Source organism: Stenotrophomonas sp. YJH_SMC_10, from assembly GCF_059371555.1.
On sequence record NZ_JCAFUS010000004.1, the window covers coordinates 113920 to 171590 of the forward strand.

The 57671-nt window shown below is 68.1% G+C and carries 45 protein-coding genes (2 of these 45 only partly in view); 23 read left to right on the plus strand and 22 right to left on the minus strand.

Annotation, left to right across the window (positions count from 1 at the left end):
* The 5 genes from xpsF to purL form a co-directional block, all read right to left on the minus strand.
* A protein-coding gene (gene xpsF, locus AC5P9C_RS07990; RefSeq protein WP_262231895.1) for a type II secretion system protein XpsF crosses the window boundary here: on the minus strand, positions 1 to 271 show its beginning. It extends 950 nt beyond the left edge of the window; only the first 271 of its 1221 coding nucleotides appear in the window; its start codon is at positions 269 to 271; its stop codon lies off the left edge, out of view.
* A 24-nt stretch (positions 272 to 295) separates the two neighbouring features.
* A complete protein-coding gene (gene gspE / locus AC5P9C_RS07995) occupies positions 296 to 2017 on the minus strand; it encodes a type II secretion system ATPase GspE (protein ID WP_164688267.1) in 1722 nt (573 codons plus the stop codon).
* A 136-nt stretch (positions 2018 to 2153) separates the two neighbouring features.
* Positions 2154 to 4007 (minus strand): S8 family peptidase, encoded by a 1854-nt coding sequence (locus AC5P9C_RS08000; RefSeq protein ID WP_414615175.1) that lies wholly within the window; start codon positions 4005 to 4007, stop codon positions 2154 to 2156.
* A gap of 157 nt (positions 4008 to 4164) precedes the next feature.
* Positions 4165 to 11697, minus strand: coding sequence for an ESPR-type extended signal peptide-containing protein (locus tag AC5P9C_RS08005; RefSeq protein WP_414615174.1), 7533 nt, complete (start codon positions 11695 to 11697; stop codon positions 4165 to 4167).
* A gap of 440 nt (positions 11698 to 12137) precedes the next feature.
* A complete protein-coding gene (gene purL, locus AC5P9C_RS08010; RefSeq protein ID WP_414615173.1) occupies positions 12138 to 16022 on the minus strand; it encodes a phosphoribosylformylglycinamidine synthase in 3885 nt (1294 codons plus the stop codon).
* A gap of 821 nt (positions 16023 to 16843) precedes the next feature.
* Between purL and AC5P9C_RS08015 the strand changes: the two genes are divergently transcribed.
* Positions 16844 to 18943, plus strand: coding sequence for a glycosyl hydrolase family 18 protein (locus AC5P9C_RS08015; RefSeq protein WP_313288388.1), 2100 nt, complete (start codon positions 16844 to 16846; stop codon positions 18941 to 18943).
* Positions 18944 to 18998: 55 nt separating this feature from the next.
* On the opposite strand, the gene AC5P9C_RS08020 is transcribed toward AC5P9C_RS08015, so the two are convergent.
* Both AC5P9C_RS08020 and xerD read right to left on the minus strand, forming a co-directional pair.
* A complete protein-coding gene (locus AC5P9C_RS08020; RefSeq protein ID WP_057494134.1) occupies positions 18999 to 19781 on the minus strand; it encodes a thioredoxin fold domain-containing protein in 783 nt (260 codons plus the stop codon).
* A gap of 100 nt (positions 19782 to 19881) precedes the next feature.
* Positions 19882 to 20859 (minus strand): site-specific tyrosine recombinase XerD, encoded by a 978-nt coding sequence (xerD, locus tag AC5P9C_RS08025; RefSeq protein ID WP_049465125.1) that lies wholly within the window; start codon positions 20857 to 20859, stop codon positions 19882 to 19884.
* Positions 20860 to 20915: 56 nt separating this feature from the next.
* Here xerD and AC5P9C_RS08030 point away from each other — a divergent pair, with 56 nt between their 5' ends.
* The gene (locus AC5P9C_RS08030; RefSeq protein WP_057494133.1) at positions 20916 to 21407 is read left to right on the plus strand and encodes an RDD family protein; all 492 of its coding nucleotides are present in this window, start codon (positions 20916 to 20918) and stop codon (positions 21405 to 21407) included.
* Between the two features lie 54 nt (positions 21408 to 21461).
* Here the strand turns inward: AC5P9C_RS08030 and lptG are convergent, their stop codons facing one another.
* Both lptG and lptF read right to left on the minus strand, forming a co-directional pair.
* On the minus strand, positions 21462 to 22568 hold the full coding sequence (lptG, locus tag AC5P9C_RS08035; protein ID WP_057494132.1) for an LPS export ABC transporter permease LptG: 1107 nt from the start codon (positions 22566 to 22568) through the stop codon (positions 21462 to 21464).
* The gene (gene lptF / locus AC5P9C_RS08040) at positions 22565 to 23647 is read right to left on the minus strand and encodes an LPS export ABC transporter permease LptF (protein ID WP_049465119.1); all 1083 of its coding nucleotides are present in this window, start codon (positions 23645 to 23647) and stop codon (positions 22565 to 22567) included. The genes lptG and lptF overlap by 4 nt, the downstream gene beginning before the upstream one ends.
* 104 nt (positions 23648 to 23751) lie before the next feature.
* Between lptF and AC5P9C_RS08045 the strand changes: the two genes are divergently transcribed.
* The 4 genes from AC5P9C_RS08045 to AC5P9C_RS08060 all read left to right on the plus strand — a co-directional run bounded on the left by AC5P9C_RS08045 (position 23752) and on the right by AC5P9C_RS08060 (position 29594).
* Positions 23752 to 25230 carry a leucyl aminopeptidase gene (locus AC5P9C_RS08045; RefSeq protein WP_053462115.1) on the plus strand — a complete coding sequence of 493 codons (1479 nt, stop codon included), beginning with the start codon at positions 23752 to 23754 and terminating at the stop codon, positions 25228 to 25230.
* 82 nt (positions 25231 to 25312) lie between these two features.
* Complete coding sequence (locus AC5P9C_RS08050; protein ID WP_049418512.1) at positions 25313 to 25738, plus strand: DNA polymerase III subunit chi; 426 nt, start codon at positions 25313 to 25315, stop codon at positions 25736 to 25738.
* Between the two features lie 72 nt (positions 25739 to 25810).
* Complete coding sequence (locus tag AC5P9C_RS08055; protein WP_495205131.1) at positions 25811 to 28648, plus strand: valine--tRNA ligase; 2838 nt, start codon at positions 25811 to 25813, stop codon at positions 28646 to 28648.
* Positions 28649 to 28772: 124 nt separating this feature from the next.
* On the plus strand, positions 28773 to 29594 hold the full coding sequence (locus tag AC5P9C_RS08060; RefSeq protein WP_057494128.1) for an EamA family transporter: 822 nt from the start codon (positions 28773 to 28775) through the stop codon (positions 29592 to 29594).
* Positions 29595 to 29639: 45 nt separating this feature from the next.
* Here the strand turns inward: AC5P9C_RS08060 and rimI are convergent, their stop codons facing one another.
* Genes rimI through pssA form a run of 3 tightly spaced genes read right to left on the minus strand, consistent with a single transcriptional unit; the run spans position 29640 to position 31410 of the window.
* Positions 29640 to 30137 carry a ribosomal protein S18-alanine N-acetyltransferase gene (rimI, locus tag AC5P9C_RS08065; RefSeq protein WP_053462112.1) on the minus strand — a complete coding sequence of 166 codons (498 nt, stop codon included), beginning with the start codon at positions 30135 to 30137 and terminating at the stop codon, positions 29640 to 29642.
* Positions 30134 to 30637 carry a flagellar biosynthesis protein FlhF gene (locus AC5P9C_RS08070; protein ID WP_049465107.1) on the minus strand — a complete coding sequence of 168 codons (504 nt, stop codon included), beginning with the start codon at positions 30635 to 30637 and terminating at the stop codon, positions 30134 to 30136. The genes rimI and AC5P9C_RS08070 overlap by 4 nt, the downstream gene beginning before the upstream one ends.
* The gene (gene pssA / locus AC5P9C_RS08075) at positions 30634 to 31410 is read right to left on the minus strand and encodes a CDP-diacylglycerol--serine O-phosphatidyltransferase (protein WP_049465105.1); all 777 of its coding nucleotides are present in this window, start codon (positions 31408 to 31410) and stop codon (positions 30634 to 30636) included. Before pssA ends, AC5P9C_RS08070 begins: the two co-directional genes overlap by 4 nt.
* A gap of 80 nt (positions 31411 to 31490) precedes the next feature.
* On the opposite strand from pssA, the gene AC5P9C_RS08080 reads away from it, so the two are divergent.
* From AC5P9C_RS08080 to AC5P9C_RS08090, 3 genes are all read left to right on the plus strand, one after another.
* Positions 31491 to 31865 carry a DUF4124 domain-containing protein gene (locus AC5P9C_RS08080; RefSeq protein WP_049465130.1) on the plus strand — a complete coding sequence of 125 codons (375 nt, stop codon included), beginning with the start codon at positions 31491 to 31493 and terminating at the stop codon, positions 31863 to 31865.
* Positions 31866 to 32379: 514 nt separating this feature from the next.
* On the plus strand, positions 32380 to 34083 hold the full coding sequence (locus AC5P9C_RS08085) for a proline--tRNA ligase (RefSeq protein WP_064237611.1): 1704 nt from the start codon (positions 32380 to 32382) through the stop codon (positions 34081 to 34083).
* Between the two features lie 222 nt (positions 34084 to 34305).
* On the plus strand, positions 34306 to 34689 hold the full coding sequence (locus AC5P9C_RS08090; RefSeq protein ID WP_262231889.1) for an H-NS histone family protein: 384 nt from the start codon (positions 34306 to 34308) through the stop codon (positions 34687 to 34689).
* A 136-nt stretch (positions 34690 to 34825) separates the two neighbouring features.
* On the opposite strand, the gene AC5P9C_RS08095 is transcribed toward AC5P9C_RS08090, so the two are convergent.
* On the minus strand, positions 34826 to 36085 hold the full coding sequence (locus AC5P9C_RS08095; protein WP_046428410.1) for a threonine/serine exporter family protein: 1260 nt from the start codon (positions 36083 to 36085) through the stop codon (positions 34826 to 34828).
* A 92-nt stretch (positions 36086 to 36177) separates the two neighbouring features.
* Here AC5P9C_RS08095 and AC5P9C_RS08100 point away from each other — a divergent pair, with 92 nt between their 5' ends.
* The 4 genes from AC5P9C_RS08100 to AC5P9C_RS08115 are packed head-to-tail and all read left to right on the plus strand — an operon-like array spanning position 36178 to position 39696.
* Positions 36178 to 37299 carry an MlaE family ABC transporter permease gene (locus tag AC5P9C_RS08100; protein ID WP_049465308.1) on the plus strand — a complete coding sequence of 374 codons (1122 nt, stop codon included), beginning with the start codon at positions 36178 to 36180 and terminating at the stop codon, positions 37297 to 37299.
* Position 37300: 1 nt separating this feature from the next.
* Positions 37301 to 38128, plus strand: a complete 828-nt coding sequence (locus AC5P9C_RS08105) for an ABC transporter ATP-binding protein (RefSeq protein ID WP_074725542.1) — start codon at positions 37301 to 37303, stop codon at positions 38126 to 38128.
* 3 nt (positions 38129 to 38131) lie between these two features.
* Positions 38132 to 39058 carry an MlaD family protein gene (locus tag AC5P9C_RS08110; RefSeq protein WP_049465312.1) on the plus strand — a complete coding sequence of 309 codons (927 nt, stop codon included), beginning with the start codon at positions 38132 to 38134 and terminating at the stop codon, positions 39056 to 39058.
* Positions 39055 to 39696 (plus strand): ABC-type transport auxiliary lipoprotein family protein, encoded by a 642-nt coding sequence (locus tag AC5P9C_RS08115; RefSeq protein ID WP_049465314.1) that lies wholly within the window; start codon positions 39055 to 39057, stop codon positions 39694 to 39696. Before AC5P9C_RS08110 ends, AC5P9C_RS08115 begins: the two co-directional genes overlap by 4 nt.
* 57 nt (positions 39697 to 39753) lie before the next feature.
* Here the strand turns inward: AC5P9C_RS08115 and AC5P9C_RS08120 are convergent, their stop codons facing one another.
* The 3 genes from AC5P9C_RS08120 to AC5P9C_RS08130 are packed head-to-tail and all read right to left on the minus strand — an operon-like array spanning position 39754 to position 41755.
* The gene (locus AC5P9C_RS08120) at positions 39754 to 40341 is read right to left on the minus strand and encodes an alpha-ketoglutarate-dependent dioxygenase AlkB family protein (RefSeq protein ID WP_495205132.1); all 588 of its coding nucleotides are present in this window, start codon (positions 40339 to 40341) and stop codon (positions 39754 to 39756) included.
* A gap of 48 nt (positions 40342 to 40389) precedes the next feature.
* On the minus strand, positions 40390 to 41022 hold the full coding sequence (locus AC5P9C_RS08125; RefSeq protein WP_053505576.1) for a CoA transferase subunit B: 633 nt from the start codon (positions 41020 to 41022) through the stop codon (positions 40390 to 40392).
* A 1-nt stretch (position 41023) separates the two neighbouring features.
* Positions 41024 to 41755, minus strand: coding sequence for a CoA transferase subunit A (locus AC5P9C_RS08130; RefSeq protein WP_049465322.1), 732 nt, complete (start codon positions 41753 to 41755; stop codon positions 41024 to 41026).
* Between the two features lie 226 nt (positions 41756 to 41981).
* Between AC5P9C_RS08130 and AC5P9C_RS08135 the strand changes: the two genes are divergently transcribed.
* The 8 genes from AC5P9C_RS08135 to AC5P9C_RS08170 all read left to right on the plus strand — a co-directional run bounded on the left by AC5P9C_RS08135 (position 41982) and on the right by AC5P9C_RS08170 (position 50898).
* Positions 41982 to 43370, plus strand: coding sequence for a UbiA family prenyltransferase (locus tag AC5P9C_RS08135; RefSeq protein ID WP_057494123.1), 1389 nt, complete (start codon positions 41982 to 41984; stop codon positions 43368 to 43370).
* Complete coding sequence (locus AC5P9C_RS08140; RefSeq protein ID WP_057494122.1) at positions 43370 to 44674, plus strand: FAD-binding oxidoreductase; 1305 nt, start codon at positions 43370 to 43372, stop codon at positions 44672 to 44674. The genes AC5P9C_RS08135 and AC5P9C_RS08140 overlap by 1 nt, the downstream gene beginning before the upstream one ends.
* 2 nt (positions 44675 to 44676) lie before the next feature.
* Entirely contained in the window at positions 44677 to 45414 is a 738-nt protein-coding gene (locus tag AC5P9C_RS08145) for an SDR family oxidoreductase (protein WP_164688259.1), read from the plus strand.
* Positions 45415 to 45422: 8 nt separating this feature from the next.
* Positions 45423 to 46370 carry an NAD-dependent epimerase/dehydratase family protein gene (locus AC5P9C_RS08150; RefSeq protein WP_206149901.1) on the plus strand — a complete coding sequence of 316 codons (948 nt, stop codon included), beginning with the start codon at positions 45423 to 45425 and terminating at the stop codon, positions 46368 to 46370.
* Positions 46371 to 46372: 2 nt separating this feature from the next.
* Positions 46373 to 47659: an NAD(P)/FAD-dependent oxidoreductase gene (locus AC5P9C_RS08155; protein WP_164688258.1), complete on the plus strand. Its 1287-nt coding sequence runs from the start codon at positions 46373 to 46375 to the stop codon at positions 47657 to 47659.
* Positions 47656 to 48048 (plus strand): GtrA family protein, encoded by a 393-nt coding sequence (locus AC5P9C_RS08160; protein ID WP_164688257.1) that lies wholly within the window; start codon positions 47656 to 47658, stop codon positions 48046 to 48048. The genes AC5P9C_RS08155 and AC5P9C_RS08160 overlap by 4 nt, the downstream gene beginning before the upstream one ends.
* 88 nt (positions 48049 to 48136) lie before the next feature.
* Positions 48137 to 49483: a phosphohexomutase domain-containing protein gene (locus AC5P9C_RS08165; RefSeq protein ID WP_164688256.1), complete on the plus strand. Its 1347-nt coding sequence runs from the start codon at positions 48137 to 48139 to the stop codon at positions 49481 to 49483.
* A gap of 11 nt (positions 49484 to 49494) precedes the next feature.
* Complete coding sequence (locus AC5P9C_RS08170) at positions 49495 to 50898, plus strand: mannose-1-phosphate guanylyltransferase/mannose-6-phosphate isomerase (protein ID WP_235647350.1); 1404 nt, start codon at positions 49495 to 49497, stop codon at positions 50896 to 50898.
* A gap of 103 nt (positions 50899 to 51001) precedes the next feature.
* Here AC5P9C_RS08170 and rfbD read toward each other — a convergent pair whose 3' ends face one another.
* From rfbD to rfbB, 4 genes are read right to left on the minus strand one after another with little or no spacing between them, the layout of a single operon-like run.
* Positions 51002 to 51895, minus strand: a complete 894-nt coding sequence (gene rfbD, locus AC5P9C_RS08175; RefSeq protein WP_164688254.1) for a dTDP-4-dehydrorhamnose reductase — start codon at positions 51893 to 51895, stop codon at positions 51002 to 51004.
* On the minus strand, positions 51892 to 52449 hold the full coding sequence (gene rfbC, locus AC5P9C_RS08180) for a dTDP-4-dehydrorhamnose 3,5-epimerase (RefSeq protein WP_164688253.1): 558 nt from the start codon (positions 52447 to 52449) through the stop codon (positions 51892 to 51894). Before rfbC ends, rfbD begins: the two co-directional genes overlap by 4 nt.
* Positions 52446 to 53333, minus strand: a complete 888-nt coding sequence (rfbA, locus tag AC5P9C_RS08185) for a glucose-1-phosphate thymidylyltransferase RfbA (RefSeq protein WP_057494115.1) — start codon at positions 53331 to 53333, stop codon at positions 52446 to 52448. The genes rfbC and rfbA overlap by 4 nt, the downstream gene beginning before the upstream one ends.
* Positions 53334 to 53347: 14 nt before the next feature.
* Positions 53348 to 54403, minus strand: a complete 1056-nt coding sequence (gene rfbB, locus AC5P9C_RS08190) for a dTDP-glucose 4,6-dehydratase (RefSeq protein ID WP_057494114.1) — start codon at positions 54401 to 54403, stop codon at positions 53348 to 53350.
* Between the two features lie 260 nt (positions 54404 to 54663).
* Here rfbB and AC5P9C_RS08195 point away from each other — a divergent pair, with 260 nt between their 5' ends.
* A complete protein-coding gene (locus AC5P9C_RS08195) occupies positions 54664 to 55410 on the plus strand; it encodes an electron transfer flavoprotein subunit beta/FixA family protein (RefSeq protein WP_057494113.1) in 747 nt (248 codons plus the stop codon).
* A complete protein-coding gene (locus AC5P9C_RS08200; protein WP_495205133.1) occupies positions 55410 to 56351 on the plus strand; it encodes an electron transfer flavoprotein subunit alpha/FixB family protein in 942 nt (313 codons plus the stop codon). Before AC5P9C_RS08195 ends, AC5P9C_RS08200 begins: the two co-directional genes overlap by 1 nt.
* A 25-nt stretch (positions 56352 to 56376) precedes the next feature.
* Here AC5P9C_RS08200 and AC5P9C_RS08205 read toward each other — a convergent pair whose 3' ends face one another.
* Both AC5P9C_RS08205 and AC5P9C_RS08210 read right to left on the minus strand, forming a co-directional pair.
* Positions 56377 to 57042 carry a PglD-related sugar-binding protein gene (locus tag AC5P9C_RS08205; RefSeq protein ID WP_495205134.1) on the minus strand — a complete coding sequence of 222 codons (666 nt, stop codon included), beginning with the start codon at positions 57040 to 57042 and terminating at the stop codon, positions 56377 to 56379.
* A gap of 32 nt (positions 57043 to 57074) precedes the next feature.
* Positions 57075 to 57671 carry the final stretch of an acyl-CoA reductase gene (locus AC5P9C_RS08210; RefSeq protein ID WP_495205135.1) on the minus strand. 612 nt of this gene lie beyond the right edge of the window, so only the last 597 of its 1209 coding nucleotides appear in the window; the start codon falls outside the window, past its right edge; it ends in the stop codon at positions 57075 to 57077.

Genomic DNA, 57671 nt, shown 5'->3' on the forward strand with positions numbered 1-57671 from the left:
ACAGCGCGCGATCCAGCGGCTGGCCGGCACCGAGCAGGGTCGCCAACTGCTGGGTGAACTGCAGCAATGCAGCACCCTGCAGCGGGCGCTGCTGCAGCAGGTTGCGCCAGCTGCTCCCGCCGATCGCGCCGGCGTCGGCCAGCTGCGTCTCCATCGGCAGGTGGCCCTGGTCCTGCAGGCGCGCGATCAGCTCGGCCTCGCTGGCCGCTTCCATCTGCCCGTCGAAGACCTCGCCATGCGGGTTGAGCGCCTTGTAGCGATAGTTCGGCATGTCAGCCCCGGCGTCCTGCGCGCATCAGCTTTCCTCGGTCACGCGCAGCACTTCCTCGATGGTGGTCTGCCCGCTCAGCGCCTTGGACAGGCCATCTTCGTACATCGTGCGCATGCCGGCCTCGCGGGCGATGCGTTCGATCTCGCCCATGCCGTCGCGACGCATCACCGCACGGCGAAGCGCATCGTTCATCACCAGGAATTCCATGATGGTGGTACGCCCCAGATAGCCGGTCGGCGCCAGCGCAGACGGCTTGGGGCGGTACAGATGGATCGGCCCTTGCGGCTGCAGGCGGCGCAGTTCGAACCGTTCGATCTCCTCCGGCGAGGCTGCGTAGCGCTCGGCGTGGGTCGGCTCCAGCCGGCGTACCAGGCGCTGGGCCAGGATGCCGTTGATGGTGGAGGTGAGCAGGTAGTCTTCCACGCCCATGTCGAGCAGCCGGGTGATGCCGCCGGCTGCATTGTTGGTGTGCAAGGTCGACAGCACCAGGTGGCCGGTCAGTGCCGACTGGATCGCAATGCGCGCGGTTTCCAGGTCGCGCATTTCACCGATCATGATGATGTCCGGATCCTGGCGGACGATGCTGCGCAGCGCATTGGCGAAGTCCAGGCCGATCTGCGGCTTGGCCTGGATCTGGTTGATGCCCTCGATCTGGTACTCGACCGGGTCTTCGACCGTGATGATCTTGACGTCGGCGGTGTTGAGCTGGCTCAGCGCGGTGTACAGCGTGGTGGTCTTGCCCGAACCGGTCGGGCCGGTCACCAGCAGGATGCCATGCGGCTGTTCCAGCACTTTGCGGAACTGCGGCAGGAAGGCGTCGGTGAAACCCAGCCGATGGAAATCGAACACCACTGTCTCGCGGTCGAGCAGTCGCATCACCACGCTTTCGCCGTGCGCGGTCGGCACGGTGCTCACGCGCAGGTCCAGTTCCTTGCCCTGCACGCGCAGCATGATGCGGCCGTCCTGCGGCAGGCGCCGTTCGGCGATGTTGAGCCGGGCCATGATCTTGATGCGGCTGATCACCGCGGCAGTGAGGTTGGCCGGCGGGCTTTCGCCCTCCACCAGCACGCCATCGACGCGGTAGCGGACCTTCAGCCGGCTCTCGAACGGTTCGACATGGATGTCCGAGGCGCGCAGCTCCACCGCACGCTGGATCACCAGGTTGACCAGGCGGATCACCGGCGCTTCCGACGCAAGATCGCGCAGGTGCTCGATATCGTCGACGGCACCGCCCTCGCCATCGGCGGTTTCCACGATCGCCCCCATCGCGCTGCGGCCCTGGCCGAACCAGCGCTCGACCAGATCATCGATCTCCGCGCGCATGCCCAGCACCGGCGTCACCGGGACCCCCAGCGCCAGCTGCACGGCCTGCTGCGGATAGGCGTCATGGGCATCGGCCAGCCACAGCCGCACCCCGTGTTCATCCAGTTCCAGCGGGCACACGTGGAACTGCTTGAGGAAACGCAGCGACAGCGGCAGCCCCTCGGCCAGCGCCTGCGGCGGCGCTTCAGGCACCTGCTTGCCCTCCAGCAGCGGCAGGCCCAGCACTTCGGCGCTGGCCAGCGCCTGGTCGCGTTCAGACACCAGGCCCAGCCGCACCAGCAGGCCCAGCAGGCTGCCGCCGGCCTCGGCATGCAGCGGCCGCGCGCGCGCCAGGTCGCCTTCCTTGAGCCGGCCGCGTGCCAGCAGCGCATCGAGGATGCGGCCTTCGGCGTCGTCGGTAACGGGTGCAGCGAGCGCGTTCACATGACTCTCCTGTCAATCGGCCCGACTTTAGCAGTTAAGCCGTGATTTCCGCTGCCCCGCGGCCACCTTTCGTAAAAAGACGAAGCCCGTCACACAGGGTGACGGGCGTCGGCCGTTCAACTACGACAACGGGTGCTTACTGCGTGGCGAGAATGCTCACGCCGTTGTATGCCGCTTCGCCCACCACCTTGATGTAGTAGGTGCCCGCGACCGGCTTGTTCACCCGCACCGTTTCGGAGGTGCCAGGGCGGGTCGACTTGGCGTCGTTGTCGCTGGCACTCGGCTCGCGTCCCTGGGCGATGTAGACCGAGACGTTGCCGGTACCGCCGTAGGTGATCACGCTGAGCTGCTTGCCGGCGGCCGCCTCGAAGCTGTACAGGCGGCTGCTACCGGCCGTACCGTTCAGGCCCCCCACGGCGGCCTTGTTGGTCAGCGGCGTCGCCACCGGCCCGCAGTTCTCGGTGCACGGCTCTTCCAGCGCCTTGGCCAGCGCCGCCTTGGCATCAACGATACCGGTACCGATCGGGGTGGCAGCCGGGATGCTGACCGGGAAGGGACGCGCGGTCTCCTTCAGCAGCGTGCGCATCGCCGCCGGGGCCAGCGGATCCTTGCCCTTGGCGATCAGCGCGCTCTGCACCAACGCAGCGACCGCTGCCACGTGCGGCGACGCCATCGACGTGCCGCCCATGCCCATGTAGCTGTAGCTGCCCGACTGCGGGGTGGTGGCCGCATCCGAACCGGACTGCCAGATGTAGCCGCCCGGGTTGCCGTCCACGCTGCCACCGCCGCCGGGGCCGGACAGGTCCACGCGCGTGCCGTAGTTGGAGTAGTAGGTGATGCCGCCGGTGATACGGGTGGCGCCGACGGTCACCACGCCATCGCAGCTGGCCGGACGGTACTTGGATGCGTTGTCGGTCTCGTTGCCGGCGGCCACCACCACGGTGGTGCCGCGCGAGATCGCGCCGTTGATCGCGTCCTGGTAGGTCCCGTCACAGCTGCCGCTGCCGCCGAGGCTCATGTTGATGATCTCGGCCGGGTTGGCATTGGCGGGCACGCCCGCCACGGTGCCGCCGGACGCCCAGGTGATGGCGTCGGCGATATCGGAGAGGTAGCCACCGCACTTGCCGAGCACGCGGACCGGCAGCACCTTGGCCTTGTGCGCGACACCAGCCATGCCGACGCCGTTGTTGGTCTGCTCGGCCACGGTACCGGCCACATGGGTACCGTGCCAGGAACTGTCCTCGGCGACGGAGCCGGTGTAGCACTCGTTGTCGTTCTCGACCCAGTCACCATAGTCCTGCGCGCCCGGCACGCGATCGTTGGTGGCACGGCGCGACGTCTCGGCATCGCTGATGAAGTCGTAGCCTTCCAGCAGGTTGCCGACCAGGTCCGGGTGCTGCGGCAGGATGCCGGTGTCGAGCACGGCCACCACCACGCCCTCGCCCTGCGACACATCCCACGCAGACGGCGCGTTGATGCCACCGGTGGCGTTGTGCAGGTGCCACTGGTACTGCTGGTAGTACGGATCGTTCGGTGCCAGCGCCGGCTGCACGTCACCGGCACGCAGCTCGGTGCGGCGCAGCTTCACGTCGGCTTCGGCGTACTGCACGGCCGGGTCGGCCTTCAGTTCCTTCAGCACGCGCTGCAGTTCCGCAGGCGCCAGGCGCCCCTGCAGACGGATCAGGTCGGCACCGACGCCGAGCCTGCGCACGACCTGCGGGCCAAGCGTGCTGGCGCGGGCGGTGCCACCGGACAGGCTGGCGCGGGTCAGCGCGGACTGCACGGTGGACAGCTTGGCCGAACGGTCGCCCGCCGCAGCGGTGCCGGCACGGTACTTGACGATGATGCGCTCGGCGCCCGGCTCGGCGGTGCTGGCCTGACGCACCGGTTCACGGGTCGGCAACCCGGCGGCGTGGACGGCACCCACCGCGGTCATCGACAGCACGGCGGCGGCAAGCACATTGATGCGAAGGTTCTGCTTCTTGATCACGTCGAATTCCTCTTCTGGGTCATGGATCGAACCAACACTGCGGCCATCATTCCTTGACGACTCCCGGCCGGCCCAGCCGGGATTGCCGTGACCTCCCCCCAGGCCCTCGTTGCAGGTGATGCGCCGGCGTGGGTGGCCGCCGGCGCGATGGACGGGCTTACCAGCCGAAGCCGGCGCCCACGCCGACCGAGCTGTCATCGCTGCTGAAGGCGCCGCCGAAGGTGACCGTGGCGCGATCGCTGATCGCGCGCTGGTAACCCAGTGACAACGCCGATTCGCCGCCCTGGAAACCGATGCCGACGCCGACCCGGTTCTGGGTGCGGATGCCGGCGGCACTGGTGGCCATGTTGAGCATCGCCGCGCTCATCGCACCCTGGCGGTCGATGCGGCGGTCCATGTGGCGCAGGCGTCCATCGATTTCGCCCTTGAACACATCGAAGCTGTCGGCGACGGCCTGCACGCGACTGTCGGTGTAGCTGTTCGCCGTGGCCACGCCACGATCCAGCTGGCCCTTGTTGACGGCGTCGGTGGCGGTGGTGCCGGCGGCGACGTTGGTGACCTGGCGTTCGTTGCCTTCGCTGCCGACCGACACGGTGTTGGCACGGTCGGCGACCGAACCCTGGCCCAGTGCCACGGCATTTGCGGCCGTGGCATTCGCACCCTGGCCAATGGCCGTGGACGACGCGCCGCTGGCGACGGCCCCCTCGCCCATGGCCACCGCATTGGCGCCAGGCGCCGGGGTTCCCACCGGAATCCCGGCGCCCGCTGCGGCCACGGTCGGCGTGCCCTGCACGCGCGCGCTGCCTGCGGTCGACGCGGCCGGTGCGGCATCGGCTGCCGCGGCGGCATCCCCAATGTTGGCCGAACCGTCATCCAGCGACGCACTCATTGCGCGCAGGCTGGCCGTGCCGGTGCGGGTGCCACCGGCGGTGCGGCGGTCGATCTCGCTCACCTTGCGGTCCAACGCACCCAGCGCATCGCCGACGTTGCTGTAGGTAGCGCCCTGGATCACATAGTTCGGTGCCACGAACACGCCTTGCATGCCGACGCTGGCGCCACCGCCGAGGAAGCTGGCGGCGTCACTGAGCGACTGGAACAACTGCCCGCCATTGATCGCCTGGCGGCTGCCGGCGGCAATGCTGCCGGCGCCGACATTGTCGATGGTGGTGCCCTGGATGCCGGACAGGGTCAGGCGCTCACGGCTGGCATCGTCATAGCCGACCGCACTGGCCGCCGTGGTCTCGACCGTGGCGATGCGCGCGTCGAAATCACCGACCCGGGTTTCCACGGCGCCGACGCGCTGGTTGGTGACATTGAGCTGTGACCCGGTGACCGCATCGGTACTGCCGGCGGCAATGCGGCCGTCGGCCACGTTGACGATGCGTCGGGTGGCCGGACCGGCGGTGCCGTTGCCACCGCCGACCGAGACCACATTGGCCTCCAGCGCACGCGAACCGGCACCCAATGCCACCGAGTTGTTGCCGCTGGCGCCGCTGTTGGCGCCCAGTGCCAGTGCCGCGTTGCCGATGGCCGTGGCGCCGCTGCCCAGCGCATTGCTGCGGCTGCCACTGGCGTTGGCGTTGCCGCCGATGGCCACGGCATCGGCGCCGGTGGCACTGGCGGTACCCGAACCGTTGGCCTTGAAGCGTTGCCCGACCGCATCGGCGGTGGCGGCCACTGCATCCAGCTGGCCCTTGTTCACCGCATCGGTGGCCTGCGTACCGGCCGCGACATTGGTCAGCTGGCGGTTGATCGCGCTGTGGGTGACTCCGGCAGCATCGACCCACTCCTGCGCGGCACCCACCGACACCGTGTTGGCGCGGTCGGCCAGCGAGCCCGCACCCAACGCGACGCTGTTGCCGGCGTCCTTGGTGGTCCAGGTGTTGCTGCCGAGCACCGTCGCGTTGCTGGCCTGCGCGTAGCTGTTGTAGCCGACCACGGTGGCGCCGTCTTCGGTGGCCCACGCCTCGCTGCCGATGGCGGTGGTGAACCGGCCAGCGCTGACGCTGGCGGCATCCTGTCCGGCCAGTGCATTGAAGCCGACCGCCACGCCGTTCAATCCGGTCGCGGCGTTGTTGCCCAGAGCGGTGCCGTACTCGCCCGCCTTGGCCTGCACGCCGAAGCCGGCGCCGGCGATCTCCGCGATGGTGCCCTGGCCCACCGCCGTGGACACGTCGGCGGCCTGTGCGGCACTGCCGATCGCGGTGCCGAAGAAGCCGGCGCTGGCGCCTGCACCAAACGCCGTGGCGCGCCAGCCACTGGCCTGTGCGAAGTTGCCGACTGCCGTGGTTTCGCGACCATCGGCGATCGCGCCGTAGCCCACTGCGGTGGCCGCCAGGCCGGCGGCCTCGGCCATGCCGCCGACAGCGGTTGCCCCGATGCCCTGCGACTGCGACTGCGCGCCGATCGCAATGCTGGCGGCGCCGCCGCTGCTGCTCTGTGCACCCAGCGCGACGGCACCGCCTGCGGTGCTGCTGGCACCGCTGCCGATCGCCACACCCTGCTCGGCCGTGGCCAGCGCGTCGACGCCGACCGCGGTGGCATTGGCCGCGACCACCGTTGCGCCGCTGCCCACTGCGGTGGCGCCGTTGCCAATTGCATTGGCCGCGTTGCCAGCGGCGAGCGCATCGTCGCCCTCCACCCGTGCTCCGGCTTCGCCATCGGCGTTGCCGCTGGCCTGGAACTGCCGGCCGGTCCTGTCGGCAACGCTGGCAACCGCGTCCAGCTGGCCCTTGTTCACCGCGTCGGTGGCCTCGGTGCCCGCCGCCACGTGCGTCACCTGGCGCTCGCCGCCGGCGGTGCCCACGGCCACAGTATTGTCGCGCTCGGCCTTGGAGCCGGCGCCCAGCGCCACGCTGTTCAACCCACTGGCGGTGGCACTGGCGCCCAGTGCCGTGGCATCTGCCGCATCCGCCCACGAATTCCAGCCGATCGCGGTGGCGTAATCTTCGGTCGCCCAGGCGCCGGCACCGAAGGCCGCCGCGCCGGTGCCGCTGGCGCGCGACGGGATCAGGCCGAAGAAGGTGCTGCCACCGATGGCCACACTCTCGGCGCCACTGGCTTCGCTGGACTGGCCGACCGCAACGGCACCGCTACCGGCCGCCGCGGCACCGAAGCCGACCGCCGTGGTGTTGGCGCCACTGGCGGTCGAACCGTAGCCCAGCGCGGTGCCGAGGCGACCGCTGGCTTCGGCATAGCCACCGACGGCGGTGGTGCCATCGGCGGAGGCGGCACTGCGGAAGCCACTGGCCAGTGCCTGCGTGCCGCTGGCATTGGATTCGGTGCCGGTTGCGGTGCTGTACGCACCGCTGGCCTGGGCCCGCGCACCCACGGCACTGGCCCCCAGCTCGCTGGCGCTGGCGCCGGTCCCGAGCGCGAGGCTGTCCTCGCCGGTGGCCTGTGCGGTGCTGCCCAGCGCCGCAGCGTTGTTGCCGGTGGCCAGCGCGTCGATGCCGACGGCGGTGGCGTTGGCCGCCAGTGCATTGGCACCGCTACCGAGCGCGGTGGCACCGTTGCCGATCGCGTTGGCCGCATCACCAGCCGCCAGCGCGTTGTCGCCCTCGACCAGTGCGCCGGTTTCACCGTCGGCGTTGCCACTGGCCTGGAATTGCCTGCTGGTCTTTTCCGCTGCGGCGGCGACGGCATCAAGCTGGTTCTTGTTGACCGCATCGGTGCCCTGCGTGCCAGCGGCCACATTGGTGATCTGGCGGGTGTTGCCACCGCCGCCGACCGACACGGTGTTGTCACGGTCGGCGATCGAGTCGGCGCCCAGCGCCACGCTATTGGCCGCGCGCGATTCGGCGGCGTTGCCCAGCGCGGTGCTGTTGATGCCAGCCGACCAGGCGCCGCCACCGACAGCGGTGGAGTAGTTGCCCGATGCTTCGGTGGCCAGCACGCCGAACAGCGAGCCGCCGACGGCGACGCTGTTGGTGCCGGTCGCCAGGCTGCCCTGGCCGGTGGCCGTGCTGTAGGCACCCGAGGCTTCGGCGTCGCCGCCCAGCGCCACGCTGTTGGAACCGGAAGCATTGGCGAAGTTGCCGAAGGCAGTGGCGTTGAACGCCGAAGCCTGCGCGTAGCCACCGATGGCGGTGCTGTAGCCGCCGGTCGCTTCGGCACCGATGCCGAACGCGGCCGACGCGGTGCCGCTGGCGACGCTTTCGCTGCCGACCGCGGTGGCGCCGCTGCCACTGGCGTTGCTGAAGTAACCCACCGCCACGGCCTCCTCACCGGAGGCTTCGGACAGCACGCCGCTGGCGGTGCTGCCGGCGCCGCTGGCGATGCTGGCGGCGCCGAACGCCGCGCTCTGCTCGCCGCTGGCCTCGCTCTCCGCACCCTGTGCGGTGGCGTACTCGCCGGTCGCCTGCGCGTTGGCGCCGACTGCGCTGGCGTTGGCGGCACTGGCCAGGGCGTTGAAGCCCAGTGCCTGCGCGTTGGTGGCCAGCGCGTTGGCACCGCTGCCGAGCGCGGTGGCACCGTTGCCGATGGCATTGGCCGCATCACCGGCCGCCAGCGCGTTGTCACCGTCCACCAGGGCACCGGCCACGTCGTCGCCGTTGCCGCTGGCCTGGAAGAAGCGGCTGGTGGTGGTGGCGGTGGTCGCAACCGCGTCGAGCTGTGCCTTGTTCACCGCGTCGGTGGCCTGGGTACCGGCAGCGACGTTGGTCAGCTGGCGCTCGTTGCCGGCGCTGCCGACCGAAACGCTGCGGGCGCGGTTGGCAACCGAGCCGGCGCCCAGCGCGACGGCGTTGCTGGCACTGGCGTTGCTGCCGGCGCCGAGCGCGATCGCGCTTTCACCACCGGCGACCGTGTTGGTGCCGATGGCGATGCTGTTGACGCTGTTGCCGAGCGCCTGGAAGCCCAGCGCCACGCTGTTGTCGCCATACCCGAAGGCGCCCCGGCCGACCGCCGTGGCGCTGGCACCGTTGGCCCAGCTGTTGTAACCGATGGACGTTGCGCCGCTGCCACTGGCCCACGCCGCATTGCCGAACGCCGAGGCATTGGTGGCCGTGGCCCACGCACCGGAGCCGAAGGCACTGGCGCCACTGGCCGTGGCCCAGCTGTAGCCACCGACGGCGGTGCTGTCGTCGCTGCTGGCGAAGGCACTGTCGCCAACCGCAACCGCGTAGCCGCCGGTTGCACGCGACGTTCCGCCAGCAGCGAAGCTGTTGTCCCCGCTGGCCTTGGCCGCATTGCCGAACGCGCTGCTGGCGGCGCCGGTGGCCTGTGCGCCGCTGCCCACTGCGGTGGCGTTGGCGACGGCGGTGGTGCCTACCTGCTGCGCCGTGCCGTCGGCACCGATGATCGGCTGGTTGTACTCGTCGTAGGCCTGGCCGAGGCCACCGATGGCAACACCGCCGTTGCCGGTGGCGTTGCTGTTGCGACCGACCGCCACGGCGTCGTCACCGATGGCCGAAGCGGCCGCGCCATGTGCAACCGCGCCGGCGCCGATCGCATTGCTCGACGAACCGGCCGCCACCGCGCCTTCGCCCTCGGCGAGCGCACCGGCATCACTGCCCGCTTCCGGCTGGGCCTGGAAGAAGCGCGCGGTGTTGTCCGCGGTACTGGCCACGGCGTCCAGCTGCGCCTTGTTCACTGCGTCGGTGGCTTCGCTGCCCGCGGCCACGCTGGTGATCTGCCGTTCGTTGCCGGCACTGCCCACGGCCACACTGTTGGCGCGCACCGCTTCGGAATTCGCGCCAAGCGCGACGCTGTTGGCGCCACGCGCAGTGGCGTAGTACCCGACGGCCGTGCTCTGTGCGCCGCTGGCCCAGGTCTGCGCGCCGAGTGCGCTGGCATTCTCACCCGGGGCGTAAGCGAAGTAGCCGACGGCGGTGGATTCCGCGCCGGAGGCTTCGGTCAGGCTGCCGTTGGCCACCGCGCGGTCACCGCTTGCGATGGCACCGGCGCCGACGGCCGTCGCCGCTTCGCCGCTGGCCTGGGTCTGCACGAAGAAACCCAGGCCCGGAATCAGGTCGGCCGGGCCACCGATGGCCACGCTGCTGGTGCCGGTGGCGTTGCTCTGCGTACCCAGCGCAGTGGAGTAATCACCGATGGCATTGGCGACCGCACCGAACGCGGAGGCCTGGGCACCGGCGGCATAGGCACCGACGCCGTAGGACGACGCCGCAAAGCCGCTGGCTTCGGCACTGGCGCCCACCGCGGTGCCACCGACACCGGCGCTGGTGGCGCCGGTTTCGACCGGCACGCCACCACTGGTGATCAGCGGATTGCCATCGGCATCCACCGCAGCACCACCGACAGCGACGCTGCCCGGGCCGTTCGCCTGCGCGTTGTTGCCGAACGCGGCGCTGTTCTGACCTGAGGCCAGTGCGTTGTTGCCCACCGCGGTCGCGTTCTGTGCGACGGCATTGGCGCCCGCGCCCACAGCGGTGGTGCCGTTGCCGATCGCGTTGGCCGCCTCGCCGGCCGCCAGTGCCTCGTCGCCTTCGGCCAGCGCGCCCGCGTCGCTGTTGCGGCTGCCCGTGGCCTGGAAGTGCCTGGCGGTGGCATCGGCCACGGCGGCCACGTCCTTCAACTGGCCGACATTGACCGCATCGGTGTCTTCGGTGCCCGCCGCGACACTGGTGATCTGGCGGGTCAGGCCGTACTCGGCCGCACCGACGGACACCGTATCGACGCGGTCGGCCAGCGAGCCGGCACCCAGCGCCACGCTGCCGGTGGCGACCGCCGCCGAGTTGGAACCCAGCGCGGTGCTGTACTCACCCACGGCGGTGCTGAACGCACCCACCGCGATCGATGCTTCATTGGCGGCGGTGGCGCCACGGCCCAGAGCGGTACTGCCCGGACCCATCGCCACGGCACCGCCACCGACGGCAGTGGCGCCGTCGGCGCTTGCTTCGGACAAGGCACCCAGTGCGGTAGCCGCGCCGTTCTCGCTGGCGGCATAGGCGCTGGCGCCGACAGCGGTGTCACCGAGGCCGAACGCGGCCGCGCTCTGCCCGACCACCACGCTGGCGTCGCCGATGGCCAGGGCGCCCTGGCCGAATGCGCTGGCGCCCAGGCCGGCGGCAATGGCCTGGGTGCCGATGGCAGTCGTGGCGTTGGCCAACGCCTGTGCACCGGCACCGGCGGCCACCGCGCCCTGCCCGTCGATCTTCGCTGCGTCGCTGTCATCACCGGCGCCATCGGCCTTGAAATAGCGCTCGCCATCGGCGGCCACGTCCGCCAGCGCCGCCTGCGTGGCGCGCGCCTGCGCATCCAGCTGCGCCTTGTTCACCGCATCGGTGGCCTGGGTGCCGGCGGCCACGTTGGTGATCTGCCGTTCCTTGCCGGCATCGCCGACGGACACGGTGTTGGCGCGCGCGGCCTTGGAACCGGCGCCCAGCGCCACGCTGTTGGCCGCGCTCGCGCTGCTGTTGCCGCCGATCGCCACCGCGTTGCTGCCCTTGGCGCTGGCCGTGCCTTCAACCAGGCACTTTTCCAGCAGCTTGCCACTGAACGCCACGCAGGTAGCGCTGCCGCCGATCTGCACCGACTGCGCAACGGCGGCACTGCTCATGCCCAATCCCAATACCAGCCCCAGTGCCACAGCCAGCGCGGCTGGCGTTGCCTGCGTCGTGTCGCGGCGCTGGTCGACCACACCACCGCTGCTGTCGGAAGAGGCCAGTTCCGAGGCCACGACCAACTGACCCAATGCTTTGTTCCAGACCTTGCGATAAATCCGATTCATCGGTACGGCTCCTGATTGGACTGGTTTTGGGCAAAGCAACGCCACCGCCGGGCCGTGCGGCCCAACGTCCCCCCTGGGGGCGTCTATTCGCGTGATTTACTGCGGGTATTGCCGAACGGCGCGCAGCGACAGAAACCCGAGCGCATGCGCCAAGCGGTTACTGCGAAATGAATGATTCTGAAACGGGCTTCAAGTGTTAACGGCAACTTTGGAGAACGTCAAGACTTTGACACGACAAATCCTATTGCCGTGAAGCAGTTCACTATTTCACGGGTTTATAAAAGGATTTCGTTATGCAGACGTGACGAACGGCTGGCGCATGAAAATCGATGTAACTAGCGGGCGCGACTGGAGTTTCACACGCGCAAAGAAAAACCCGCTGGCAATGCAGCGGGTTTTTCCATACGCGATGGCATTGCGCCCTGCGCGGGATGATGCGATCAGCCGCACCACACCCGTGCATTGCGGAACATGCGCATCCACGGCGAATCCCCCTGCCATTCGGCGGGCGCCCAGCTCAGGTTGAGCGCGCGCGGGGTGCGCTCCGGGTGCGGCATCATGATGGTGACGCGACCGTCGCTGCTGGTGAGGCCGGTGATGCCGTCCGGCGAACCGTTCGGATTCAGCGGATACTGGCTGGCAACGTTGCCATGGCCATCGATGTAGCGCAGCGAGACGCGGGCCGCGGCCTGGTCGACGGCCGTGTCGAACACCGCCTGGCCTTCACCATGCGCCACCGCCACCGGCAGGCGCGAGCCGGCCATGCCACGCAGCAGGATCGACGGCGACTCCACCACTTCCAGCAGCGCGGTACGGGCTTCGAACTGCTCGCTGGCATTGCGGCGGAACTGCGGCCAGTGCTCGGCACCCGGAATGATGCCCTTGAGCTGGCTCATCATCTGGCAGCCGTTGCACACGCCCAGCGCGAAGCTGTCTTCGCGCGCGAAGAACGCGGCGAAGGCATCACGCAACGCACTGCGCTCCAGGATCGAGGTGGCCCAGCCACGGCCGGCACCGAGCACATCGCCATAGCTGAAGCCACCACAGGCGACCAGGCCGGTGAACTCCTGCAGCGCCACGCGGCCTTCGATCAGGTCGCTCATGTGCACGTCGAAGGCACGGAAGCCGGCACGTTCGAAGGCGTTGGCCATTTCAATCTGGCCGTTGACGCCCTGCTCGCGCAGCACCGCCACGCGTGGACGCGCACCGGTGCTGATGAACGGTGCTGCGACATCTTCGTTGAGATCAAAGCTGAGCTTCGGCTTCAGGCCCGGTGCGCTGAAGGCACGTGCCACCTCGCGCTCGGCGTCGGCATTGGCCGGATTGTCGCGGCGCTTCTGCATCGCGTGAGTGACCGACCACCAGGCGTCGAACAGCGCTTCCCAGCGCCATTCGGCCAGGTTGCCACCGCCCAGCGACACACGCACCACCGGTGCGGTGGTCGGTTTGGCGATGCGCTGTGCGCATTCGGTCAGTGCATGGCGCTCGACCAGGTCAGCGAACGCGGCGCGGTCTTCGCGTGCGATCTGCACCACCGCACCCAGTTCCTCATTGAACAGGCTGCGGAACGGATCATCGCCCCACGCATCGAGGGTGATGTCCAGGCCCATCCGCGAGGTGAAGGCCATTTCGCACAGCGCGGCGAAGGCACCACCGTCGCTGCGGTCGTGGTAAGCCAGCAGCAGGCCGGCCTGGCGCGCATCGCGGATCAGCTCGAAGAAACCCCGCAGGCGCTGCGGGTCGTCCAGGTCCGGGGCGGCACCGGCGAAGGCCGGCAGGTCGCCATGGTCGGCGTGCACCTGGGCCAGGATCGAACCGCCCAGGCGCTGCTTGCCGGCCCCCAGGCCGATCAGCCACAGCTCGCTTTCCACGTCGCGGTCGAGCAGCGGGGTCAGCTGCTGGCGCACATCGGCCACCGGCGCGAACGCCGAGATCACCAGCGACACCGGCGACACGCTCTTGTGCGCTTCGCCCTGGTCGTGCCACTGCGCCTGCATCGACAGCGAGTCCTTGCCCACCGGGATGCTGATGTCCAGCTGCGGGCACAGTTCCATGCCCACCGCCTTCACCGCGTCGTACAGCAGCGCGTCTTCGCCCGGGTGGCCGGCCGCGGCCATCCAGTTCGCCGACAGCTTGATCTCATCCAGCGCATCGACCGGGGCCGCGCACAGGTTGGTCAGCGCTTCGCCCACCGCCATGCGCGCCGAAGCCGCCGCATCGAGCAGGGCCAGCGGGGTGCGCTCGCCGATCGACATCGCCTCACCGGCCACGCCGTCGAAGTCGGCCAGGGTGATCGCCACATCGGCCACCGGCAGCTGCCACGGGCCGACCATCTGTTCGCGCGCGGTCAGGCCGCCGACGCTGCGGTCGCCGATGGTGACCAGGAAATTCTTCGAAGCCACGGTCGGGTGCGCCAGCACGCGCAGACCGGCCTCATGCAGGTCCAAGCCGCCGGTCTTCAGCGCCGGCCAGCGCGGTGCCGGCGGATGTGCGGTGTCGCGATGCATCTTCGGCGGCTTGCCGAACAGCACGTCCATCGGCAGATCGATCGGTGCATCGGCCGGGGTGTGGCCCGGCACGGCGCCGTAGGCCACCACCAGATGCTCTTCAGCGGTGGCCACGCCGACGGCCGCGAAGGGGCAGCGTTCGCGGGCGCACAGCGCGGCGAACTCGGCCAGGCGTTCCTGGGCCACGCCCAGCACGTAGCGTTCCTGCGACTCGTTGCACCACAGCTGCATCGGCGACAGCGACGGATCATCGGTGGGCACCTTGCCCAGGTCGATGACACCACCGACGTTCGAGTCGTGCAGCAGTTCGGGGATGGCGTTGGACAGGCCACCGGCGCCGACGTCGTGGAAGAACTTGATCGGGTTGTTGGCGCCCATCGCCACGCAGCGGTCGATGACCTCCTGGCAGCGGCGTTCCATTTCCGGGTTGTCGCGCTGCACGCTGGCGAAGTCCAGGTCCTCGGCGCTTTCACCGGAGGCCACCGAACTGGCGGCACCGCCGCCCAGGCCGATCAGCATCGCCGGCCCGCCGAGCACGATGACAGCATCACCGGCCTGCAGCGGGATCTTGTCGACCTGGATGCGGTCGATCGCGCCGAGGCCACCGGCCAGCATGATCGGCTTGTCGTACGCGCGCACCAGATCGGCGCCTTCGGGCAATTCGAAGCTGCGGAAGTAGCCGAGCAGGTTGGGGCGGCCGAACTCGTTGTTGAACGCGGCGCCGCCGAGCGGGCCGTCGGTCATGATTTCCAGCGCCGGCGCCATGCGCGGGTTCAGCGCGCGCGGCGCTTCCCACGGCTGCGGCAGCTCGGGGATGCGCAGGTGCGAGACCGAGAAGCCGGTCAGGCCCGCCTTCGGCTTGCCGCCACGGCCGGTCGCGCCCTCGTCGCGGATCTCGCCACCGGCACCGGTCGAGGCACCGGGGAACGGCGCGATCGCGGTCGGATGGTTGTGCGTTTCCACCTTGATCTGGAAGGCGCTGGGTACCTGCGGCTCGCGGCGGTATTCGCCACTGGCCGGATCGGGACGGTAGCGCGAGGCCGGATGGCCTTCGATCACCGCAGCGTTGTCGCTGTACGCGCTGAGCGTGTGCTGCGGGGTCTGCTGGTGGGTGTTCTTGATCATCCGGAACAGCGAGCGGTCCTGTTCCTGGCCGTCGATGGTCCAGCTGGCATTGAAGATCTTGTGCCGGCAGTGCTCGGAATTGGCCTGCGCGAACATCATCAGTTCCACGTCCGACGGCGACCGGCCCAGCGCGGTGAAGCGTTCACGCAGGTAGTCGATCTCGTCCTGGGCCATGGCCAGGCCGAGGCGCTGGTTGGCGGCCTCCAGCTGGTCCACCGGCACGCGTTCCAGCTCACCCCGCGCCGGCGCGGAGAACAGCGCCTGGCCCTGCTCGACCGTTTCCAGCACCGACTGCGTCATCGGATCGTGCAGCGCCTTGGCCAGCGCCTGCTGGGCGGCGGCATCGGCCGGCCAGCCCTGCACGTCGATGCGCAGGCCGCGCTCGACCCGGCTCACCGGCTGGCCGGCACCGCGCACCAGTTCGGTGGCCTTGCTCGACCACGGTGACAGCGTGCCCAGGCGCGGCACCACGATGCGGCTGACCGCGCCGTCGGCCACGGCCACGCCCTGCGGCGCTGCTTCGAGGATGCGGCACAGGGTGGCCAGGTCGGGGGCGGCACTGCCTTCGGGCTGCACGAAGTAGACGTGCCAGGCACCGCTGATGCGCAGGGAGGGAGCGATGGACTGCAGGCGGGATTCAAGACGTTCGCGGCGGAACGGCGACAGGGCGGGCGCGCCCTCGAGGACCATCATGTCCGGGGAACCGTAGTTGGGAAACGGGCCCGACATTGTACCGGAAGCAGGGGGATGGCTTTGGCCGGGCGGCGCCCGGCACCCGCCGAGGCCAGGGCCGAAGCAACGGCAACGGCCAAAGCAACAGCAAGAGCTGGCTTCCTGTGAGCTGGCGGGGCGGTGGAAGCCAGCAGGACACGCCGTAAACCCATCCATGGGGGCTCGATGGCGCCATCCATGGCGCCAACGGTCCTGCTGGCCCCCACCACCCCGCCCCCGACAGATTTCCGCGATCTGCGGCCATGCGTGAATGCTCCCCGGTAGTGCCGGCCGCTGGCCGGCACCCAGGAAATGTCAGAAATCAGGCATTGAAGAGCGCAGCGACCGGCTTTTGCCTTTGTTTTTTTTCTTCTGTCTTTCGTGGCTGGCCGCGCAGGAACCTGTCCGTGGCCGGGCGGGTGGGCTCAGGCGGGGTGTCCGCGGCATGGATGCCGCGGCCAAGCCCCCATGGACGGGTTCACGGCGTCCCCGCCTGAGCCCACCCGCCCGGCCAACCCCCAGAAATCCGCTGTTCGCGGCAAGCCCCAGCCACGAGGGGGCTCCGCCGATGGCCGCCGACCGAGCGCCAGCGCCGCTTTCCGCCCAAATCGCCGAACCATGCGCTTGCTCACGGATTGACCACGCAATTGATGACAACGTTGTCCCCACCTGGTGCCGGACTCTCTCCCCGGCCTCCCAGGTGCCTCCGTCCGGCCCCTCCGTCGCCTTCCCGGGCGACGCCCGGACCTGCGTCACGCGCGGCGCCATCGGGGCCCGCGCGCCCTTTGATCGGAGACTCACCCATGTACGACCCGATTGTGCGCAGTGCCGAACGTTCGACCCGAAGCTGTCGTCCCCGCCACCTGGCCTGGCTGCTTGCCCTGGCCGCCGGTACCGCCGCCCTGCCCGGCCTGGCGCAGGCCGCCAGCTGTGCCGGGGTGGCGCAGTGGGACCAGGCCAAGATCTACCGGGCCGGCGACACCCTGCAGAAAGGAGGCGTCCTCTATCGGGCGAACCAGGACATCTGGAACGCGCCGCCGGACCATCCGGCCGGTGCGCCCTACTACACCAACCTCGGCGCCTGCGATGGCGGCGGCGTCAACCAGCCGCCGGTGGTCAGCCTGACCTCGCCGGCCAACGGTGCCACCTTCAGTGCCGGCAGCACGGTCAACGTGACCGCCACCGCCAGTGATCCGGACGGCAGCGTCGCCAAGGTCGAGTTCTTCCGCGATGGCAGCACGCTCGGCGTGGCCACCAGTGCGCCGTATGCGGCCAGCTGGGCCAATGCCAGTGCCGGCAGCCACACCCTGCGCGCGGTCGCCACCGACAACGACAACGCCACCGCCAGCACCGCGACGATCACCATCACCGTCAACGCCGCCGGTGGCGACACCACCGCACCGAGCGTGCCGGGCGGGCTGGCGGTCGGCACCCGTACCGCCAACAGCATCGCCCTCAGCTGGAGCCCGTCCACCGACAACACCGGCGGCAGTGGCCTGGCCGGCTATGACGTGTACCGCAACGGCAGCCTGGTCGGTTCGCCGTCCAGCGCCAGCTACGTCGATGGCGGGCTGACTGCATCCACCACCTACCGCTACCGCGTACGTGCCCGCGACAACGCCGGCAATGCCTCGGCACAAGGCACCGAGATCAGCGCCACCACGCTGGCCGGTGACGGCGGCACCACCGGCAAGCGGGTCATCGGCTACTTCACCCAGTGGGGCATCTATGGCCGCAACTACCGGGTCAAGAACATCGACAGCAGCGGCTCGGCCGCGCGCCTGACCCACATCAACTACGCGTTCGGCAACGTGCGCAACAACCGCTGCGAAGTGGGCATCACCCAGCCGTCGGATCCGAACAGCGGTGCCGGTGGCGATGCCTTCGCCGACTACACCAAGGCCTTCAGTGCCGCCGAGAGTGTCAGCGGCAGCGCCGATACCTGGGACCAGCCGCTGCGTGGCAACTGGAACCAGCTCAAGCAGCTCAAGGCCAAGTATCCGAACCTGAAGGTACTGATCTCGCTGGGTGGCTGGACCTGGTCGCGCGGCTTCTCCAGCGCGGCGCGCCCGGAAAACCGCCAGGCGTTCGTCGCCTCGTGCATCGACGCCTACATCAAGGGCAACCTGCCGGTGACCGACGGTGCCGGTGGTGCCGGTGCCGCACTGGGCGTGTTCGACGGCATCGACATCGACTGGGAATACCCGGTGGCCTGCGGCATCGAATGCGGCAAGCCGGAAGACAACGCCAACTTCACCGCGCTGATGGCCGAGTTCCGCCGCCAGCTTGATGCAGTGCGTCCGGGCCTGTTGCTGACGGTGGCGGTGGGTGCGGGCATCGACAAGATCCGCGTCACCGATCCGGCCGCGTACCACCCGTACCTGGACTACATCAACGTGATGACCTACGACTTCCACGGCGCGTGGGATGCGAAGACCAATCACCAGTCGGCGCTGTTCGATTCGCCCAATGATCCGTCCACCGGCGACCAGAAGCTGTACAACAGCAACGACGCCATCGAGGCCTTCATCAGCCGTGGCGTGCCCGCCGCCAAGCTCAACCTGGGCATCGGCTACTACGGGCGTGGCTGGACCGGTGTGGCCAATGCCAACAACGGCCTGTACCAGACCGCGAGCGGCGCCGCTCCGGGTACCTACGAGGCCGGCATCGAGGACTGGAAGGTGCTGAAGAACCTGGCGTGGCCGGGCTACACCGACAACACCGCCGGCGCCACCTGGATCTACAACGGCAGCACGCTGTGGAGCTTCGACACCCCGGCCAACATCACCCGCAAGATGGGTTACGTGAAGACCCAGGGCCTGGGCGGCGCGTTCGTCTGGGAGTTCAGCGGTGACGATGCGCAGGGCACGCTGACCAAGGCGGTCAGTGATGGCCTGAAGTAAGAAAAAAGCCGGGGATGCGATACACGCATCCCCGGCCTCCTGCCTGCAGCGCCGATCAGCGCTTGGCCGACAGCTTTTCCAGCGCCGCACGCAGCTGTGCCGGCGGCAGGTAACCGCCCAGCTGGGTGCCATCCGGCGCGAAGATCGCCGGCGTGCCGTTCACGCCCAGCTGCTGGCCCAGCGCGTACTGCATCGCCACCGGGTTGGTGCAGTTCTTGGCCGGCACGCTGCCGCCGCGCTTGGCGTTGGTCAGGGCCTGGCGACGATCCGCTGCGCACCAGACCGAAATCATGTCGGTGTAGTCCTTGCTGCCCAGCCCCATGCGCGGGAACGCCAGGTACTCGACGGTGATGCCGTTGCGGTTGAGCTCGGCGATGTCCTGGTGCAGCTTGCGGCAGTATCCGCACTCGATGTCGGTAAACACGCTGATGGTGTATTTCGCGTTCGGCGCGGCGAACACGATGCGATCACCGTGGTTGGCCTTGGCCAGCAGGCCGCGACGGTAGCCGAGCAGGCCTTCGCTGTTGGCCGGGCCTTTGGCGCGGGTGTCGTAGGGCTGCGACTGGAACAGGTAGCGACCATCATCGGACACATACAGCAGCTGACCGGAAACGACGACCTCGCGGAAGCCGGGGAACGGTGCAGCACCGATGTAGTCCACCTGGAAGCCGGGATTGAGCGCGGTCAGCGCGGCGCGCACTGCCTGGTCGGCCGAAGCGTTCGCGGCCGGGCTGGCCTTGGCCGCAGCGGTAGGCGCCTTGGCGGCCGGCGGGGCCGGCTGGGCGCAGGCGGTCAGGCTGAGCGCACCGAACACGGCGGCGATGGCAAATCGGAGCATGGAACGATCCGCAGCAGAAGAAGATCCCGGATTCTGACACAGCCGCCGGCAGCGGGCCGCGCTGCCATGGACGGGCCCGGGCAGCGATTCAGGCCCGCGCTCAGCCACGTGGATGGTGGCGGGCATGCAGCTTCTGCAGGTGTTCGCGCGCCACCAGGGTGTAGATCTGCGTGGTGGATAGCGAGCTGTGCCCGAGCAGCATCTGCAGCGCGCGCAGGTCGGCACCCCGGTTGAGCAGATGGGTGGCGAAGCTGTGCCTCAGCCCATGCGGACTGATCCGTGCCGGGTCGATGCCAGCCACCTGCGCGTGGCGCTTGACCAGGTGCCAGAATGCCTGCCGGGTCAGCGCCTGCAGGGTCGGCTCGATGAACAACGGGGTCTGCCCATCGGGCAGGGCCTGCACCTTGCCCTTGCCGACCAGCTGCGGGCGCGACTGCTGCAGGTAACGCTCCAGCCAGTGCTGCGATTCCTCGCCCAACGGCACCAGCCGTTCCTTGCTGCCCTTGCCGGTGACCCGCAGCACGCCCTGGCGCAGGTTGACCGCGGTGGCCGGCAGCAGCACCAGCTCGCTGACGCGCAGGCCGGCGGCGTACATCAGCTCCAGCATGGCGCGGTCGCGCAGCCCCAGCGGGCTGTCGATGTCCGGCGCCGCCAGCAGCGCATCGATCTGGCTTTCGGCCAGCGCCTTGGGCAGCAAGCGTGGCAGCTTGGGCGGATCCAGCAGCGCGCTGGGATCCTCGCTGCGTTCGCCACGGCGCACGCCATCGGCGAAGAAGGCCCGCAGCGCCGACAACAACCGCGCATTGCTGCGCGGCGACCAGCCATGGCGGGTGCGCCAGGCCAGGTAATCGAACAGCCCCGGGCGTTCGATGCCGGCCAGGCCACCGTCACGTCCATCCATCCAGCGCGCCAGGCCTTCCAGATCGCGGCGGTAGCTGTCGAGGGTGGCGCGGGCCAGGCCGTTCTCGGCCCAGATCGCATCGAGGAAGCGCTGGATGCGTGCGCTGTCGTCCGCGCGCAGTTCGGGCAGTTGCTGGACCAGCTGGCGGCGTTCGGCGGGGGTGGAAACAAGGGCCATGCGTGCAGGATACGAGGGCCACTGCGGGCACGGCCAGCTTTGCGTATGCTCGGCGCATGTCCCGCCCCGCCACCGACACGGCCCCTGCAGCCGCCAGCGAACTGCCCCGCCCGCGCGCACTGCTGCCGTGGCGCCTGCTGGCAATGGTCTACGACGCGTTGCCGGTGCTGGCGCTGTGGATGCTGGCCGGCACGTTGTTCACCCTGGCCTACACCTTCAGCGGCCACGCGCAGCGCGAGAACATCGCGCCGTTCAGTGCCTGGCAGTGGCTGCTGTGGGCGGCCTGCTGGGTCATCACCGGCTGGTACGCCACTGCCAGCTGGCGTCGCGGCGGACAGACGCTGGGCATGCGGCCGTGGCGGCTGAAAGTGCAATCGCGCGATGGCACGCCGTTGCGGCGCGGCCAGCTATGGCGGCGCTTCGCCATTGGCACGCTGTCACTGCTGCTCGGCGGGCTGGGATTCTGGTGGGCGTGGGTCGACCGCGAACGGCTGACCTGGCACGACCGCGCCAGCGGCACCCGCCTGGTGCGCATGCCCAAGCGGTGATGCGTCACCCTTCAATCCGATCCAGCGCAGCGCTCGGCGCTTCACCAACGAGGGTCAGCCCGACTTGCGCCGGAACAACAGCCCGGACACGCCCAGCATGACGATCGGCGGCAGCGCATAGGCAATGCGGTAATCGAACTTCAGCGCGCCGGCCATGCGACCGAAGAACAGCTGCAGCAGCCAGAAGCCCAGCGCGAACAGAATGCCCAGGAACAGGCGCTTGCCCATGCCGCCACTGCGCAGCGACCCGAACGCGAACGGCACCGCCGCCAGGCACAGCGCCAGCACGTTCACCGGGTAGAACCAGCGGCTCCAGTACACATCCTCGAAATCACGCGCATCCAGCCCGTTGCGCTGGCGGTAGGCGATGCTGGTGCTCAGCTCGGCCACGCTGAGGTTGCGCGGCTTGGCGATGCCGGTGGCCAGTGCCGCCGCATCCAGCTTCGAGTTCCAGGGCTCGCGCGCCACTTCCTGGCGGGTCGCCGAGCGCTCGCCGAAGGTATCGCGGCGCACACCGGTCAGCACCCAGCCGTCCTTGTCATGCTCGGCCGTGGCCGCGTGGGTCAGCGAGGCGATGTTGCCGTCTTCGGCGATCCGGTACAGGCGCACGTCGCGCAGGATCAGCCGCGTGCCCCTGTCACCCACCAGCTGCTCTTCGCCGCTCTGGGCGTTGAGGAAGGTGTCGCCTTCGCGCGCCCACAGCCCCGAGTACCGGGTGGTGGAGATGTCACGGCCCCACTTGGCGCTGGACTTCAGTGCGTCGGCGCGGTCCTGGCCCCACGGGCCCAGCGTCTCGGCGCTGAGCACCATCACCGCGGTCAGCAGCGACAGCGCGATCGCCACCGACACGCTCAGGCGCTTGCGCGACAGGCCCAGCGCACGCAGGGCGGTCAGCTCCGAGGTCGCCGCCAGCTGGCCCAGGCCCATCAGTGCACCGATCACCGCGGCGGTCGGGAACATCGTGTAGGCGCGGCGCGGCACCGTGTACAGCACCCAGGCGGCGGCATGGCCCAGCGTATAGCCGTTCTTGCCGATGTCCTTGAACTCGCCGGAGAAGGCCATCACCACGTCCAGGCCGACCAGCACCGCCCAGGTCAGCAGCACCGTGGTGAACACCGAGCGACCCAGGTACAGGTCGAAACGCATCGGGCGCAGCCTCATGCGCGGGCTCCCTTCGGGCGGCCCAGGCGGCCATCACGTACATACATCCAGATCGCCAGCGCCAGCAGCGGCACCGTCAACCACCACAGGCCAAGCGCGGCCGGAATCTTGCCGTTGGCGATCCAGCCACTGCCGATGAACATCAGGTTGGTACCCACCATGTAGGCCATCAGGGCCAGCATCATGCGGCCATAACGCTGCTGGCGCGGCGAACTGCGGCCCAGCGGCACGGTCAGCAGGGCGAAGGCCAGCGCGATCAGCGGCGGTGCCAGGCGGCGGTGCAGCTGCGCCTGCGCCTGCGGGCGCGCATCGCCGATCAGCTGCAGGGTCGGCATCAGTTCCGGGTCGTCCTCGGTGCGGGTCTGCGCGCCGTCGGGCAGGGCCACGTCGTTGCGGGCAAAGGTTGCCAGCCGGTAATCGAGCGCGCCGGCCACCGGCCCCTCCACCTGGTGGCCGTCATCCAGCTCCAGGAAACGCTGGCGGGTGCCCTCGAAGTACATGCGGCCGCTGTTGGCCGACACCACTTCCAGGCGGTCGTCCTTCTGCCGCTGCAGGAACACCTTGCCCAGCTGGGTGCCGTCGGGCGAGATCGAGGACAGGTAGACCACGCCACCGTTGGGCAGCGGCGTGAAACGGCCCGGCTCCAGGCCGGCCATCAGCACGCTGCGGTTGGCCTCGATGATCATCTGCTCGGCCACCCGGCCGGCCCACGGGCCCAGCCACAGCGAGCAGGCGCCGACCAGCAGCACCACCGGCACCACCAGCATCAGCAGCGGCCGCAGCAGCCGCTTGGGGCCTACCCCGATCGCGGTGATGACCGCCATCTCCGAGTCGCGGTACAGGCGGGCAATGGCCAGCAGCAGGCCCAGCATCAGCGCCAGCGGCAGGATCAGCGGCAGGTAGGCGATGAACTGCAGGCCCAGCTGCGAGAACAGCAGCTTGGCCGGCAGGCGCCCGTCGGCGATGTTGCCGAGGATGTCCACCAGCACGCCGCCCACGCTGACCACCAGCAGGACGATCAGGGTAGCCAGGAAACTCTGGACGAAATCGCCCAGCAGGTATCGGTCGAGCTTCAGCATGGGGCGGTGGTTTAAACTCTGGGGTTCGTTCGCGGTGCCGCCCAGTCTACTGTCTGGGCGTAAACGGCCTGCGATTGTACGGACTCGCCAATGGAATCTGCTCAATGGCCCTCGAATTCACCCTGAACCACGTTGCTCCGGCCGCCGCCACCGTTGATTGCCTGGTGGTCGGCGCGTATGCCGACCATACCCTGACCCCGGCCGCGCAGGCCCTGGACGCCGCCAGCGGTGGCCGCCTGGCCGCCCTGGCCCAGCGTGGCGACCTGTCCGGCAAGACCGGCGCGACCACCCTGCTGCACGACCTGCCGGGCGTGACTGCGCCGCGCGTGCTGGTGGTCGGCCTGGGCGACGCCGCCCGCTTCGGCGTGCCGCAGTACCTGAAGGCCGTGGGCGACGCGGTGCGCGCGCTGAAGGCCGGTGCCGCCCGCAGCGCGCTGTTCACCCTGTCCGAAGTGGCTGTGAAGGACCGCGATGCGGCCTGGGCGATCCGCCAGGCGGTGATCGCCGCCGATCACGCCGCGTATCGCTACACCGCCACCCTGGGCAAGAAGAAGGCCGACGATGCCGGCCTGGCCCAGCTCGCCATTGCCGGTGACGACGCCCAGGCCCTGGCCCAGGGCCAGGCGATCGCTGCCGGTGTCGAGTTCGCCCGCGAACTGGGCAACCTGCCGCCGAACTACTGCACCCCGGCCTACCTGGCCGAGGTCGGCGTGAAGTTCGCCGGCGAGCACGACGGTGCCGAAGCCGAGATCCTCGACGAGCACCAGATGGAAGCGCTGGGCATGGGCTCGCTGCTGGCGGTGGCCCGCGGTTCGGCCAACCGCCCGCGCCTGGTCGTGCTGAAGTGGAACAATGGCGGCGACGCCAAGCCCTACGTGCTGGTCGGCAAGGGCATCACCTTCGATACCGGTGGCGTCAACCTGAAGACCCAGGGCGGCATCGAAGAGATGAAGTACGACATGTGCGGTGGCGCCAACGTCATCGGCACCTTCGTCGCGGCGGTCAAGGCCAAGCTGCCGCTGAACCTGGTGGTGGTGGTGCCGGCGGTGGAAAACGCCATCGACGGCAACGCCTACCGTCCGTCCGACGTGATCACCTCGATGTCGGGCAAGACCATCGAAGTCGGCAACACTGACGCCGAAGGCCGCCTGATCCTGTGCGACGCACTGACCTACGCGCAGCGCTTCGAACCGGCCGCGCTGGTCGACGTCGCCACCCTGACCGGTGCCTGCATGGTCGCCCTGGGCCACCAGACCGCCGGCCTGATGAGCAAGCACGACGACCTGGCCAGCGAGCTGCTGGCCGCCGGCGAGCAGGTGTTCGACCGCGCCTGGCGCCTGCCGCTGTGGGACGAATACCAGCCGATGCTGGATTCGACCTTCGCCGACGTCTACAACATCGGCGGCCGCTGGGCCGGCGCGATCACCGCCGGCTGCTTCCTGTCGCGCTTCACCGAAGGCCAGCGCTGGGCCCACCTGGACATCGCCGGCGTGGCCAGCGATGAAGGCAAGCGCGGCATGGCCACCGGCCGCCCGGTCGGCCTGCTGAGCCAGTGGCTGCTGGACCAGGTCGCCCGCGCCTGATGCCGTACCCGACCCTGGCCGGCAGACGCCGGCCGGGGCCTCGCCCGGCACTGCCGGGCCCCTGCCTGACCCGGACCCTGCCATGCCCCGCGCCGACTTCTACCTGATCGCCAAGCCCCGCTTCCTGACCGAGCCCCTGCGCCTGGTCTGCGAACTGGCGCGCAAGGCCAACGACGCCGGGCTGTTCACCCTGGTACTGGCCCGCGACCAGGCCCAGGCCGAGGAGCTGGACGAGCTGCTGTGGGCCTTCGACAACGATGCCTACATCCCGCACCAGATCGCCGGGGAAGACATGGACGAGGAAGAAGCCTTGGTGCTGATCGCCGTGCCCGGCACCGAGGCACCGGCGCGTCCGCTGGTGATCAACCTGCGCGACGCGCCCTGGCTGGGCCAGTGCGAGCGCGTGCTGGAAGTGGTTCCGGCCGATCCGGAAGCGCGCGAACCGCTGCGCGAGCGCTGGCGCCAGTACAAGGCGGCCGGCTACGACCTGAACAAGCACGACATGTAAGCGCGCCCCGGCCCCCTTGATGGGCCGCCGCCGTGCCCTGATCCTTCAACGATTACCTCCTGGTTCCCCCGCATGACCCAACTCGCCTCCAGCTACGACCCGACGTCCTTCGAGACCGACCTCTACGAGGCCTGGGAGAAGGCCGGCCACTTCAAGCCGTCCGGCACGGGCGAGCCGTACACCATCCTGCTGCCGCCGCCGAACGTGACCGGCACGCTGCACATGGGCCACGCGTTCCAGCAGACCCTGATGGATGCGCTGGTGCGCTACCACCGCATGCGCGGCTACGACACGCTGTGGCAGGTCGGTACCGACCACGCCGGCATCGCCACCGAAATGGTGGTCAGCCGCAACCTGGCGCTGGAAGGCAAGGGCGAGACCCGCGACTCGCTGGGCCGCGAAGGCTTCATCGGCAAGGTCTGGGAGTGGAAGCAGCAGTCCGGCGACACCATCGAGCGCCAGATGCGTCGCCTCGGCACCTCCGCCGACTGGTCGCGCAGCACTTTCACCATGGACCCGCAGCCGTCGGCGGCGGTCAACGAAGCGTTCGTGCGCTGGTACGAGCAGGGCCTGATCTACCGCGGCCAGCGCCTGGTCAACTGGGACCCGGTGCTGAAGACCGCCATTTCCGACCTGGAGGTGGAAAGCGCCGAGGAAGATGGCTTCCTGTGGTCGATCGCCTACACGCTCGATGAAGGCCTGAGCTACGAGCACGTCGAGCGCGATGCCGACGGCGTGGAAACCCTGCGCGAAACCCGCGACTACCTGGTGGTCGCCACCACCCGCCCGGAAACCCTGCTGGGCGATACCGCGGTGATGGTGCACCCGGAAGACGCGCGCTACGCGCACCTGATCGGCAAGAGCGTGGTGCTGCCGCTGACCGGCCGCCGCGTGCCGGTGATTGCCGACGAGTACGTGGACCGCGCGTTCGGCACCGGCGTGGTCAAGGTTACCCCGGCCCATGATTTCAATGACTATGAAGTCGGCGTGCGCCACAGCCTGCCGATGATCAACCTGTTCACCCCGGTGGCGGCGCTGAACGAGAACGCGCCCGAGCGCTTCCGGGGCCTGGACCGTTATGAAGCGCGCAAGGCCGTGCTGGCCGAACTGGAAGACCTCGGCATCCTGGTCGAAACCAAGGCGCACAAGCTGCAGGTGCCGCGCGGCGACCGTACCGGCCAGGTGATCGAGCCGTACCTGACCGACCAGTGGTTCGTGAAGATGGACGAGCTGGCCAGGCGTGGCCTGGAACTGGTCGAGGACGGAAGCATTGCCTTCGTGCCGCCGAACTGGATCAACACCTACCGCCACTGGATGAACAACATCCAGGACTGGTGCATCAGCCGCCAGCTGTGGTGGGGCCATCGCATTCCGGCGTGGTTCGACGCCGCTACCGGCACCTGCTACGTCGGCCGCAGCGAAGAGGAAGTGCGGGCAAAGCACAACCTGGGCAGCGAGGTGGTGCTGAACCAGGAAAGCGACGTGCTGGAGACCTGGTTCTCCTCGCAGCTGTGGCCGTTCTCCACCCTGGGCTGGCCCAACGAACAGGCCATGGCCGAGCGCGGCTTCGACCGCTACCTGCCGTCGTCGGTGCTGATCACCGGCTTTGACATCATCTTCTTCTGGGTGGCGCGCATGATCATGGCCACCGACAACCTGGTCGGGAAGATCCCGTTCAAGGACGTCTACTTCACCGGCCTGATCCGCGACGGCCAGGGCCAGAAGATGTCCAAGAGCAAGGGCAACGTGCTCGACCCGCTGGACATCATCGACGGCATCAGCATCGACGACCTGGTCGCCAAGCGCACCGGCGGCCTGATGCAGCCGAAGATGGTGGAGAAGATCGAGAAGGCCACCCGCAGGGAATTCCCGGACGGCATTGCGGCCCACGGTGCCGATGCGCTGCGCTTCACCATCGCCGCGCTGGCCACCCACGGCCGCGACATCAAGTTCGACATGAACCGCGCCGAGGGCTACAAGAACTTCTGCAACAAGCTGTGGAACGCCAGCCGCTTCGCGCTGATGAACACCGAAGGTGCTGCGTTCACCGGCGTGCCGAAGCCGCGTACCGATGCCGAGCGCTGGATCCTGGCGCGCCTGGCCGCCACGACCGCCGAAGCGCAGGGCCATTTCGCCGCCTATCGTTTCGACCTGCTGGCGCAGTGCCTGTACGAATTCGCCTGGAACGCGTTCTGCGACTGGTTCCTGGAACTGAGCAAGCCGGCGCTGAACGGCGCCGACGCCGCCGATGCCGCCGATGCCGAGAGCACCCGCCACACCCTGCTGTACGTGCTGGAAGCGCTGCTGCGCCTGCTGCACCCGCTGACGCCGTTCATCACCGAACAGCTGTGGCAGCAGCTGGCGCCGCGCCTGGGCCTGGCCGAAACCACGCTGTCGTTGCGCCCGTACCCCACCGCCGCCGAGTTCGAGGGCGATTTCGCCCAGGCCGAGGCCGACGTGGAATGGCTGAAGGCGGTGATCAGTGCGGTGCGTCGCGTGCGCAGCGAACTGAACGTCGCGCCGTCCAGGCAGGTGCCGCTGCGCCTGCAGGCCGGCCTGGCGCAGGACCGGGTGCGCATCGAGCGCTTCAGCGCCTCGCTGTCGTTCCTGCTGAAGCTGGACAGCATCCAGTGGCTGGCCGAAGGCGAAAGCGCACCGCCGGCTGCCGCCGCGATCGTGGGCGAGCTGAAGCTGCTGGTGCCGCTGGAAGGCCTGGTCGATCTTGATGCCGAGCGTGCGCGCCTGGACAAGGAGATCAAGCGCGTGGAAGGCGAACAGGAAAAGAGCGAGACCAAGCTGGCCAGGTTCACCGACAAGGTGCCGCCGGCGGTGGTCGAGCAGGAACGCGTGCGCCTGGTCGACTGGAACACCCAGCTGGCCGGCCTGCGCGAGCAGCGCGCGAAGCTGTAACCGCCGCAGGGAAACGCCGGGCACTGCCCGGCGTTTCCTTCTGTAGAGTCGGGCGGTGCTCGACGCATGACAGCAGTCGAGCATGGCTCGACTCTGCATTTCTCTCGCATGGCATCATCACCGGATGCCGATTTCCATCTTCCTGCTGGTCCTCGCTGCCGCGGCGCTGCATGCCAGCTGGAACGCGATCGTCAAACGCGGGCCGGACAAGTTCCTCGGCACGGTGCTGGTCACCGGAAGCGCAGCGCTGCTGTCCGCCGCTGCGCTGCCCCTGCTGCCGTTCCCGGCCGCGCACAGCTGGCCGTGGCTGGCCGCATCGGTGCTGCTGCAGGTGACCTATTACGGACTGGTCGCACGCTGTTACCAGCAGGTCGACATGAGCCTGGCCTATCCGCTGATGCGTGGCTGCGCGCCGATCCTGGTCGCACTGGCGGGCACGCTGCTGGGTGAGACGCTGCCGGCGGCAGCCTGGCTCGGGGTGGTGCTGGTAAGCACCGGCATCCTGTGCATGGCGCTGGGTGCACGGGGCGGCCAGCTGCGACTGCCGCTGCTGACCGCAGCGATGATCGCCACCTACACGCTGGTCGACGCGCACGGCGCACGCCAGTCCGGCAATGCGCTCAGCTACACGTTGTGGTTGTTCCTGCTGTCCGGCATCCCGCTGCCGCTGTGGGCGGTGTACACGCGCGGCAGCGCGGTGCTGCACTATGCACGGCAGCATTGGCCGCTGGGGCTGGCCGGCGGCGTCGGCACCACCGCCTCCTATGCGATGGCGCTGTGGGCCATGACGCAGGTGCCGGTGGCGATGGTCTCGGCGCTGCGCGAATCCTCGATCCTGTTCGCGCTGCTGATCTCGGTGTTCCTGCTGCGCGAACGGATACCCCGCGCGCGCTGGCTGGCAGCGGTGCTCATCGTCGGCGGTGTGCTGGCGTTGCGGCTGGCGTGAGCGACGCATCGGTGGTGCCGGCCGCTGGCCGGCAACCCCTCCCCTTTACAGCGGCGGCATCGCCTGCAGGTCGCCGTCGACCAGCTCGATGGCCATCACCACCGCATCCTCGCGGCCCTGTGCAGCCGGGTAGTAGCGCGGGCGGCGGCCGATCTCGTTGAAGCCTTCGCTGTGGTACAGCGCCAGTGCCGGCGTATTGGATGGGCGCACTTCCAGGAACACGCGCTGTGCGCCGCGATCGGCGGCCAGCCGCACCAGCGCGCGCAGCAGCTGGCGGCCCAGCCCGCGCGACTGCGCCAGCGGATCGATGCAGATGTTCAGCACGTGCGCTTCATCGGCGGCGATGCTGAGCACGCCATAGCCGACCAGCAGGCCATCGCGCTCCATCGCCAGGCCGGGATAGCCGGCGCGCAGGCAGTCGATGAAGATGCCGCGGGTCCAGGGGAAGGGATAGCCCCGCAGCTCGATCGCCATCACGGCATTGAGGTCGCTCTCGCGCAGCGCGCGCAGGCTGACCGGACCGGGCCGGGTCACCGCGCTCATGGCGTTCCCCGCTTGCGCAGGGCTCGCAGCTGCGGCCACAGCGCACGCTTGGCCGCCGGATCGCGGCGCAGCTGGTCCAGCGGCCAGCTGTCCATCAGCGCCTGCGTGGCCGGGTCATTCGGGTTGCAGCCGGACGCGCGCAGCAGCGCGATCTGCAGACGGTCCGGCAGGCGCACCACCGGTTCCCGCGCGGTGCCGCTGGGCAACGGTCGCTCAGCGGCCGGCACGGTGTCCGGCGCCCTGACCGGCGTTTCGCGGCGCGGCGGTGCCGGGCGTTGCTGGCCGGTGGCGGGCGCCGGCCTGGCCGGCAGTGCGCGCGCCGTCTCCAGCGGCGGCACCGGGTGTGGCGGGGCAACGCTGGCCTCGGCTTCGGCCACGCTCAACTGCAGCGCGGCGTCCAGCTCGGCCGCAAGCTGGCCGTCGTGATAGACGGTGTAGCCCATGGCCTGCAGCCAGGCCTGCTGGGCCGGGGACCACAGCACGGGCAGGTCCTGGCTCACGCCGCCTCGGTTTTCTTGCGCAGGCGCTGGACGGCCCACATCACCGGGCCGGACAAGGCGTACAGGATGCCGACCGCGAACAGCACGCGCGGCAGGTCGATGACCGCAATGGCGATGGCCACCGGCACCAGTGCCAGCACCAGGAACGGCACGCGGTCCGAACGGGTGCCCTTGGCACCGCCGCCCTTGAAGCTCCAGAAGCGGATGCGGCTGACCATCAGCAGCGCAGCGATGATCGTCACCGCCAGCGCCACATAGCGCAGCTGGTTGCCGTCCCAGCCCAGGTTGCCATCGGCAAAGGCCCAGACGAAGGACATCATCAGGCCCGCTGCGGCCGGGCTGGCCAGGCCGACGAACCAGCGTTTGTCGACCACCGCCACCTGGGTATTGAAGCGGGCCAGGCGCAGTGCCGCGCAGGCCGCATACAGGAAGGCCACGGCCCAGCCGACGCGGCCGAGCAGCGGATCGTCGAACTTCAGCCACGACAGCGACCAGTGGTACATCACCAGCGCCGGGGCCATGCCGAAGCTGACCAGGTCGGCCAGCGAGTCGTACTGCACGCCGAATTCGCTGCTGGTGCCGGTCAGGCGCGCCACGCGCCCGTCCAGGCCATCCATCACCGCCGCCACGAACACGGCGATGCTGGCGTTGACGAAATCCCCATTGGCCGCGGCGATGATCGCGTAGAAGCCGGCGAACAGGCCGGCGGTGGTGAACAGGTTGGGCAGCAGGTAAATCGTGCGCGAGCGCGGCGGCGGTGTGATCGGGTCCATGGAATCCAGTTTAATCGACTTGCCAGCGGTCGGCGCCAATGCTGCAATCGATGTTCTGCGCCCATTCCGTGGAGTCTGCCATGCGTGCCCTGTCCTGCCTTGGATGCCTGCTGCTGTTGGCCAGTGCCAACGCCGTGGCCGGTCCCGTCTACAAATGGAAGGACGCCCGGGGCGTGACCCAGTACTCGGAGACCCCGCCGGCGGGCCGGAAGTACGAGACCCGCGAGCAGGCGCGCACCCCGCAGGCCGCAGCCAGCAGCGAGGCCCCGGCCGCGCCGGTCCCCGAGCAGTGCAGCACGGCCCGGGCCAACCTGGCCCTGCTGGACGGCGGTGGCCAGGTGATGCAGGACACCGATGGCGATGGCAAGGCCGATACCCCGTTGACCCCGGAGCAGCACACCGCGCAGAGGGGATTGGCGGAGGCGGCCATCAAGGCTTACTGCCCAGCACAGTGAGGGTATCGGCAGGGCTTGCAGCCCTGCGCCCGCAGAGGCAACAGCAAGGGCAACAGCCGGCTCTGGGCTTTCTGTGGGTTGGGCGGGGCGGTGTGGGATTGCGGGGACGCCGTAAACCCGTCCATGGGGGCTTGGCCGCGGCATCCATGCCGCGGACACCCCGCAATCCGACACCGCCCCGCCTTCGACAGTTTCCCGGTGACGGTGGTAGATCCACGCCATGCGTGGATGAAATCTGTCGGATCTCGAATTGAATCCGGGGCCAGATCCGTTTTCCTGCGGAAAACGGATCTGACCCCAGGAGCCATTCCGACAGCTCGCAGGAAACTGTCTAAGGCGGGGTGGGTCCGGTTGGGGGGCATGAGCCGCATAACCCGTTGTTGCTTCGGCTGTTGCTTCTGAGGTTGCCGGCCAGCGGCCGGCACTACCGCGGGTGCAGGGCGCAGCCCTGCCGATACCCCTCCCCCGGCCGGGCTGGCAGAATATAGGTCTCTGCCGTTATCCGAAGCCGACGATGCGCCTCTCCCAGTTCCACCTGCACACCACCAAGGAAACCCCCAGCGACGCCGAGCTGACCAGCCATCGGCTGATGCTGCGCGCGGGCATGATCCGCAAGCTGGCATCGGGCCTGTACACCTGGTCGCCGCTGGGCCTGCGCGTGCTGCGCAAGGTCGAGCGCATCGTGCGCGAGGAAATGGACCGGGCCGGTGCGGTGGAATTCCAGATCCCGACCATCCAGCCGAAGGAGCTGTGGGAGCAGACCGGCCGCTGGCAGAAGTTCGGCCCGCAGTTGCTGAAGATCAAGGACCGCAAGGACCAGGTGTTCTGCTACAGCCCGACCGCCGAAGAAGCCGCCTGCGACTTCGCGCGCAGCGAGCTGTCCAGCTACAAGCAGCTTCCGGTGAATTTCTACCAGGTACAGACCAAGTTCCGCGACGAGATCCGCCCGCGCTTCGGCGTGATGCGCTCGCGCGAATTCCTGATGAAGGACGCCTATTCGTTCCACCTGCACGATGAGTGCCTCGTGCGCGAATACGAGAACATGAAGTCGGCCTACAGCCGCATCTTCACCCGCCTCGGCCTGGACTTCCGCATGGTGCAGGCGGACTCCGGCGCGATCGGCGGCGATGCCTCGCAGGAGTTCCACGTGATCGCCGATTCGGGCGAGGACGCGCTGGTGTTCTCCACCGGCTCGGACTACGCGGCCAACATGGAAGCGGCGATCGCCGCCGATCCGGCGCCGCGTGCCGCCGCCACCGAAGCGATGCGCAAGGTGGATACCCCCACCCAGAAGACCTGCGAGGACGTCGCTGCCCTGCTCGGCATCGACCTGCAGCGCACGGTGAAGTCGGTGGCGCTGATCGCCGGCGAAGGCGAGGCCCAGCAGTTCGTGCTGGTGCTGGTGCGTGGCGACCACGAAGTCAACGAGATCAAGCTGGCCAAGGTCGCCGGCCTGGACGAGCAGCGGTTCGCCAGCGAAGCGGAGATCGCCGAGTACCTGGGCAGCGTGCCGGGCTTCCTTGGCCCGGTCGCCCCGGCCAAGGCCATCCGCGTGGTCGCCGATCGCGAAGTGGCGGCGATGTCCGACTTCGTCGTTGGCGCCAACGAGGCCGGTTTCCACCTGGCCGGCGTCAACTGGGGCCGCGACCTGCCGGAGCCGGAAGTGGCCGACATCCGCAACGTGCGTGCCGGCGATCGCGCCGTGGACGGCGGTGAACTGAAGATCGCCCGCGGCATCGAGGTCGGCCATGTGTTCCAGCTCGGCCGCAAGTACGCCGAGGCGCTGGACGCCACCGTGCTGGACGAGAACGGCAAGGCAGCGGTGATGGCGATGGGCTGCTACGGCATCGGCATCTCGCGGGTGGTGGCTGCCGCGATCGAACAGAACCATGACGAGGCGGGCATCATCTGGCCGGACGCGATGGCGCCGTGGCAGGTGGTGGTGTGCGTGATCAATCCGAAGGGCGACGCCGCCGTGGCCGATGCCGCGGCCAGCCTGCTGCAGGAACTGCGCGACGCCGGCCTGGACGCCGCGCTTGACGACCGTGGCCTGCGTCCCGGCGCGATGTTCGCCGACATGGAACTGATCGGCATTCCGCATCGCGTGGTGGTCAGCGAACGTGGCCTGGCCGCCGGCACCTACGAATACCGCTCGCGCCGCGCCAGCGAAGCGGAAAGCCTGGACAAGGCGTCCCTGCTGCAGCGCCTGCAGGGCTGATCGGCAAAAAGACCGGGGCCTGCCCCGGTCTTTTTTTTCTGCCGCGGCCTTCCCCGATATTGCAGCGGACATAATCCGGTCAAAATCTCCGCGACGGCGTCTGCATGCCGCCACGCCATGACCCGCCTGCATTTGTGCTGTGATTAATTCATCTCTATTCTGTCCGCCGACGCCATGGACTGGCTTGTCCCGTCCACACATTAGTTTCCGGAGTAACCGTAAATGAGCATTGACCTGACCGGCCTGTCAGCACGCGAGCTGGGCGCCCTGATCCGTACCGCCAAGAAGCAGCAGACCATCGTCGCCAAGCGCCGGCCGATCACCAAGGTCCGGGCCCAGCTGACCAAGCTGGCCAAGACCGAGGGTTACACCATCGAAGAACTGTTCGGCAGCGCCCCGGCCACGCGTGCCCGCAAGGCCGCCCCGGCCGTCAAGGCGCCATCGAAGACCGCCGGCCGCAAGCTGGGCAAGGTGGCACCGAAGTACCGCAACCCGGCCAATCCGAAGGAAACCTGGACTGGCCGTGGCAAGCAGCCGCGCTGGATGGCCGAACTGACCGCCAAGGGCAACAAGAAGCCGGAAGATTTCCTGATCAAGAAGGCCTGAGGCCGGATTGGGATGCAATGAAAAACGCCGGCGGACGCCGGCGTTTTTCATTCTCCGGTGTGTGGACCGAGGTCCACCCCCACAAGAAACAGCCCCTCCCGGCGTGTGGACCGACGGTCCACACCCACCGACATCATCACAGGGTTTTGCGCGCCGGCATCAGCAGGTTGCCGAACAGCAGGCCGGCGACCAGCGCCATCACCACGTTGAGCACGGTGAGGAACACGCTCTGGCCGGCGCCGACATCCTGTTGCTGGACCAGGGTCAGCACACCGCGCAGGCTGGTGCTGCCCGGCACCATCATGATGATGCCGGGCAGGCGGATGATCGCGCCCGGACGCCCGACCAGGCGACCGAACAGATTGCCGCCAGCGGTCAGCAGCATCGCCGACAGGAAGATACCGGCCGGCGCGCCCCAGGCGTGGCCACCGAACTTGGAGATCGCATAGCCGGCCACCGAGGCGGCGATCACCCACGGGTAATCGCGGCGGTTGGCCTTGAACAGCATCGCGAACGCAAAGGCCGCGGTCAGCAGCGAACCCCACTCCACCCACGGTCCCTGCGGTCGCGCCGCCCGTATCACCGGGTCCAGTCCGAGCACGTCGGCCAGGGTCACCGCGATCATCGCGCCGACGCTGAGCTTCATGATGGTGGTCAGCGCGCCGGCAAAGCGCGCGGTGCCCGATACCCAGTGCTGGCTGGCCAGTTCGTTGACCGCATTGGTCAGCGACATGCCGGGCAGCAGCACCACCAGCGACGCGATGATCACCGTATTGAGGTTGAGCGCGCCGATGAAGGACGCCACCAGGGTGGCAACCATGCCGGCCAGCAGCGCGGCCAGCGCCTCGGCGGCTTCGCGGGTGGCCGGGCGACGGTCGGTAACCATGCCGAGCAGGCCGATCATCAGGCCGATGACACCGGCGGTGGCGATGTCCAGCCACGGCAGCTTCCACATGCCGGCCACGCCGGCCGCGCCCAGGGTGAACGACAGGATCGTGCGCAGCTTGCCGCGCCGGCCCGGATCCTTGTCCAGCTGCCGCAGGGCGGTGTGGCCCTGGGCGATGCTCATCCGCCCGTTGGACACTTCTTCGGCGATATGGTCGGCAACGCTGAGCTTGTGCAGGTCGTTTTCACCGGGCGCCAAGCGGATCACGCGGGTGATGTCACTGGAGCCGATGGCCTGCGCCGGGTCGCTGAAGCTGAGGATGATACCGGTGGGATTCGACCACGGTTCACAATCCAGATCGAGCTGGCGGGCCAGTGCCACCACCGCCGTCTCCAGGCGCTGGGCCGTGGTGCCATAGCTGTGCAGGCGTCCGGCGATCTCGGAAACGAAGGCCACGCGCTGCGCGTAGGTGGCCTGGGGCGTGGGGATCGTGTGAGCATCTGCGGACATGCGCCGTAGTATTACCTAGGCAGGGGCTTACCGGAGAAATTCATCCGAGTTCGACGCGATGCCCAAGACAGAACGGTTATGCTGCGACCCGAATGGCCCACGTCACCCCGAACCTCGCCCCCCAGCTCGAACAGGATGCCCATGACCCGGGCCTGATCCACCTGTCCGGCACCTGGACCTTGAAGACCGCGCTGGCCGCGGCCGAGGTCCTGCACGGCGTTCCCGACAAGCTGACCGGCATCGATGCCACCGGCATCGAGCAGCTGGATTCGGCCGGCGTGCTGCAGGTGCTGCGCGTGGCCCATCGCGCCGATCTCCACGAAGACGCGCTGCAGTTCCGCCCGGACCACCAGGCGCTGGTATGCACCATCGAGGAAGTGGCCGATGACCGGCCCAGGGCCAAGCGCGATTTCGGCGTGCTGGCGGCACTGGAGCGGCTGGGTGTCAGCGTCCACGCCACTGGTCACAACATCAAGGCCCTGTGCAGTTTCCTCGGCGAGAACCTGGTCAAGGCGGCCCGGCTGGTCAAGGAACCCCGCCGCTTCCGGCTGACCGCCACCGTGCATCAGATGGAACAGGTGGGGCTGGATGCGGTGCCGCTGGTGGCGTTGCTGTCCTACCTGGTGGGCGCGGTGATCGCGTTCCTCGGTTCGACCATCCTGCGCGACTTCGGCGCCGAGATCTATGTGGTGGAGCTGGTCAACATCGCCTTCCTGCGCGAGTTCGCCGTGCTGCTGACCGCGATCGTGCTGGCCGGCCGTACCGCCAGTGCGTTCACCGCGCAGATCGGCGCGATGAAGGCACGCGAGGAGATCGATGCGATGCGCACGCTGGGCCTGGACCCGGTCGACCTGCTGGTGCTGCCGCGACTGCTGGCGCTGCTGGTCACCCTGCCCTTGCTGACCTTCATCGCGATGATCGCGGGCCTGGCCGGCGGCATCACCGTCGGTGCGTTCGACCTCGACATCCCGCCGCAGATGTACATCGCGCGCATGCACGAGACGATGGAAGTGCGGCACCTGCTGGTGGGTTTGTCGAAGGCGCCGGTGTTCGCGCTGGTGATCGGCCTGATCGGCTGCCTGGAGGGCCTGAAGGTCGAGGGTACCGCGCAGTCGGTCGGCGAGCGCACCACCTCCAGCGTGGTGCAGACGATCTCGCTGGTGATCATCATCGACGCCTTCGCGGCGTTGTGGTTCATGCACATGGACTGGTGACATGAGCACCTCCTCTTCCCCTGAAACGCTCGACATGCGCGATGGCGACGGCCACGCGCTGGCCATCCGCGTGCGCGGCCTGGTCAACCGCTTCGGCAGCCAGACCGTGCACGAAGACCTGGACCTGGACGTGCGCCGTGGCGAGATCCTGGGCGTGGTCGGTGGCTCCGGTACCGGCAAGTCGGTGCTGATGCGCTCGATCCTGGGCCTGCGCACGCCCGACGAGGGCCAGATCGAAGTGCTGGGCCGCGACGCGCGTGCCGACGACGCCGAGAGCCGCCTGCACATCGAACGCAACACCGGCGTGCTGTTCCAGGACGGCGCCCTGTTCTCCTCGCTGACCGTGGGCGAGAACGTGCAGGTGCCGCTGAAGGAACACCACCGCGAACTGCCCGAGCGCTGGCACTACGAACTGGCGCTGCTGAAGGTGAAGCTGGCCGGCCTGCCCGCCGATGCGATCAACAAGCTGCCCTCGCAGCTGTCCGGCGGCATGCGCAAGCGCGCCGGCCTGGCGCGGGCGCTGGCGCTGGATCCGCCGCTGCTGTTCCTGGACGAACCCACCGCCGGCCTCGACCCGATCGGCGCGGCCGCGTTCGACCGCCTGATCAAGACCCTGCAGGAAGCGCTGGGGCTGACCGTGTTCCTGATCACCCACGACCTGGACACGCTGTACGCCATCTGCGATCGCGTCGCCGTGCTGGCCGACCGCAGGGTGGTGGCCAATGCGCCGCTGCCGGACATCGAGAAACTGGATCATCCGTGGATCCAGGAATACTTCCACGGACCCCGCGCGCGCGCCGCGCGGGGCGAACAGATCGAGAGTGCCTGAGCCATGGAAACCAAAGCCAACTACGTGCTGATCGGCGCGTTCACCCTGATCACCGGCCTGGCCCTGCTGGCCTTCGGACTGTGGGCGGCCAAATACTCCTCCGACCGCACCTGGCAGGAGTACCGCGTGGTCTTCCGCGAGGCGGTGACCGGCCTGTCGGTGGGCAGCCCGGTGCAATACAACGGCATCGCGGTGGGCTCGATCACCGAACTGAACCTGGTGCCCGACGACCCGCGCCAGGTGGTCGCGCGCATCCGCCTGAACTCCAACACGCCGGTCAAGACCGATACCCGCGCCAAGCTGGCGATCACCAGCCTGACCGGCCCGTCGATCATCCAGCTCAGCGGCGGCACGCCGCAGTCGCCGGCGCTGACCACGGTCAACAAGGATCCGGCACCGATCATCCCGACCACGCCCTCGGCGCTGCAGAACATCACCGATGTGGCCAACCGCATCGTCGAGCGCATGGACCAGATCCTCAGCGACCGCAACGTGGCCTCGATCAACGCGACGCTGGCCAACCTGGAGACGATCAGCGGCGGCCTGGCCGACCGCGACCAGGGCACGCAGGCGCTGCTGCTCAGCGCGCGCGATGCCGCCCGCAGCCTGGACACCACGCTGAAGACCACCAACGGCACCATCGAGCGCCTGGACAAGAACCTGGTGCAGCAGCTGCCCGGCATCATCGACAAGCTCGACGCGACCCTGGCCAAGCTCGACTCGGCCGCCGGCAACGCCGATTCGATCCTTGGCGAGAACCGCGCCGCGATCAACAGCTTCGCCAACGATGGCCTCGGCCAGCTGGGCCCAACGCTGACCGAACTGCGCGGCCTGATCCGCGATCTGCGCCGGGTCAGCGACCGTCTCGAGAACAACCCCGCGCGCTACCTGCTGGGCCGCGACGCACCGAAGGAGTTCGAACCCCAATGAGCACGCCCCCCCTTCCGCGCCTGCTGCTGGCCGCTTCGATGGTCGGCCTGCTGGGCGGTTGCTCCATCCTCGGCAGCAGCGAGAAAACCGCAGTGACGCTGTACTCGCCGTCCGTGCAGGTCAAGGCGGACCCGTCGTGGCCGCAGGCCAGCTGGCAGCTGGTGCTGGCCAAGCCCAGCGCCGCGCGCCTGGTCGACAGCCCGCGCATCAACGTGCGGCCGACGCCCTCGCAGCTGGAGATCTACAAGGGCGCCAGCTGGGCGCAGCCGGCCACCGACATGATCGAGGACACGCTGCTGCGTGGCTTTGAAGACTCCGGCCGCATCCGCGGCGTGGCGCGCAGCACCGCCGGCATCCGTGCCGACTACAAGCTGTCCACCGACGTGCGCCGCTTCGAATCGGATTACCAGGGCCAGGCTACGCCGACCGTGGTGATCGAAGTCAACGCCAAGCTGATCCACGTCGCCGACCAGCGCGTGGTGGCCGACCGCACTTTCCGCCAGGCGCAGCCGGTCGGCAGTACCGACGTACCGGCGGTGACCGCGGCGTTCGAGCGCGGCCTGCAGCAGCTGGCACAGGATGTGGTGGGCTGGACGCTGGTGAGCGGGCAGGCCGACGCCACGGCGGCCAAGCGCTGACGCATCGCAGGGGTCAGAGCCCTTCCCCGACGGGAAAGGGATCTGACCCCTTCTTCGTCACCGCGGCCTAATCCAGCGGAAGGTCAGGTTGATCCGCTCGCCCTGCACCCGCGCCATCTTCGGCAGCGCGTGCTGGTAGAAGCGCTGGGTCTGCCCGGCCATCAGCAGCAGGTCCCCGTGGCCCAGCACGAACTCGGCCTTGCGCGCCGTATCGTCGCGTCGGCGCAGCAGGAAACGGCGCGCGGCGCCCAGGCTCAGCGACGCGATCACCGGGGCCGGTCCCAGCTCCGGCTCGTCATCGCTGTGCCAACCCATGGAGTCACCCCCGCTGCGGTAGCGGTTCAGCAGCACGCTGTTGAAGCGGCCGTGGCCTTCGGCCTGCAGGCGCTCGCGCACGGCCTGCAACACGGGCGGCCAGGCGTGCGGCACGAACTCGGCACCGGAATAGCGGTAGCGGGCCTGCGGATCGCCGATCCAGCAGCTCAGCCGCGGCGAATCCACCCAGTTGCCGAACATCCGGATGCGGTGGACCTCCCACGGCACGTCGGCTTGCAGCGCCCCCATGAGCCGGTCGGCGTCGGCTGCGGCCAGCCAGCCCGGCAGGTGCTGGACGTCGGCGTCGGGCAGGTCGTGGGGGAACAACATGGCGGCACCTCAAGAAACAGGGCGGCACGCTTGGCCGCCCTTGCAGCCTCAGCCGCGCTGGAACGCGACGCCGGTCTTTTCCTTCAGCTCTTGATCGCTGACACCCGGCGCAGCTTCCACCAGCAGCAGGCCGTTGTCAGTCACGTCGAACACCGCCAGATCGGTGATGATGCGGTCGACCACGCCCACGCCGGTCAGCGGCAGCGTGCATTCGGCCAGGATCTTGTGCTCGCCGTTCTTGGCGGTGTGCTCCATCAGCACCACCACGCGCTGCACGCCGGCCACCAGGTCCATCGCGCCGCCCATGCCCTTGACCATCTTGCCGGGCACCATCCAGTTGGCCAGGTCGCCCTTGTCGGTGACCTGCATGGCGCCGAGGATGGCCAGGTTGACGTGGCCACCGCGGATCATCGCGAAGCTGTCGTGGCTGCCGAAGTAGCTGGCACCGGCGCGTGCGGTGACGGTCTGCTTGCCGGCGTTGATCAGGTCGGCGTCGACCTCGGCGTCGGTCGGGAACGGGCCAATGCCGAGCAGGCCGTTCTCCGACTGCAGCCATACATCCACGCCGTCGGGAATATGGTTGGCGACCAGCGTCGGCAGGCCGATGCCCAGGTTCACGTAGGCGCCATCGGTCAGCTCGCGCGCCGCGCGTGCGGCCATTTCATCTCGGGTCCACGCCATGTCAGTTGCCCTCCGCGCGGATGGTGCGCTGTTCGATTCGCTTCTCTGGATGCGCGTTGTGCACGATGCGATGCACGTAGATGCCCGGCAGGTGCACCTGGTCAGGATCAATCGCGCCGACCGGCACCACCTCCTCCACTTCCACGATGCAGACCTTGCCGGCCATCGCGCAGGCCGGGTTGAAGTTGCGCGCGGTCTTGCGGAACACCAGGTTGCCAGCCTCGTCGGCCTTCCAGGCCTTGACCAGTGCCACGTCGGCGCGCAGCGCGGTCTCCATCACGTAGTGCTTGCCGTCGAACTCGCGGGTTTCCTTGCCCTCGGCCACCACCGTGCCGTAGCCGGTGGCGGTGAAGAACGCCGGAATACCTGCGCCACCCGCACGCAGCCGCTCGGCCAGGGTGCCCTGCGGGTTGAACTCCAGTTCCAGCTCGCCGGCCAGGAACTGCCGTTCGAACTCCTTGTTCTCGCCCACGTAGGACGAAATCATCTTCTTGATCTGCCGCGTTTCCAGCAGCTGGCCCAGGCCGAAGCCATCGACGCCGGCATTGTTGGAGATCACGGTCAGGCCCTTGACGCCGCTGTCGCGCAGCGCAGCGATCAGCGCCTCGGGAATGCCACACAGGCCAAAGCCACCCACGGCCAGGGTCTGGCCATCGGCGACCACCCCCTGCAGGGCCTCCGCCGCACTGGCGAAGCGCTTGCCGCGCTTTCCGCCGGAAGTCGATTGCTGCATTGCTGTAGTACCCTGCGAATGGATAAGCGCATTCTAGCCGCAGGCCTGCATCCGACGGGTTTGCGGCGCAGCAAACCGCACGGATGCAGCGGCCCGGGGCCGGGATGCCGCTTTCTGGCCCATGCCCCAACGCGGATACAATGGACGATCCCGCCGCGTCAGCCCGCGAACGATGCCCCCAGCGCCTCCTGCCCCCTCTCCTGCAGCCCACGACCGCGCCCTGTGCGTGGACCTGGATGGCACGCTGCTGGACACGGACCTCCTGTATGAATCGCTGCTGGTGCTGTTGGCGCGCAATCCGCTGTACCTGTTCCTACTGCCGTTCTGGCTGCTGCAGGGCAAGGCCGCACTGAAGCGGCAGATCGCTGCACGCGTCACCATCGATCCACGCCGCCTGCCTTACAACCCGAAAGTTCTGGAACTGCTGCGCGACACGGCGCAGCGCCCGCGGGTGCTGTGTACCGCCTCGGACCAGCTGCTGGTCGCGCCGATCGCCGCACACCTGGGCCTGTTCGAGCAGGTGATCGCCAGCGATGGCCAGCACAACCTGTCCGGCACGCACAAGGCACAGGCCCTGGTGGATGCCTTCGGCGAGCGTGGTTTCGACTACGCCGGCAATGGCACGGTCGATCTGGCGGTCTGGGCCCGCGCTGCAGGCGCCTGGGTGGTCAACAACCGCAGCGCCCTGGCCGGTGCCGCAGCGCAACGCACCCAGCTGCTGGGGCACTGGCCCGCCCCATCCAGGCTGCAGGCATGGTTGAAGGCGCTGCGGCCACACCAGTGGCTGAAGAACCTGTTGGTGTTCGTGCCCGTGTTGACCGCCCACCGCTTCCTGGAAGCACCGGCGGTGGCCGATGCCCTGCTCGCCTTCGCGGCCTTCAGCCTGTGCGCCTCCGGCGTCTACCTGCTCAATGACCTGCTCGACCTCGATGCGGATCGCCGCCATCCGCGCAAGCGCCATCGCCCCTTTGCCGCCGGTCGCCTGCCGCTGCTGCACGGCCTGGTTGCAGGCCCGCTGCTGACGCTGTGCGGGCTGGCCGTGGCACTGGCCTGCAGCCCTGCATTCGCGGCCGTGCTGGCGGGCTACTACGCGCTGACCGTTGCCTACTCGTTGCGCCTGAAGCGCATCGTCATGCTCGACGTGGTGCTGCTGGCCAGCCTCTACACCCTGCGCATCATCGGCGGCACGGTGGCCATCGGGGCAGAACTGTCGTTCTGGCTGCTGGCCTTCAGCATGTTCATTTTCCTCTCGCTGGCTCTGCTCAAGCGCTATACCGAACTCCACGCGGTGCTGGCACGTGGCAAGACCCGCGCCAACGGCCGTGGCTACGGCGTGGAAGACCTGCCGCTGCTGCAGTCGCTGGGCGCGGCCGCCGGCTACTGCGCCGTGCTGGTGATGGCGCTGTACATCAACAGCCCCGACAGCGTGGAGCTGTACCGCAGCCCGAAGCTGCTGTGGTTCATCTGCCCGATCCTGCTGTACTGGGTCAGCCGCGCCTGGGTGATCGCGCATCGCGGCAACATGCACGATGACCCCATCGTGTTCGCTGCCACGGACCGGGCCAGCCAGGTGGTGGCCGTGCTGTGCGCCGGGTTTGCCCTGGTGGCGATCTGATGCGGGACGGCGCGTACTCCTGGGGGCGGTATCCGCGCGCGCCACAGTCGCTGGTCAGGGTGCATGATCGGCTCGCCGCGCTGCCGGCCTTCGCAGGCAGCGCGCTGCCGCATGGCAATGGACGCAGCTATGGCGACAGTTGCCAGAATCCGGGGGCCACCCTGCTCGACTGTCGCGGTCTGGACCGCTTCATCGCCTTTGACCCGGCCAGCGGACGGTTGCATTGCGAAGCTGGCGTCACCTTGGGCGAGATCATCGCGCTCGTTCTGCCGCAGGGCTGGTTCCTGCCGGTTACCCCAGGCACGCGTCACGTCACCGTGGGCGGCGCGATCGGTAATGATGTGCATGGCAAGAATCATCATCTGGCCGGCAGCTTCGGCCGCCACGTGCTGTCCTTCGAGCTGCTGCGCAGCAACGGCGAGCGCCGCGTGTGCAGGCCTGGCGATGGCGACGGTTGGTTCGAAGCCACCGTCGGTGGGCTTGGCCTGACCGGACTGGTCACCCATGCCGAGCTGCAGCTGCGCCGCGTGCCGGGCAGCAGCCTTGAGGTGGAGAACATCCGTTTCTCCAGCCTGGCCGACTTCTTCGCACTGTCACAGGACAGCAGCGAGAGCCACGAGTACAGTGTGGCCTGGATCGACTGCCTGGCGCATGGCCGCGCCCTCGGCCGTGGGCATTTCACCCGTGCCAGCCATGCCGTGCAGCCGGCCGACGAACGTCCGGCCACGCCCCGGCGGCAGTGGTCGATGCCGCTGACGCCACCGATATCACTGGTCAACCGGCTCACCCTGCGCCCGTTCAATACGCTCTATTACTGGCGCCAGCCCGCGCAACGCCGGCGCCACGTCTCACACCTGTTGCCCTTTTTCTATCCGCTTGATGGCATCAGCCAGTGGAACCGGATGTACGGTCCGGCTGGCTTCGTGCAGTACCAGTGCGTGCTGCCACCGCACGCGGCCGCGGATGGAATTCCCGCCCTGCTGCAGGAAATCGCCCGCAGTGGCCAGGGGTCGTTCCTGGCGGTGCTCAAGCAGTTCGGCACGCAGCCGTCCCTTGGCATGTTGTCCTTCCCGCGCCCGGGTACCACCCTGGCCCTGGACTTCCCCAACACCGGCGAGGCGCTCTGGGCCCTGCTGCGGCGCCTGGACCAGATCGTCGATGCCGCCGGCGGTGCCCAGTACCCGGCCAAGGATGCACGGATGACCGCCGCCTCATTCCAGCAGGCGTACCCGCGCTGGCAGGACTTCAGCCGATTCATCGATCCACGTTTCTCGTCCGGCTTCTGGCGCCGGGTGACGGAGTAAGCATGCAGAACGTCCTCATCATCGGCGCCACGTCGGCGATCGCCGAAGCCGTCGGACGGCGCTATGCCGCACGCGGCGCGGCGCTGTTCCTGGTTGCTCGCCGTTCCGAACGGCTCGCCGCCATCGCCGACGACCTGCGCGTGCGCGGTGCACGCGCCACGCACACTTCTTCGATGGACATCAACGATCTGGCCGCCCACGCCGAGCTGCTGACGCAGGCCTGGCAGGCGCTGGGGCGGGTGGACGTGGTGCTGGTTGCACATGGCACGCTGCCCGATCAGGCAGCGTGTGAGGCCTCGGTGGAAACCTGCATGGCCGAGTTCGCCACCAACGGCAGCTCGACCCTGGCCTTGCTGGGGCCTGTGGCCAATCGGCTGGCCGACGCCGGCAGCGGCACGCTGGCGGTGATCACTTCGGTGGCCGGCGACCGCGGCCGCCAGAGCAACTACGTCTACGGCGCCGCCAAGGCTGCGGTCAGCACCTACCTGAGTGGCCTGCGCCAACGCCTGGCCAAGCAGGGCGTGGCGGTGGTCGACATTCGTCCGGGCTTCGTCGACACGCCGATGACGGCCCACCTGCGCAAGGGCCCATTGTGGGCAACGCCGGACCAGGTCGCGCGCCGCATCGTCGCCGGCATCGGGCGCGGCACCCCGGTGCTGTATGCCCCGGGCTTCTGGCGGTTGATCATGACGGTGATCCGCCTGCTGCCGCAGGCCCTCTTCAACAGGATCTCGCTGTGAGCACTGCAATGGACTCCGAGCTGGAGCAGAAGATCATCATTCCCGGTGGTGCCGGCCTGGTCGGCCAGAACCTGGTCGCCATCCTCAGGCGCCAGGGCTACCGCCGGCTGGTGGTGATCGACAAGCACGCTGCCAATCTCGCGGTGCTGGCACGCATGCATCCGGACGTGGTGACCGAACACGCCGACCTGGCAGAGCCGGGCACCTGGGAGCGCCATTTCGCCGGGGCCGACGCCGTGGTGATGCTGCAGGCGCAGATCGGCGGCACCGATCCTCTGCCATTCGTGCGCAACAACATCACTGCCACCGACCTCATCCTGGATGCCATCGAGCGCCACGCCGTGCCCTACACGGTGCACGTCAGCTCCTCGGTGGTCTGTTCGGTGGCCGATGACGACTACACCCGCACCAAGCGTGAGCAGGAGCAACGCGTCGCCGCGCGCGGCATTCCATCGGTCATCCTGCGCCCGACCCTGATGTTCGGCTGGTTCGATCGCAAGCACCTGGGATGGCTGTCGCGCTTCATGCGCAGGGTTCCGGTATTCCCGATTCCCGGCGATGGTCGCTACATGCGCCAGCCACTGTATGCCGGCGATTTCGCCACCATCATCGCCAGCTGCCTGCGCTCGCGCATTGCTGGCCAGCGCTACAACATCACCGGCTTGGAGAAGGTGGATTACATCGACATCATCCGCCAGATCAAGCGCAGCACGCGTGCCCGCACCCTGCTGCTGCACATTCCCTACCGCCTGTTCCACCTGCTGCTGAGGACCTGGGCGCTGTTCGACCGCGACCCACCGTTCACCCCGGCGCAGCTGCAGGCACTGGTGGCCCATGATGAGTTCGAAGTCATCGACTGGCCTTCGATCTTCAACGTACGGCCGACGCCCTTCGCGCAGGCCATCGACGCCACCTTCAACGACCCCGAGTACGGCGACATCGCCCTGGAGTTCTGATCATGAGCGAGCGCATCGCCGTTCTCGGCGCCGGCCCGATGGGCCTTGCCGTGGCCTACCAGCTGGCCCGCGACGGCCATCAGCCCGTGGTATTCGAAGCCGATGACCGCGTTGGCGGAATGACCGCGAGCTTCGACTTCGGCGGCATGCCGATCGAACGCTACTACCATTTCCATTGCACCTCCGATCACGATTTCCTGACCATGCTCGACGAGCTGGGGCTGGGCGAACGCATGCGCTGGACCGAGACCCGCATGGGCTACTGGTTCGGCAAGCGCCTGCAGCCATGGGGCAATCCGATTGCCCTGCTGCGCTTCAGGGGCCTGGGGATGATGGCGAAGATCCGTTACGGCCTGCATGCTTTCCTGTGCACGCGTCGCAACGACTGGCGCCCGCTGGACCACGTTGAAGCCTCCTCCTGGATCCGCCGCTGGGTTGGCGCCGAAGCCTACGAAACGCTGTGGCGCCGGTTGTTCGACTACAAGTTCTACGACTATGCCGGCAACCTGTCCGCGGCCTGGATCTGGAGCCGGATCCGGCGCATCGGGCGCTCCCGTTACAGCCTGATGCGCGAAAAGCTCGGGTATCTGGAAGGCGGTTCATCCACCCTGCTCGATGCCCTGCATGCGGACATCCAGCGCCATGGTGGCGAGGTGCGGCTGTCCAGCCCGGTGCAACGCATCGTGATCGAGGACGGCCGCGTACGCGGTGTCCAGGTCGGCGGCGAGCATCTGACCTTCGACAAGGTCATTTCCACGGTACCGCTGCCGTTCGTGCCACGCCTGGCGCCGGACCTGCCGGCGTCCATCCTGGCGAAGTTCCGCGCCTTGAACAACATTGCGGTGGTCTGCGTGATCGCCAAGCTGCGCAGGCCGGTCTCGGCCAACTTCTGGGTCAATACCAACGACCCGGACATGGACATCCCCGGCATCGTCGAGTACACCAACCTGCGCCCGATGGATGCCCATATCGTCTACGTGCCGTTCTACATGCCCGGCGAGCACGAGCGTTATGGCGACAGCGACGACGTGTTCGCCGGCAAGGTCCGCCGATACCTGTGCATGATCAATCCGCAGTTGGGCGCGGATGACTTCATCGACGTGCGGGTCAGCCGCTACCGCCACGCGCAGCCGATCTGCGAGCCGGGCTTCTTGGACCGGCTGCCGCCGCGCCGGCTGCCGGTGGAAGGACTGTGGGTGGCCGATACCTCGCACTACTACCCCGAAGACCGCGGCATCTCCGAGAGCATCGGCTTCGGGCGTGCCATGGCCCGCGAGGCGGTGGCGTGACCCTGTCCCGCCCGTTCCTGCTGTTCCTGCTGGCCGGCGGCATCGCTGCGCTGGCCAACATCCTGTCGCGGATGCTGTACAGCCACTGGATGCCGTTCACCCCGGCGATCATCGCCGCCTACCTCACCGGCATGGTCACCGCCTTCGTGCTGACCCGCTGGTTGGTGTTTTCCGGCAGCACCCGGCCCCTGCACCACTCGGCGTTCTACTTCGTGCTGGTCAACCTGTTCGCGGTGGCCCAGACCTGGCTGGTTTCCACCGTGCTGGCCTACCACCTGCTGCCATGGCTGGGCGTGGACGTGCTGCGCCTGGAGGTCGCCCACGTGGTGGGCGTGGCGGTGCCAGTGGTGTCCAGCTACTTCGGCCACAAGTACCTGTCGTTCCGATGACTGCTCCCGGGGTGCCGTTTGCGGAAAACGCTTCCCACACATCCATGGCCGTAAACTACGGCGCTGACCTCACCCAGGATCCCGATCAATGCCCCTGCCCGCCTTCAAGGCCTATGACATCCGCGGCCGCGTGCCGGAAGAACTGAACGAAGATCTGGCCCGCCGCATCGGCGTGGCGCTGGCGGCGCAGCTTGCGCCGGGCCCGGTGGTACTGGGCCACGACGTGCGCCTGACCAGCCCCGCGCTGCAGGATGCACTGGCCGCAGGCCTGCGCGGTACCGGGCGCGAGGTGATCGACATCGGCCTGTGTGGCACGGAAGAAGTCTATTTCCAGACCGACCACCTGGGCGCGGCCGGCGGCGTGATGGTCACCGCCAGCCACAACCCGATGGACTACAACGGCATGAAGCTGGTCAAGGAGAACGCACGGCCGATCAGCTCCGATACTGGCCTGTTCGCGATTTCCGATGCGGTTGCCGCCGATACGTCCGCGGCGCAACCGCCGCGTGCCGCGCAGAGCGCCCAGCACGACAAGAGCGCGTACATCCAGCACCTGCTGAGCTATGTCGACGCCGGCAAGCTGCGACCGCTGAAGCTGGTGGTCAACGCCGGCAACGGCGGTGCCGGTGCCATCGTCGATCTGCTGGCACCACACCTGCCATTCGAGTTCATCCGCATCTGCCACGAGCCGGACGGCCATTTCCCCAACGGCATTCCCAACCCGCTGCTGCCGGAGAACCGCGCCGCCACCGCCGACGCCGTGCGCGAACACGGTGCCGATTTCGGCATTGCCTGGGACGGCGACTTCGACCGCTGCTTCTTCTTCGACCACACCGGTCGCTTCATCGAGGGCTACTACCTGGTCGGCCTGCTGGCCAAGGCAATCCTGGCGCGCAACCCCGGCGGCAAGGTCGTGCACGACCCGCGCCTGGTCTGGAACACCGTGGACATGGTCGAACAGGCCGGCGGCGTACCGGTGCAGTGCAAGAGCGGCCACGCCTTCATCAAGGAAAAGATGCGCGCCGAAGACGCGGTGTACGGCGGCGAGATGAGCGCCCACCACTATTTCCGCGAGTTCGCCTATGCCGACTCGGGCATGATCCCGTGGCTGCTGATCGCCCAGCTGGTTTCCGAAAGCGGGCGCTCGCTGGCCGACTGGGTCGAAGACCGCATGGCGGCCTACCCGTGCAGCGGCGAAATCAATTTCAAGGTCAGCGATGCCAAGGCGGCCGTCGCACGCGTGATGGAGCACTTCGCGGCGCTGTCGCCCACGCTGGACCACACCGATGGCATCAGTGCCGACTTCGGCGACTGGCGCTTCAACCTGCGCAGCTCCAACACCGAGCCACTGCTGCGCCTGAATGTTGAAGCCCGTGGTGATGCCGCGCTGATGCAGGCGCGCACCGACGACATCTCCCGCCTCATCCAGCAGTAACCGAGGAACGCATGAGCAGCATCCAGCCCGTCATCCTGTCCGGTGGATCCGGTACCCGCCTGTGGCCGCTGTCGCGCGAGGCGTACCCGAAGCAGTTCCTGCCGTTGGCAGGCGAACTGACGATGCTGCAGGCCACCTGGAAGCGCGTGGCGCCGATCGCCGCGCGCGGACCACTGGTGATCGCCAACGAAGAGCATCGCTTCGTCGCCGCCGAGCAGCTGCAGCAGGTTGGCGCCGAGCCGGCCGCGATCATCCTCGAGCCGGTCGGCCGCAACACGGCCCCGGCGATCGCGGTGGCCGCGCTGGAGGCCACCCGCGACGGTGCCGACGCCCTGCTGCTGGTGCTGCCCTCCGATCACGTGATCACCAACGAGACTGCGTTCCGCAGCGCCGTGCAGGCGGCGGCCGGCGCTGCCGAGGCCGGCCAGCTGGTGACCTTCGGCATCGTGCCGACCGGACCGGAAACCGGCTACGGCTACATCAAGGCCGCCGATGGCCAGGGCCTGCGTGCGGTCGAGCGCTTCGTCGAGAAGCCGGACCTGGATACCGCCACCGGCTACGTCAGCAGCGGCCAGTATTACTGGAACAGTGGCATGTTCCTGTTCAAGGCCTCGCGCTACCTGCAGGAACTGGAACGCTTCCAGCCCGCGATGCTGGCTGGCAGCCGCCAGGCCTGGCAGCAGGCACGCCGAGATGCCGACTTCACCCGCCTGGACAAGGACGCCTTCACTGCCGTTCCGTCCGATTCGATCGACTACGCGGTGATGGAGAAGACCGCCGACGCGGTGGTGATTCCACTGGATGCGGGCTGGAACGATGTCGGTTCGTGGACTGCGCTGCGCGATGTCTCGCAGCAGGACGGCGATGGCAATGCCCACCAAGGCGACGTGATCGCCATCGACTGCCGCAATACCTATGCCTACGGCCAACGCCTGGTGGCCATGGTCGGCCTCGATGACGTGATCGTGGTCGAGACCGACGATGCGGTGCTGGTGGGCAAGGCCGACCGCATGCAGGAGGTCAAGACCGTGGTGGCACAGCTCAAGGCCGAAGGCCGCAGCGAGGCCACCTGGCACCGCAAGGTCTATCGCCCGTGGGGTGCCTACGATTCGATCGACAACGGCGAGCGCTTCCAGGTCAAGCGGATCACGGTCAAGCCCGGCGGCACGCTGAGCCTGCAGATGCACCACCATCGCGCCGAGCACTGGATCGTGGTCAGCGGCACCGCCGAGGTGACCCGTGGCGATGAAGTGATCCTGCTCAGCGAGAACCAGAGCACCTACATTCCGCTGGGCGTGACCCACCGCCTGCGCAACCCGGGCAAGCTGCCGCTGGAACTGATCGAAGTGCAGTCCGGCAGCTACCTCGGCGAGGATGACATCGTGCGCTTCGAGGATACCTACGGGCGCAGCTGAGGTTTGCCCGGGGTCGGATCCCGTTGCTGCGCAGCGGGCTCTGACCCGTTCCTGATCGGCCCCGCCGCGCTGCATCGCCGGGCATGGCCCGGCGCTACGGCCATCAGGCCAGCTCCGCCATCACCCGCTTCAGGCCATCCTGCCAGGTCGGCAGCACGATGCCGAAATCCTGCTGCAGCTTGCGGTTGTCCAGCACCGACCAGGCCGGGCGCTTGGCCGGGGTCGGATACTCGGAACTGGGAATCGCCTCGACCGTCGGCACCTTGGCCAACACGCCGGTGGCCAATGCCTCGGCGAAGATCGCTTCGGCGAACCCATGCCAGCTGGTCTGGCCGCTGGCGGTCAGGTGCCAGGTACCCGACAACTGCCCCGGATGCTGCAGCGCCTGCGCGGTGACATTGGCGATCAGCGCGGCCGGCGTTGGCGTGCCGATCTGGTCGGCCACCACCCGCAACGCATCGCGCTCGGCCCCGATGCGCAGCATGGTGCGCAGGAAGTTCGCGCCGTGCGAGGCATACACCCACGCCGTGCGGAAAATCAGATGGCGGCCACCGGCCGCACGCACCGCGTCTTCGCCATCGCGCTTGCTGGTGCCATATACGCCCAGTGGGGCGGTCGGCTCGTCCTCGCGGTAGGGCGCGCTACCCTGGCCATCGAACACGTAGTCGGTGGAGTAATGCACGAACGGCACGCCGTGCGCCGCACACCAGCGCGCGATCACGCCCGGTGCCTGCGCGTTGGCGGCGAACGCAGCGTCCGCATCCTGTTCGGCACGATCCACCGCCGTGTAGGCCGCTGCATTGACCACCACCGACGGCTGCACGCGATCCAGCAGTGCCGGCAGGCTGTCGGGCTGGCCGAAGTCGGCCGTTTCGCACGCACTGCCGTCCGGCAGCTGGCCGCTGCGGGTGGTCGCGACCACCTTGCCCAGCGGCACCAGCGCGCGCAGCAGCTCCTGTCCAACCTGGCCGTTGCCACCCAACACCAGCACGGTCATGGCACGTAGACCGGCAAGCGGTCTTCAGCAATGTCCTTCAGGAACGGCGCGTTCTCGTCCTTGCCCGACAACGTCGGGGCACTGACCGGCCAGTCCACCGCAACATCAGCGTCGTTCCAGCGGATACCCGCATCGGCTTCCTTGACGTAGACATCCGTGCACAGATAGCTGAACAGAGCGCGCTCGGACAGCACGGCGAATCCGTGGGCGAAGCCTTCGGGAATCCAGAACTGCTTTTTGTTTTCCGCGCTCAGCACCACCGCCTCCCACTGGCCGAAGGTGGGCGAGCCGCGGCGGATGTCCACGGCCACATCGTAGACCTCGCCTTCCAGCACGGTCACAAGCTTGCCCTGCGGGCGCGGCCACTGGTAATGCAGGCCGCGCAGCACGCCCTTGGCAGAGGTGGAGACATTGGTCTGCACGAAGCGCTCCGGCAGGCCCAATGCAGCGAAGCGCTCGGCGTTCCAGGTTTCGTAGAAGAAGCCACGTTCGTCGCCGAACACCGCCGGCTCGATGACCCGGCATCCCGGCAGTGACGTCTCGATTACTTTCACGGAACCACTCCGCGCTGGGCTAGCGTGTGCAGGTACTGGCCGTAGCCATTCTTGATCAGTGGTGCAGCCAGTGCTTCCAGCTGCTCGGCAGTGATCCAGCCCTGGCCGAACGCGATTTCCTCCGGGCAGCAGACCTGCAGGCCCTGGCGGGTCTGGATGGTCTCGATGAAGTTGGACGCCTCCAGCAGCGATTGATGGGTACCGGTGTCGAGCCAGGCATAGCCACGGCCCAGGGCTTCCAGATGCAGGTTGCCTTCGGCCAGGTAGCGCTTGTTGAGATCGGTGATTTCCAGCTCACCACGCGGCGACGGCCTGAGTTCGGCCGCATGCGCGCTGGCATTGCCATCGTAGAAGTACAGGCCGGTCACTGCGTAGTTCGAGCGCGGTTTCTCGGGCTTCTCGACCAGGTCGATGACCTTGCCACTCTTGTCGAACTCGGCCACGCCATAGCGCTCCGGGTCATTGACCCAGTAACCGAACACCGTGGAGCCTTCCACGCGCTCATCGGCGCGCTTGAGCACGTCGCGCAGGCCATGGCCGTGGAAGATGTTGTCGCCCAGCACCAGGCAGCTCGGCTTGCCGGCGACGAAATCACGGCCGATCAGGTAGGCCTGGGCCAGGCCATCGGGGCTCGGCTGCACCGCGTACTGGATGTCCATGCCCCACTGCGAGCCGTCGCCCAGCAGCTGCTGGAACAGCGCCTGCTCGTGCGGGGTGTTGATGATCAGCACCTCGCGGATGCCCGCCAGCATCAGCACGCTGAGCGGGTAATAGATCATCGGCTTGTCGTACACCGGCAGCAGCTGCTTGCTGACGCCCTTGGTGATCGGATACAGCCGGGTGCCGGAGCCACCGGCGAGGATGATGCCTTTACGCTGCGTCATGTCGTCTCCAGGGTTCAGGCCGCAGTGCCGATGCGCTGCAGACGGTAGCTGCCGTCCAGCACGCCGTTGACCCAGTCCTGGTTGTCCAGGTACCAGTCGACGGTGAAGGCGATGCCCTGCTCGAAGGTGTAGGCCGGTTCCCAGCCCAGATCGTTCTTCAGCTTGGACGCATCGATCGCATAGCGGCGGTCATGGCCGGGGCGGTCAGTGACATAGGTGATCTGGCTGCTGCGCGGCTGGCCGTCCGCACGCGGGCGGCGCTGGTCCAGCAGCGCGCAGATCGCCTGCACCACTTCGATATTCTGCTTTTCCGAATTGCCGCCGACGTTATAGGTCTCGCCGACCTGGCCCTTGGCCAGCACGGTGCGGATCGCTTCGCAGTGGTCGGACACGAACAGCCAGTCGCGCACCTGCTTGCCATCGCCGTACACCGGCAGCGGCTCACCAGCCAGCGCCTTGGCGATCACCAGCGGAATGAGCTTCTCCGGGAAGTGGTACGGGCCGTAGTTGTTGGAGCAGTTGGTGGTCAGCACCGGCAACCCGTAGGTGTGGTGGAACGCACGCACCAGGTGGTCCGAAGCGGCCTTTGACGCCGAATAAGGGGAATTCGGGGCGTACGGCGTGGTTTCGCTGAACTTGCCGGTCTCGCCCAGGGTGCCGTACACCTCGTCGGTCGACACGTGCAGGAAGCGGAACGCCGCGCCCTGCTCGGCCGGCAGCGCCTTCCAGTAATCACGCACGGCTTCCAGCAGGCCCAGAGTGCCCACCACATTGGTCTGGATGAAGGCACCCGGGCCATCGATGGAGCGATCGACGTGGCTCTCGGCGGCGAAATTCAGCACTGCGTCCGGCTGGTGCTCGGCCAGCAGGCGGGCTACCAGGGCGCTGTCGCCGATGTCACCCTGCACGAACACGTGGTTCGGGTTGCCGTCCAGGCTGGACAGGGTCTTCAGGTTGCCGGCGTAGGTCAGGGCGTCGAGATTGACGACCTTGATGCCACGGGCGACCGCTTCGAGAACAAAGTTACCGCCAATGAATCCGGCACCGCCGGTGACAAGCCATGTGGGCACTACCTGTTCTCCTGTTGATGATTCAAATGGGTCGCATGCCGCAACCTGATTCAGCGCAACAGGATACATCGGGGGCACCTTCACGACTGCCTTCGCACCGTGAACGAGCAGCAGTACGCGGCACACTCATGCCGCACCGCAGCATAACCATACGCATTCGCATGGTTCCCTCAAGCCAGCTAGAATCAGGATCCCACCCCCGAACCGGTTGCTTTACGAGGACCGGACGTTCTCCCCGTTATTGAAGGACCCCGTACCAGATGAAAATCCTCGTCGCGTACAAGCGCGTGGTGGACTACAACGTCCGCATTCAGGTCAAGCCGGACGGTTCCGGCGTGGTCACCGACGGCGTCAAGCTGTCCCCCAATCCCTTCGATGAAATCGCCCTGGAAGAAGCCCTGCGCCTGCGCGACAAGGGCATCGCCAGCGAGGTCGTGGTCGCCACCATTGCTCCGGCCGACGCCCAGGCGCACCTGCGCAACGGCCTGGCGATGGGCGCCAACCGTGCGGTCCATGTGGTCACCGACCAGGCCATCCAGCCGCTGACCGCCGCCCGCACCCTGCTCAAGCTGATCGAGAAGGAACAGCCGGACCTGGTGATACTGGGCAAGCAGGCCATTGACGACGACGCGAACCAGACCGGCCAGATGCTGGCCACGCTGTGGGGCCGTCCGCAGGCGACCTTCGCCAGCAAGCTCGAGATCGCAGACGGCAAGGCCACGGTGACCCGTGAAGTCGACGCCGGCCTGGAAACGCTGGAAGTGGACCTGCCGGCCGTGGTCACCACCGACCTGCGCCTGAACGAGCCGCGCTTCATCAAGCTGCCGGACATCATGAAGGCCAAGGCCAAGCCGCTGGAGACCCTGCAGCTGGCCGACCTCGGCGTTGAAGCTGCCGACACCTTCAAGACCACCCAGTACGCCGCACCGTCCAAGCGCAGCAAGGGCGTGATGGTCAAGGACGCGGCCGAACTGGTGGCCGCACTCAAGCAGAAGGGGCTGCTGTAATGAGCAAGATTCTCGTCATCGCCGAACACCACGACGGCAAGCTCAACGCCGCCACCGCCAAGACTGTCAGCGCCGCCGCCGCCATCAGCGGTGCCAGCATCGATGTCGTGGTGCTGGCCGCCGATCCGGCCGCCGTCGCCGCCGAGGCCGCGAAGATCAGTGGCGTCGCCAAGGTCCTGACCGTGGCCAACGCCGCCAACGCGCAGGCCATCGCCCAGGTGCTGGCGCCGCAGATCGCGCAGCTGGCCAAGGGCTACACCCACGTGTTCGGCCCATCGACCACTTTCGGCAAGGACCTGATGCCGTGCGTGGCCGCGCTGCTGGGCGTCAACCAGGTCTCCGACCTGATGACCGTTGAAGGCAGCCATACCTTCAAGCGCCCGATCTACGCCGGCAACGCGATCATCACCGTTGAAGTCCCGGCCGACCAGATCGTGGTCGCCACCGTGCGTGCCGCCTCGTGGCCGGAAGCCGCCCAGGGCGGCAGCGCCGCCATCGAAGCGGCCAGCGTCGATGCTGCCCTGCCGACCCACACCCGCTTCGTCGGCCTCGCCGCGGGTGCCAGCGACCGCCCGGACCTGCAGAGCGCCAAGCGCGTGGTCTCCGGTGGCCGTGGCGTCGGTTCGGAAGAGAACTTCAAGGTGATCTTCCAGCTGGCCGACAAGCTCGGTGCCGCCGTGGGTGCCTCGCGTGCCGCGGTCGATGCCGGCTACGTGCCCAGCGACCTGCAGGTCGGCCAGACCGGCAAGATCATCGCCCCGGAGCTGTATGTGGCGGTGGGCATCAGCGGTGCGATCCAGCATCTGACCGGCATCAAGGACGCCGGTACGATCGTGGCGATCAACAAGGATCCGGATTCGCCGATCTTTGAAATTGCCGATATCGGCCTGGTGGGGGATCTGTTTGCGATCCTGCCGGAGCTGGAAGCTGCGCTGGGCTGATCCGCTCCGATCGTGCTCCGGATCGTCAGGTCCGGAGCGCGATCACTTGGTAGGTTCCGCGCGCGGAGACCATCTGGCGATCACCTGCATTTGCGCGCACACCGGTATGGCTGTCGACAATGCACCCCGCTCCCAGACGGGTCTTGGGGTAGATCGTCGCGCGCGTCCCCAGGAAGCAACCGTCGCCGATCGATGCATCGCCATTGAGAGCGGCGTAGGGGGAGAGGACGCTGAACTCCCCGACCTGGGCGCCGTGGCCCACGCTGCAATGCACGTTGACCGCCACTCCGCGGCCGAGCACGGCATTGCGATTGATCACGCTGAAGGGGCACACCAGTACACCATCCCCAAACTGCGCATTCGGAGAGATCACCGTGTTGCCCGACACGAACGGGGGAACGTACACCCCCATCTCCCAGAGACGTGACAGGATGAGCCTGCGTCCCTTCACCGAGCCAACCGCAACGACCACAGCTTCGCGTTCTACGGGCCGATAGTCGCCGATTGCCCCAAGGTGGGTCGAACCAAGCTGGGCAGGAATCGGATTTTCCGCACCGTCATCGATGAATCCGGAGATCATCGGCCCGCCACCGCGGGCGTCTGCACTGAGGTAATCGAAGACTTCCAGGCCGAAGCCACCGGCCCCAGCAATCACCACCGAATCGATGGCACGATCATTAAGCAATGGCATCCGTCTTCTCCGTTTGGAACGTACAAATTCGATCAGGCGACCGTGATTTCACGCGTGAACACGGTCATCAGATCAAAACCATCCCAGACATTGCTGAAATCAAGCGCGCTTCCCACCGGAACGAAGCGGTCTACACCGGCCAACGGCGCCTGCCGCACGAAGGAACGCAGCTGGTCCGATGGCATGCCGAGGTAGGAAACCGTTTGAACCTTGCGGGAAAGCAGTGGACGAAGCGCATCCAGATGCGCAATACGAGACTCGAAGAAGAGCCCCGCACCGCAGTGTGCATCGGCATGCAATGCCGGAACCTCAAGCCATAGGCGCGCAACATCGTTGCCGTTTGCCGCCGGAATGCTGACATCGGCCTCGATGGAAAGCACATCCTGCGCGATTCGCTTGTTCACATAGTCGACGTCGCCGAAGGAAACGCCCTTTTCCCGCACCTTCTGTTCCAGTGCGGGCCAGAAGCTGTCCCGCGCCTGATCCACCTGCGCCGGGCTTCCGATCCAGAGAATCAACCGCGGCGACGAACAGGCCATCTGATCGAACCAGTAGGCATCGTTAAAGAACCCATCGATCCAGCGCGCCTTCTGCTCGGGCGAGGCGAAGATCCAGCCGGCCGCATCGAA

What these genes read in the sequence shown, in the direction of transcription:
- AC5P9C_RS08130 (WP_049465322.1), bottom strand. Translation starts at nt 41,755, where the DNA reads ATGCAGCAATCGACTTCCGGCGGAAAGCGCGGCAAGCGCTTCGCCAGT.
- AC5P9C_RS08155 (WP_164688258.1), top strand. Translation starts at nt 46,373, where the DNA reads ATGAGCGAGCGCATCGCCGTTCTCGGCGCCGGCCCGATGGGCCTTGCC.
- xerD (WP_049465125.1), bottom strand. Translation starts at nt 20,859, where the DNA reads ATGGCCCTTGTTTCCACCCCCGCCGAACGCCGCCAGCTGGTCCAGCAA.
- AC5P9C_RS08095 (WP_046428410.1), bottom strand. Translation starts at nt 36,085, where the DNA reads ATGTCCGCAGATGCTCACACGATCCCCACGCCCCAGGCCACCTACGCG.
- AC5P9C_RS08150 (WP_206149901.1), top strand. Translation starts at nt 45,423, where the DNA reads ATGGACTCCGAGCTGGAGCAGAAGATCATCATTCCCGGTGGTGCCGGC.
- rfbA (WP_057494115.1), bottom strand. Translation starts at nt 53,333, where the DNA reads ATGACGCAGCGTAAAGGCATCATCCTCGCCGGTGGCTCCGGCACCCGG.
- AC5P9C_RS08165 (WP_164688256.1), top strand. Translation starts at nt 48,137, where the DNA reads ATGCCCCTGCCCGCCTTCAAGGCCTATGACATCCGCGGCCGCGTGCCG.
- AC5P9C_RS08100 (WP_049465308.1), top strand. Translation starts at nt 36,178, where the DNA reads ATGGCCCACGTCACCCCGAACCTCGCCCCCCAGCTCGAACAGGATGCC.
- AC5P9C_RS08105 (WP_074725542.1), top strand. Translation starts at nt 37,301, where the DNA reads ATGAGCACCTCCTCTTCCCCTGAAACGCTCGACATGCGCGATGGCGAC.
- AC5P9C_RS08205 (WP_495205134.1), bottom strand. Translation starts at nt 57,042, where the DNA reads ATGCCATTGCTTAATGATCGTGCCATCGATTCGGTGGTGATTGCTGGG.
- AC5P9C_RS08005 (WP_414615174.1), bottom strand. Translation starts at nt 11,697, where the DNA reads ATGAATCGGATTTATCGCAAGGTCTGGAACAAAGCATTGGGTCAGTTG.
- AC5P9C_RS08060 (WP_057494128.1), top strand. Translation starts at nt 28,773, where the DNA reads ATGCCGATTTCCATCTTCCTGCTGGTCCTCGCTGCCGCGGCGCTGCAT.
- purL (WP_414615173.1), bottom strand. Translation starts at nt 16,022, where the DNA reads ATGATGGTCCTCGAGGGCGCGCCCGCCCTGTCGCCGTTCCGCCGCGAA.
- AC5P9C_RS08050 (WP_049418512.1), top strand. Translation starts at nt 25,313, where the DNA reads ATGCCCCGCGCCGACTTCTACCTGATCGCCAAGCCCCGCTTCCTGACC.
- AC5P9C_RS08170 (WP_235647350.1), top strand. Translation starts at nt 49,495, where the DNA reads ATGAGCAGCATCCAGCCCGTCATCCTGTCCGGTGGATCCGGTACCCGC.
- lptF (WP_049465119.1), bottom strand. Translation starts at nt 23,647, where the DNA reads ATGCTGAAGCTCGACCGATACCTGCTGGGCGATTTCGTCCAGAGTTTC.
- AC5P9C_RS08015 (WP_313288388.1), top strand. Translation starts at nt 16,844, where the DNA reads ATGTACGACCCGATTGTGCGCAGTGCCGAACGTTCGACCCGAAGCTGT.
- AC5P9C_RS08125 (WP_053505576.1), bottom strand. Translation starts at nt 41,022, where the DNA reads ATGGCGTGGACCCGAGATGAAATGGCCGCACGCGCGGCGCGCGAGCTG.
- AC5P9C_RS08115 (WP_049465314.1), top strand. Translation starts at nt 39,055, where the DNA reads ATGAGCACGCCCCCCCTTCCGCGCCTGCTGCTGGCCGCTTCGATGGTC.
- AC5P9C_RS08020 (WP_057494134.1), bottom strand. Translation starts at nt 19,781, where the DNA reads ATGCTCCGATTTGCCATCGCCGCCGTGTTCGGTGCGCTCAGCCTGACC.
- AC5P9C_RS08195 (WP_057494113.1), top strand. Translation starts at nt 54,664, where the DNA reads ATGAAAATCCTCGTCGCGTACAAGCGCGTGGTGGACTACAACGTCCGC.
- AC5P9C_RS08055 (WP_495205131.1), top strand. Translation starts at nt 25,811, where the DNA reads ATGACCCAACTCGCCTCCAGCTACGACCCGACGTCCTTCGAGACCGAC.
- AC5P9C_RS08080 (WP_049465130.1), top strand. Translation starts at nt 31,491, where the DNA reads ATGCGTGCCCTGTCCTGCCTTGGATGCCTGCTGCTGTTGGCCAGTGCC.
- lptG (WP_057494132.1), bottom strand. Translation starts at nt 22,568, where the DNA reads ATGAGGCTGCGCCCGATGCGTTTCGACCTGTACCTGGGTCGCTCGGTG.
- rimI (WP_053462112.1), bottom strand. Translation starts at nt 30,137, where the DNA reads ATGAGCGCGGTGACCCGGCCCGGTCCGGTCAGCCTGCGCGCGCTGCGC.
- AC5P9C_RS08140 (WP_057494122.1), top strand. Translation starts at nt 43,370, where the DNA reads ATGCGGGACGGCGCGTACTCCTGGGGGCGGTATCCGCGCGCGCCACAG.
- AC5P9C_RS08090 (WP_262231889.1), top strand. Translation starts at nt 34,306, where the DNA reads ATGAGCATTGACCTGACCGGCCTGTCAGCACGCGAGCTGGGCGCCCTG.
- AC5P9C_RS08145 (WP_164688259.1), top strand. Translation starts at nt 44,677, where the DNA reads ATGCAGAACGTCCTCATCATCGGCGCCACGTCGGCGATCGCCGAAGCC.
- AC5P9C_RS08085 (WP_064237611.1), top strand. Translation starts at nt 32,380, where the DNA reads ATGCGCCTCTCCCAGTTCCACCTGCACACCACCAAGGAAACCCCCAGC.
- AC5P9C_RS08120 (WP_495205132.1), bottom strand. Translation starts at nt 40,341, where the DNA reads ATGTTGTTCCCCCACGACCTGCCCGACGCCGACGTCCAGCACCTGCCG.
- AC5P9C_RS08110 (WP_049465312.1), top strand. Translation starts at nt 38,132, where the DNA reads ATGGAAACCAAAGCCAACTACGTGCTGATCGGCGCGTTCACCCTGATC.
- AC5P9C_RS08030 (WP_057494133.1), top strand. Translation starts at nt 20,916, where the DNA reads ATGTCCCGCCCCGCCACCGACACGGCCCCTGCAGCCGCCAGCGAACTG.
- pssA (WP_049465105.1), bottom strand. Translation starts at nt 31,410, where the DNA reads ATGGACCCGATCACACCGCCGCCGCGCTCGCGCACGATTTACCTGCTG.
- rfbD (WP_164688254.1), bottom strand. Translation starts at nt 51,895, where the DNA reads ATGACCGTGCTGGTGTTGGGTGGCAACGGCCAGGTTGGACAGGAGCTG.
- AC5P9C_RS08200 (WP_495205133.1), top strand. Translation starts at nt 55,410, where the DNA reads ATGAGCAAGATTCTCGTCATCGCCGAACACCACGACGGCAAGCTCAAC.
- AC5P9C_RS08045 (WP_053462115.1), top strand. Translation starts at nt 23,752, where the DNA reads ATGGCCCTCGAATTCACCCTGAACCACGTTGCTCCGGCCGCCGCCACC.